Below are 57,671 nucleotides of genomic sequence, written 5' to 3'. Positions count from 1 at the left end.
CGGCGGAGGCTGCCTCAGTCTGACCAAGCACGACTGCTTTTGTGACGAGGGAGCTTGCTCCCGCTTGACCGGGCTGGCGCTCCAGTGCGAAGCGCTCGTCGCTTTTTTGGGGCCGCTGCGCGCCCCAGCGGGAGCAAGCTCCCTCGCCACAAAGGCAAAAGCCATATTGAGCAAGCTCGGAAACCTATCGAGGGGAACGTCAATCTGTCACGCAGGTCGGTTACATCATGAGCTGTCGCGGACCGCACGACGGATGCGCGCAAAAACGCGACATTTTTAGTTGATCTCAGGTCCCTCACGCCCTAAAGTTCGCGCCGAACGTCCATGCTGGAAACGATCCATCCGGCTCAAGTACTGACGACGAGACAGCAAGGCCAAGGGAATCAAGCGTCCCATGGCCTTTTTGCTTTCGGCGACATGCCTTGGGAAGTAGGCGAACCAAAGTGGGGATACGGAGGACGTTCGCGGGGGCAGCTTGCCCTCAAACCCATTGATTCTGATGTTTGCCAGTAGGAGTCCCAAGTATGTCGATCCAGGTCGAAGATTATTTCGCGCGCGAAACCTTTCAGAAAATGAAGGCGTTCGCCGACAAGCAGGAAACCCCGTTCGTGGTAATCGACACCGCGATGATCGCCCAGGCCTATGACGACCTGCGCGCCGGTTTCGAATTCGCCAAGGTCTACTATGCCGTCAAGGCCAACCCGGCGGTGGAAATCATCGACCTGCTCAAGGAAAAAGGCTCGAACTTCGACATCGCCTCGATCTACGAGCTGGACAAGGTCCTGAGCCGTGGCGTCGGCCCGGAGCAGATCAGCTACGGCAACACCATCAAGAAATCCCGAGACATCCGCTACTTCTATGACAAGGGCGTGCGCCTGTACGCCACTGACTCCGAAGCCGACCTGCGCAACATCGCCAAGGCCGCGCCGGGCTCCAAGGTGTATGTGCGGATCCTCACTGAAGGCTCGACCACCGCTGACTGGCCATTGTCGCGCAAGTTCGGCTGCCAGACCGACATGGCCATGGACCTGCTGATCCTCGCCCGAGACCTGGGCCTGGTGCCGTACGGCATCTCGTTCCACGTTGGCTCGCAACAGCGCGACATCAGCGTCTGGGACGCGGCTATCGCCAAGGTCAAGGTGATCTTCGAGCGCCTGAAGGAAGAAGACGGCATCGTCTTGAAGCTGATCAACATGGGCGGCGGCTTCCCGGCCAACTACATCACTCGTACCAACAGCCTGGAAACCTACGCCGAGGAAATCATCCGTTTCCTCAAGGAAGACTTCGGTGACGACCTGCCGGAAATCATCCTGGAGCCGGGCCGTTCGTTGATTGCAAACGCCGGTATCCTGGTCAGCGAAGTGGTGCTGGTGGCGCGCAAGTCCCGTACCGCCGTCGAGCGCTGGGTGTACACGGACGTGGGCAAGTTCTCCGGCCTGATCGAAACCATGGACGAAGCCATCAAGTTCCCGATCTGGACCGAGAAAAAAGGCGAGATGGAAGAAGTAGTGATCGCCGGCCCGACCTGCGACAGCGCCGACATCATGTACGAGAACTACAAGTACGGCTTGCCGTTGAACCTGGCAATCGGTGATCGCCTGTATTGGTTGTCGACCGGGGCCTATACCACCAGCTACAGCGCGGTGGAGTTCAATGGGTTTCCGCCGTTGAAGTCGTTTTACGTTTAATACGGCTGAATGAGAAGGTCCATGGGAAACCATGGACCTTTTTTATCTGCATAGCCACCTGTGAAAGTCATCCAGCATCGTCGTGCATTGCTCGAGTGTCTCAATGGCTGCGCCCAATCCAAAATTCAATTCTTTGAGATTGCCGGCATAACTTGCTCGCTCGACCTCTAGCATCGCAGCGTCCATGGACAGGTATAACGCTCGGGCAAGCAACCCCATCTGGGAATTAAGGTTACTGAAAATATTGAACAGGGCGGCAATATCAGCCTTGTACTCCGTAGCCCTGATTGACGCATCCGTGGAGGAATAACCCAGGTCCCATGACGGTGAAGTGCTGGCCTGCTGGAACAGTGCCTGCGCCAGCGTCGGTCGATCATGGCAATAGCAGCTTCGGTGATCCATGGCCCTCGTGAATATCGAGTACACCCCAAACGAGTCCTGGTTTATCCCGGCGAACTTGAAGTCGAGTTGCCTGATGGCACTTCTGACGTCAACAAGACGAAGGTAAAGCTCATGGACCAGATCCCCAACATTCTTCGGTGACGATAGTTTCCAACGTTCGGAACGAGAAAGACTGAAACGTCTGTAGTCAATTTCAGAAAGTGGCGTTTGCCTGGGGGTTTTCTCTGCCAGACCCAACGCTTCTCCCGCGAACAGCCTCAGTTCAGCCACATGAGTATCGACGAGCGCCTTGGTATCACTGACATCCCCCCCTAATGCCGAAAGGGCCCGCCCGTTGAAGTACGCGTTGTCTAATCGCGAATCCCTAGGAAGCGACGCTGCCTGATGACCGCTGACGCGGCTCCTTTCAAGAACTGCCGATATCCTGTCAAAGACCGAGCGCAAGCCGCCAAGGAAAGAAATATAACGGTCCAATGCCCTGCGCTGCCCCTCAGTAAAATCATGTCCATATCGATTCATGAGATGTTCCTGGCGATGGCCGCCTCTCGGACCGCCATCGCCTATAGCATTAATTCAATCGGCGCATGCCGACGCGGTGCCAGACTTTTTCATGGCTGGAGAATGGGTCGTAAGTATTGCGTGAATCCAGGAATGAGCGCGCGCGCGTTACGGACATTCTCTTCGACGGGCCGCGACCTTTCCCACGCGAATGCCTTTGAAAACTTCTCATAGGCAGCCACGACATTTCCAAACTCCTTGAGGTAGTCCCAGCGAACACTGTCCAACCTATCCAGACTCTCAACCAAGTCGATTTTCCCTTGGACCTCAGAAAGTTCCTTGTGCCGGTCTCCCGCCTCCATCATCAGTTGATGAGCCCTGTCACGAAGCCTGTCGCGCCCGGCAACCATATTGAGGTAGGAAAGGGTTTCTCCAATACCTGCGATCGTTTTTTTCAAAGTGTCCATCGCCAACAATGCCACCTGCATCTGAGGAGGTGCCATACCCATTGCCATCAGACTCTCCACTGTCAGCTGAGCTTCCTGGCCAATTTTTTCGACGCCGTTTCTTCCAATCAACTCGATAGCATTGGACACCGAAGCGACCTGTTCAAGCAGCTCGACACGCTTGGCTTCGGCCTTATCTTTTTGCTCTTCTACAAATGTCCGGTCTTGCAGCAATGCAAGCGTCCATTGTTTCGATGCTTCCCTGTCGTATCGGGCGCTCAGGTTAAGTTCGATCTGCTTGAGGTTGTCGACCTGCTGGCTAATTTCTCCGGATGTGGCTCGAAGCGCTTTCTCCATATCGTAGCGTACCTCTTGCTTATCCGACTCACTGCCAGGCTCTTCAAGTTCGTCCTGATATCTTTCAAGCCGTCCGTTTGTTCTATTCAGGATATGAAGCGCACTCTGTGCGGTGTTGCGAAGGTTGAACGTCTGGCTGTCAATAGCGGTGGCCAAACCCGTCATTCTGCCCACCACGGCCGGTAGGTAATCATGCCGTTCAGCGAGAAACTGCGTTTGCGTCTTTGCAGTCTGGACATTCGAGTTGTAGCCATACAACGCCCTGATATTGATTTGCGGATAATCCACACCACTTGATAACGAATACATTTGTACGCTCCTTGTCCTGATCAAATTACCGGCATCAATTTCCCGTTGAGCCTCTTCAAAAATCGCGTTCAGCGCCCGCGCGGTAGGGCCTATATCTTCGCCCCAAGGTTCAACCACCAGTTTGAGACTATTATGGAACGATCTCAGAGACACCGCATCGTGTACCTCATCGACTGTCTTCAGAGAGTCCTCAATGAACTGGCTGAGCGAATTCCAGACCAACATAAGGTTCTGCGTAGCGACTTCCGCTTCAATCGTGACCGCACTGAGATTTTGAAGATCACCCCGCACCCGGTTCAATGAAGAAAGTGTTTGATGTTTGCTACCCAATTTCGCGATAGCGGTATCTTGGGTGCTTTTCAGTTCGTTACGCTTTTTGCGTATGTTCTCGGCCTGAACGCCCTGGTAAATACCCATGATCAGACCGCCGACATTCAATGTCGCTGCGGCAACAATCGCTTCCTTGACCATGGCATCGTATTGGTTGTTGAGTTCATCAATCTCAGCGGCACGTTGATCGATGTCCTCCTGAATGCTCCGAATTTCGTCTTCATAGGGGTTTTCAGTCACAGCTTTCAAGCGCAACTTAATTCTCGGCAATACCTTTTCTCGCATGTCGGTCCCGAAACTATCCAGCTCCCGTCGGACCGCTTCAGCGGAGACATGACGGCTCTTGACCCCATCCAGTATGCTGTTGAGATAGAACTTTATTTCCCGGATATCCCCCGATGGGAGCGCCAGATCAGGAAGGTGCGGAATTTCAACCTTCAGCTTCAGGTATTCTTCAATGGTAGTTATGTTGTGTTCTTCCAGATACCTGGACGATCTAAGATCACCATAAACTTCGGAGATCGCAGCTCCCCGCCCGACGATAATACGGGCAAAGCCTTGCAGGTCAGCGCCGGTCAGTTGAATTTTTTCACGTAACGGTGACCAACGCCTAGCATGATCATACGTCGTGGTAAATGTTCCCAAAAAATCCATGGGCGTCAGCCCTGGGCGACCCGCATCACCGGCGCCATAGTTCAAATAGCTAATCACGTCAGTTAGCCGCTGAGGAAGCGACAATCCCAACATTTCATACCGTCTCAAGCTGATGACCTGTTCCTTGGTTAATTGTATCCCAGGCGCTCTGTTATATTGACCATCCCCCCCAAGCGACGCCTCGACGAAAACTTTGGGCGCTTTAGCGGCCGCCTCGACCACCTCTTTCCTCAACTTGAATTCCATAAAAGACTTCCTGTCTTCAATTGATAGATTACCGCCATCGACCGCACACAAATACCTACTTTATTAATAGCCGATCGCGAAAAGACTCTAGAGCAGATCCATGACCACCGACAACGATTCAAGTATTAACAAAAAAAACAGCCGAGCGCGCCAAAGCGCAAAACTGTCGACCCGACAAATCCTGAAAGTTAAAAAGATCCAAATATGTTTATGGAAAGCGACACTGTTGAAAGACATAGGGTTGGCGGCAGGCCTAGTTATGAGTTGTTGCTGCCCGTTATTTGAAAAAGCCGCTGCCGATAAGCACAAGCCATGGCACGAACTTCCGGATGCAGAGCATCCCGCAACGCCTCACTGCTCACGCGAAGGAAACTCACATTTCCACCCGCCAGCGCCTCGCGCAGCCAAGTCAAGGACTCGTCGATGCGACCTTCTTGCGCCAGCACCGCCGCATGGCTGAACTGGCCTCGGAAATCTCCAGCTTCGGCCGAACGCCGATACCACTCGGCCGCCGCAACTGGATCCGCCGGGCAACAGCGCCCGTCCTCCAGATAACGCCCCAGCAGGTTCATTGACTTGGCGTGGCCCAATTCTGCGGCGCGGCGGTACAGGGCCAACGCCTGCGGCTGATCTTCAGTAACCCCACGCCCGGTCGCCAACAGGTTGGCGTAGTTGTACATCGCCCAATCCAGCCCTGCCTCGGCGACCTGTCGATAATGGGCGGCAGCGACTGCAGGATCGGCAACACAGCCCCAACCATGCTCATGGCAACGGCCCAGCATGTTGCGCGCCATCAAGTGCCCACGTTGGGCGGCGATGTCGAACCAGCGCAGGGCCAGGGGTTTGTCCTGTTCGATGCCCTGCCCATCCAGCAGTATTTGCCCAAGCAGCGCCTGGGCCTCCAGCACGCCAGCGCCAGCAGCGATGAGAATCGCCTGCGCCGCGCGCGCCGGGCTGTCCTTGAGCATGGCTTTGAGGCTTTCGCCGTCGAGCACCTCTTCTCGGCGCAGACGAAAATCCGCCACTTACACCTCGACCCAGCGGCGCAACAGGTTGTGATAGGTGCCGGTCAGGCGGATCAACGAAGGGTGGTCGGGTACGTCCCGGGTCAATTGCTGGATCGCGCCGTCCATCTCGAACAGCAGTGCCCGCTGGCTGTCTTCGCGCACCAGGCTTTGTGTCCAGAAAAACGAGGCGTAGCGCGCGCCCCGGGTGACGGCGTTGACCTTGTGCAGGCTGGTCCCCGGATACAACACCATGTCGCCGGCCGGCAGCTTGACCCGCTGGGTGCCGTAGGTGTCCTGGATTTCCAGCTCACCGCCGTCGTAGTCCTGCGGGTCGCTGAAGAATAGCGTCGCCGATAGGTCGGTGCGCACCCGCTCGGCACTGCCCTTGGGCTGGCGCACGGCATTGTCGATGTGGAAATCGAAGCTGCCGCCAGCGCTGTAACAGTTCACCAATGGCGGGAACACCTTGTGCGGCAGGGCCGCCGACATGAACAGCGGGTTTTTCCACAGCCGTTCAAGCATGGCCGCGCCGATCTCCTTGGCCAGGGGATGGCCCTCGGGCAGTTGCAGGTTGTGCTTGGCCTTGGCCGATTGATAACCGGCGGTGACCTTGCCGTCCTCCCATTCGGCCTGCTCCAGCGCTTCACGAATACGCTGCGCTTCTTCGGCGCTAAACACACCGGGGATGTGCAACAACATGGCATTCGGACCTGTGGATAGAGGGGCGCCAATGGTAGTGATTCTTATTGGCTGTGCACAACCCCGCACAACGCACCACTCGACGGAAACCGTAAGGGCAAATTGTAAAGAATGTAAATTCCTCTCAAATAGCAATATTTCGCAATTGATACAAATACCTGTTTCCCCTATATTCCGCGGCCTCAAACCTTGGGGAAGGCACTGTTCATGTCGCGTCAACAACTACAATCACCGGCCCATTCACCTCGTTTACTGGCTTCCGCCATCGGCGTCGCGCTCAGTGCAACCTCCGTGGCGCAGATGGCCCAGGCGGCAGAAAATACCGAAGAAAAAGCCCCGCGCAATGCCATTTCCCTGGATGCCACCAGTATCACCGGCGAAGCCCAGGACACGACGTCCTATCAGGTCGAGAAAGCCTCGTCCTCGAAATACACCGCGCCGCTGGTCGACACGCCACGCTCGGTGACGGTCATCCCCCAGCAAGTGCTCAAGGACACCGGCGCGCTCAACATGCAAGACGCGCTGCGCACCGTGCCCGGCATTACTTTCGGCGCGGGTGAAGGCGGCAACCCCCAGGGCGACCGCCCCTTCATCCGTGGCTTCGATGCCCAGGGCGACACTTACCTGGATAACGTGCGTGACACCGGTTCCCAGAGCCGGGAGATCTTCGCGGTCGAGTCCATCGAGGTCAGCAAGGGCCCCAACTCCGCCATCGGTGGCCGTGGCGCCGCCGGCGGCACCATCAACCTGGTGAGCAAGAAAGCGCATCTGGGCGACTCCTTCGACGGCGGTTTCACCTGGGGTTCGGACCAGACCCAGCGCTACACACTGGACGGCAATTACCAGTTCAGCGACAGCGCCGCCGGCCGTCTCAACCTGATGAGCCATGAAAGCAACGTCGCCGGTCGTGACAAGGTCAACTACGACCGCTGGGGCGTCGCGCCATCGCTGGCGTTCGGCCTGGGCACCGATACCCGGGTCAACCTCGATTACTACCACCTGGAAAGCAACGACCTGCCGGATTCGGGCATTCCCTACACCGTGCCCGCCTCGGGTCGTACGGCCGATCGCACCAAGGCCAACCCCGACAAGCCCTACGCCGGCGGCGACAGCAGTAACTTCTACGGCCTCACCGACCGCGACTTCCGCAAGACTCGCGTCGACACGGCGACCATCGCCATCGAGCACGACCTGAGCGATGCACTGACGGTCAAGAACACCCTGCGCCACGGCTCCAGCATGCAGGACTACATCCTGACCCAGCCCGACGACAGCAAGGGCAACGTCAACAATGGTACGGTCTGGCGCCGGGCCAACACCCGCGTCAGCAATGTCGACACCACCACCAACCAGACCGATCTGTTTGGCGATTTTTACGTCGCAGGATTCAAGAACAGCTTCTCCACAGGCATCGAACTGAGCCGCGAAACCGGCGAGAAATCCTCTTACAACGTCAACACCGACACCGTGCCGGGCACCGCCGCCGCGAACACCAACTGCACCCCGGCGACAGTCGGCTCGCCAAGCGGGAACAACTGCACGTCGCTGTCCAATCCAAACCCGAACGATCCCTGGAACGGCGCGATTTCCCGCAACTACGCCGGCACCGACACCACCAGCGTCACCCGTGCGCTTTACGTGTTCGACACTTTGGAGCTGTCACCGCAATGGCTGGTGAACATGGGCTTGCGTTACGACCACTTCGACACGAAATACAAAACCTACAATGCCGCCGGCACCACCACTTCCAAGGGTGATGACACCAGCGAGTTCGTTACCGGCCAGTTCGGCCTGGTCTGGAAACCGGCGGACAACGGCAGCATCTATGCGTCCTACGCCACCTCGGCCACGCCGCCGGGCAACACGGTCGGTGAAGGTCAGGAAGGCAACCCGCTGGGTGGCACGCCGGACCGCAGCGGCAACCTGCTCGCCAGCGACATGGAGCCGGAAACCACCAAGAACTACGAAATCGGCACCAAGTGGGACTTGCTCGACAGTCGCCTGTCACTGACGGCCGCGATCTTCCGCACCGAGAAGGAAAACGCCCGGGTCCAGGTCGACACCACCACCTATGAAAACGCCGGCAAGACCCGCGTCGACGGCCTCGAACTGTCAGCCAGCGGCAAGCTCACGGAAAAGTGGCAAGTATTCGCCGGCTATAGCTACCTGGACAGCGAACAGGTCGATGGCGGGCCGTTGAGTGTTACCGATGGCAATCAATTGCCCAACACACCGAAGAACAGCGCCAGCGTCTGGACCACCTATGCCCTCACGCCAAAGCTGACCATCGGTGGCGGTGCCTTTTATGTGGACGATGTATTTGGCAGCGTGGCGAATACTACGATGGTCGATTCCTACGTGCGTTACGACGCCATGGCCAGCTACAAGGTCAGCAAAAACCTGGACCTGCAACTCAACGTGCAGAACCTGACGGACGAGACTTACTACGACAAGGCTTTCTCGACCCACTTCGCCAACCAGGCGGCCGGGCGCACCGCGTTGTTGAGTACCAATTTCCACTTCTAAAGGCGAAAACCCGATGCCGATGGTCAGGCAATGTACTTGTGGGCTAGCTCGCTCCCACGGGACTGAGCCCCCGGCCATCACGGACCGGCACCGGGCAAAAAGCCCCGCTCATGCAAATGATCGGGGCTTTCAGGTGTGTTTATGAATGGTTCTCGATAACACACGGCATAATGCACGCCGTGACAAACAGTATTGAACGAACAAGGCGGGCGACGTGTTGAAGAAAACCCTGTTCCAGTTGCACTGGTTCTTTGGCATCAGTGCCGGGCTGGTCCTGGCATTGATGGGCATTACCGGTGCGTTGGTGTCGTTTCAGGACGAGATCCTGCGCGCGCTGAACCCACAGGTGCTGACGGTTGAAAAGCAACCGGCCGGCATATTGCCGCCTGCCGAACTGGTGGAACAGATCGAAGCCGCGTCCGGCAAGACCGTCAGCATGCTCTGGGTAGAGACCGACAGCGGCAACGCCGCACGGGCGGTTTTCACCGCCTCGCCCGGGGAAAAGCGTGGCCCGATGCGCTACTTCAATCCCTACAACGCGCAATTCATGGGGGATGTGGTGGGGCAGGACTTCTTTGGTCTGATGCTCCGTCTGCACCGCGTCCTCACCCTGGACGACGTAGGCCGGCAGATCACCGGCGCGTGCACGCTGATCCTGGTGTTTTTCTGCCTGTCCGGGCTTTACCTGCGCTGGCCGCGCCAATGGAAAAACTGGCGCGCCTGGCTGACCCTCGATTGGGCGAAAAAAGGCCGCAGTTTCAATTGGGACCTGCACTCCGTCGCGGGCACCTGGTGCCTGGTGTTCTACCTGCTGGCCGCCTTGACCGGGCTGACCTGGTCCTACGAGTGGTACAACAAAGGCGTAACCCGCCTGCTTTCCGATTCGCCCAAGGATGAGCGCGTGCGCAAGCGCGGCCCCGCACCCGGTGGCCCGGCGCCGATCGCCGACTACCGCGCCATGTGGAGCAGCATCTACAGCGCCGCCGGCCCCGACCTGTCCGCCTATAACGTGCGCATGCCGCCGGTAGCGGGACAACCGGCGACCGTGTTCTACCTGCTGAAAAACTCCCCCCATGACCGGGCGCTGAACCAGCTTATCCTCGACCCGGCCACCGGCGTCGTCAGCCGTCACAGCCGCTACAGCGACAAAAGCTTCAAGGCGCAATTGCTGACCAGCATCTACGCCCTCCATGTCGGCAGCTACTTCGGCCTGGTCGGCCGGATCCTGGTGACCGTCGCCGCGCTGGCCATGCCGCTGTTTTTCATCACTGGCTGGCTGTTGTATCTCGATCGTCGACGCAAGAAGCGCCAGGTCCAAAAGGCCCGCCAGGCGCTGACCCAAACCCCTGGTGACGCCCCGGCGTGGCTGATCGGTTTCGCCAGCCAGAGCGGTTTCGCCGAGCAACTGGCCTGGCAGACCGCCGGCCAGCTCCAGGCCGCCGGCCTGCCGGTGAAGGTCCGGCCATTGGCCGGCGTCAGCGAGCAGGATTTGAACAGCTCCACTCGCGCCTTGTTCGTGGTCAGTACCTTTGGCGATGGCGAAGGCCCCGACAGTGTCCGGGGTTTCGAGCGCAAGGTGTTGGGCCAGCCGCTGAGCCTGGAGCGCTTGCAGTATTCGGTGCTGGGCCTGGGCGACCGCCAATATGAAAACTTCTGCGGCTTCGCCCGCCGCCTGCATGCCTGGCTGGCGGAACACGGCGGCAAGACACTGTTCGCGCCGGTGGAAGTGGACAGCGGCGATCCTTACGCCTTGCGCCACTGGCAACAACAGCTGGCGGAACTCACCGGCCAGGCCCCGGCGGACGCCTGGCAGGCGCCGAGTTTCGAGCATTGGACGTTGAACCAACGCACCCTGCTCAACCCCGACAGCTGCGGGTCTGGCGTATACCTGCTGGGCCTCACCGCACCGGGGCCGAGCAGTTGGCTGGCCGGTGACCTGGTGGAAATCCTGCCGCGCAATGATCCATGGGCCATTGAACATTTCCTCGATGGGCTGGGCATCGCCGGTATTGCTCGGGTACACGTCGACGGCTTGCAGCAGACACTCGAACAAGCCCTGGCGACACGCCAGTTGCCGGAAAACCGCGCCCATCTGGTCGGCCTGCACGCCCAGGCACTGGTGGAGGCGTTGGCACCGCTGGGCATGCGCGAATACTCCATCGCATCGATCCCCGCCGATGGCGTGCTGGAACTGATCGTGCGCCAGGAGCGCCGCGCCGATGGCAGCCTGGGCGTCGGCTCCGGCTGGCTGACCGAACATGCGCCGCTGGGCAGCCCAATCAGCTTGCGGGTAAGACGCAACAGCAGCTTTCATCTGCCACCCCAAGGCGTACCGATGATCCTGCTGGGCAACGGAACCGGCCTGGCCGGCCTGCGCAGTTTGCTCAAGGCCCGTGTTGCCGAGGGCATGCAACGCAACTGGCTGCTGTTTGGCGAACGCAACCGCGAACACGATTTCCATTGTCGCGATGAGCTTCAGGAATGGGTCACCTCCGGCGACCTGGAGCGACTGGACCTGGCCTTCTCCCGAGACCAGGGCAAGAAAATCTACGTCCAGGATCGCCTGCTGGAATCGGCGGCATTGCTCAAGCAATGGCTGGCCGACGGCGCGGTGATCTATGTCTGCGGCAGCCTGCAAGGCATGGCGTCAGGGGTGGATCACGTGCTCAACCTGGTGCTGGGGCGTGAGGAAGTGGAGAAGCTGATCGAGCAAGGGCGGTATCGGCGGGATGTGTACTGACGGAACGCTTATCCAGAATTGAATCGAATCCCCAGTGGGAGCGAGCTTGCTCGCGAAGGCGGTGTGCCAGGCAACACTTGTGCAAACTGACACACCGCTTTCGCGAGCAGGCTCGCTCCCACATGGGTCTGTGTTGAGCTTCAGGGCTCACACCGGCTGCAACTTCTTCTCGAACACCGCCAGCCCTTCCAGGTCCCGCAGCACCACGCTCATCTCCCCGCTCTGCCCGTCGATGTTCACCTCGCCAAAGAACTGATAGCCGGCAAACGGCGAGGTGTTCTGGGCCGGAGGGGCTTTCTGGAACACCACTTCAGGGCCGAAGGTCTTGTCCAAGGGATTGGGCCCGAAGCTGCCGGCGTTCAATGGGCCGGCGACGAACTCCCAGAAGGGTTCGAAATCCTGAAACGCGGCGTGTTCGGGGTGGTAGTGGTGGGCGGCGCAATAGTGGACATCGGCGGTGAGCCAGACGTAGTTGCGCACCTGATGCTTGCGCAGATAACCGAGCAATTCGGCGATCTCGACTTCGCGCCCCTGGGCCTCGCCCGGGTCACCGTTGGCGACCGCTTCCCAACGCGCAACGCCGGGGCTGACCTCGCCATCCGGCACGCCCAGGCCGATGGGCATGTCAGCAGCGATGACTTTCCACTGGGCACCGGATTGCTTCAATTCGCGCTTGAGCCAGTCCAACTGCTCCCGCCCGAGGAACGGTTTGGCCGCACCGAGGTTCGCGTCATTGGCTTGTCGATAGCTGCGCATGTCCAGCACAAACACATCCAGCATCGGCCCGTAACCAAGCTTGCGGTAGATGCGCCCTCCCCCATCGGCCTTCTGCAGGCGCATCGGCGCGTATTCCAACCAGGCCTGTCGCGCACGACCGACCAGGCTGTGGATATCCTTGGTCTGGTAGCGCTCGTCCAGTTGCTTGCCCGGCGACCAGTTGTTGACCACTTCGTGATCGTCCCACTGCCAGATCTGCGGCACTTCGGCGTTGAAACGGCGGACGTTTTCATCCATCAGGTTGTAGCGGTAGTTACCGCGATATTCATCCAGGGTCTCGGCGACCTTGCTCTTGGCTTCGGTGGTCAGGTTGCGCCAGATGCGCCCGCCCTCTGTGGTGATCTGCGCCGGCACCGGGCCGTCGGCATAGATGGTGTCGCCGCTGTGGATGAAGAAATCCGGCAGGCGCAGGCGCATGGCCTCATAGATGCGAATGCCGCCGATGTCCGGATTGATACCAAAACCCTGGCCGACGGTGTCGCCGCTCCAGACAAAACGGATGTTGCGCTTGAACTGCGGCGCGCTGCGCAGGTGGCCGAGCCACGGCTCGCTGGCCACACCGCTCTGGGCGTCTTGGAAATGCACGCGGTAGAAAATCGCCTGGTCGGGTGGCAAGCCGGTGAGCTCGACCCGAGCGGTGAAATCGCTGCGGCTATCGGCCAGCGCCGAGACGAAGCGCCGGGGGTTGGGGAACTGACTGCGGGTGTCCCACTCCACCACCATCCTCGCCGGGCGGTCGCTGCGGCTCCAGATCATCGCGCGATCACCTTGCAAGTCGCCCGACTGCACACCTTCGGTCAACACGGGCCGGTCCTTGACCGAAGCGATCACGGCCGGGGCCAGCCCGGGCAGCAACAAGCCCGCGCCAACGACTTGCATCACACGGCGGCGGCCCAGGTCGAATTCGCTCATGGTGTTCTCCCCAAATGGGAAAACTTAAGCATGGCTGTGTGAAGTGGGTGTGACAGGGATTTTACGGACATCAATGACCTTTGTGGGAGCGAGCCTGCTCGCGAAGCGGTGTGTCAGACAACAAACTCATCGACTGACACACCGCATTCGCGAGCAGGCTCGCTCCCACAAGGGGAAAGTTACTGTCTCAAAAGCGATCAGGCCTTCGCCGGCTCCAACGCCATTTCCACCACTTCCGGTCGCTTGAGCAGCGCATACGCCACTGCCGTCACCAAACTCCCCGCCACGATCGCCAGCAGGTACAAAAGCGCGTGGTTGATGGCATTGGGGATCAGCATCACGAACAGCCCGCCGTGAGGTGCCATGAGTTTGCAGCCGAAGTACATCGACAGCGCACCGGTCAGCGCGCCGCCGGCAATGCTGGCCGGGATCACCCGCAGTGGATCCTTGGCCGCGAACGGGATCGCGCCTTCGGAGATGAAGCACAGCCCCAGCACCAGCGCTGCCTTACCGGCCTCACGCTCGGTCTTGGCGAACTTGCGGCGGGCTATGAACGTGGCGATGCCCAGCCCAATCGGCGGCACCATGCCGGCGGCCATGGTCGCGGCCATGGGTGCATAACTTTGCGAAGCCAGCAGTCCCACGGAAAACGCGTAGGCGGCTTTGTTGATCGGCCCACCGAGGTCCACGCACATCATCGCCCCCAGCAGCACGCCCAGCAAAAGCGCGTTGGTGGTGCCCATGCTGTCGAGGAAATGGGTCAGACCCTCAAGCATGCCCGCCACCGGTTTGCCTACGATGTAGATCATCACCAGGCCGGTGAACAGGCTCGCCAGCAACGGAATGATCAGGATCGGCTTGAGCGCTTCAAGGCTCTGGGGCAGGCGCGCGTAACGGTTGATCGCCTTGGCCGCATACCCGGCGAGGAAACCGGCGATGATCCCGCCGATGAATCCAGCGCCCAGGGTGCTGGCCAGCATCCCGCCGATCATCCCTGGCGCCAGGCCAGGTCGGTCAGCAATCGAATAGGCGATGTAGCCCGCCAGCAGCGGCACCATCAATTTGAATGCGGTGTCGCCGCCAATCTGCATCAGCGCTGCTGCGAGAGTGCCAGGTTCCTTGAAGGCCTCGATGCCGAATACGAACGACAAAGCGATCATCAAGCCACCCGCTACCACCATCGGCAGCATGAACGAAACACCCGTCAGCAAGTGTTTATAGACACCGCTTTTTTCCGCCTTCGCCGGGCCCGTGGAAGCACCACTCGCTGCGCTTTCCTGGACGCCTTCGGCCAAGGCTTTTTTCAGCGTGGCTTCGGCTTGTTTCAACGCAATGCCGGTGCCGCAGCGATAGATTTTCTTACCGGCGAAACGCTCGGTGGCGACCTCGATATCGGTCGCCAGCAACACCACATCGGCCTCGGCAATCGCCTCGGGGCTGAGCGGGTTGCGGGCACCCACCGAGCCCTGGGTTTCGATCTTCAGGTCATAACCCAAGCGTGCCGCTGCCTGTTGCAAGGCTTCAGCGGCCATGAAGGTATGGGCGACGCCGGTCGGGCACGCGGTGATGGCCACCAGGCGCGGGGCGCGTGCGGTCGATGGCGCAGGTTCTTCGGCGAGCACCTCGGCCTCGCCCAGCACTTGGGCCTCTTCGGCGCCGCGACGTAGCACCGCGTCAACGTCCTGCAGGGCGAGGGCCGGGGTGCTGCGAAACACCCGCTTGCCAACGAATCGCGACAGGTCCACCGGGCCGCTGGCAACCAGCAATACCCATTCGGCCGCTTCGAGGGTCGCCGCCGACAACTGGCGTTCCGGGTGGGCCGCGTCATGGACTTCGACACTGGTGCTCCAACCTTGGCGCTGGGCCGCCGCATCCAGCAGGCGGGCGCACAACACGCTGGTGACCATGCCGTTCGGGCAAGCCGTCACAATGGCTAATTTCATCTTGCGAACCCTCTTATTGTTCTGTCAGGGGGCGCACGCGCACGCCCTGTTCAAGCGACGCCAGCAAGGCGGTGTCGTGGATGCCGAACCCGATCTGGGTGACCGCCATGGCGGCGATGGCCGTGGCGGTGCGCAGGGTCTGCTCCGGTGCGTGGGCAGCGAGCAATCCATGCAGCATGCCGGCCAGCAGCGAATCGCCGGCGCCCACGGTGCTGGCGACAGTGACCTTGGGCGGCGAGGCATGCAGGGCCGAACCAACGCTGAACCAATTCACACCGTCGGCGCCGTGGGAAATCACCACATGTTCCACGCCTTGGGCATGCAACCGCTGAGCCGCTTGTGCCTGGGCGACCTCGGTCACCACGTCGCAACCTAGCGCATCGGCCAGCTCCTCGGTATTGGGCTTGATCAGCCATGGCCCCGCCGCCAGGGCGACGCGCAACGCTTCGCCGCTGGTGTCGAGGGCGACGTTCAGGCCGAGCTGTTTGAGCCGCATGATCAGCGCCTGCAACCATTGCGCACTGACGCCTCGGGGCATGCTGCCGGCAACCACTACGGCATCGTGGCCTGGGGCTATCTGCTCGAGACGTTCCAGCAACGCTTGTTGCGCGGCTTCATCGACCATCGGGCCAGGACCGTTGAGGTCAGTGATGCGTCCGTCCTGTTCGGCCAGCTTGATGTTGCTGCGGGTTTCGCCGGGGACGCGAATAAAAGCGTCGACGAAGCCACGCTGGATAAACAGCGTCTCGAACACTTGGGCGTTGTCTTCACCCAGGAAACCACTGACGGTCAGGGTGTGGCCGAGGTCCGCCAGCACCTGCGCCACGTTCACGCCCTTGCCGGCGGCGTGGGCGTGCATGGCGTCGCTGCGGTTGACCTGGCCCGGTTCCAGGCGCGCCAACTCAACCGTGAGGTCGAGCGCCGGGTTAAGGGTCAGGGTAAGAATCTTCGCCATTACAGCGCCTCCACTAATGCGCGCACGTCATCGGCGCTGCCCACGGCCAATGCCGCTTGGGCCAGGGTTTGTACTTGTGCCAGGCTCAATTCGCGGACTCGTGCCTTGACCTCCGCGATGCTGCGGGCCGAGACACTCAACTCGTCCACGCCCAGGCCCACCAACACCGGCACCGCCAGCGGATCGGCCGCCAGTTCGCCGCACACACCGACCCATTTGCCATGGGCATGGGCGGCGCGCACGGTGATGTCGATCAGTTGCAATACCGCCGGGTGCAAGCCATCGGCCTGGGCCGACAGGGTCGGGTGACCACGGTCGATCGCCAGGGTGTATTGCGTCAGGTCGTTGGTGCCGACGCTGAAGAAATCGACTTCCTTGGCGAGTACCGGCGCCAGCAGCGCGGCGGACGGCACTTCGATCATGATGCCCAATTGCAAATCCGCCACGGGGATCTCCCGACGCAGACGCTCGGTCATGTCCCGGGCCTGGCGCCACTCGTCGATGCTGCCGACCATGGGGAACATGATCCGCAGCGGACGGTTGTCCGCCGAGCGCAACAGGGCGCGCAGTTGCGCTTCCATGACGTGGGGGCGCTGCAAGGTCAGGCGGATGCCGCGCACGCCGAGGAAGGGGTTTTCTTCCTTCGCGATCGGCCAATAAGGCAACGGCTTGTCGCCGCCGACGTCGAGGGTGCGCACCACCAGCGGCCGACCGGCCAGGCCATCGAGCACCTTGCGGTATTCGGCTTCCTGGGTCGCTTCGTCCGGGGCCTCGGTGTGAGCCATGAAGATAAGCTCGGTGCGCAACAGGCCGATGCCTTCGGCGCCCTGCTCCACCGCGCTGGTGACGCCGGCGCTTTCGCCGATGTTGGCGAATACTTCAACGGCATGACCGTCGCGGGTCAGCGCCGGTTGGTGGCGCTGTTCGGCGGCGATTTTCAGACGCTGCTCACGGGTGTCGCGCTCTTCAGCGGCCCGTTGCAGGGTCGCAGCGTCCGGGTCGACATGCAGCCGACCACGCTGCCCATCCAGCAGCAAGGACGTGCCCGGCGCCAACAGCAACACCGCCGCGCCTGCGCCCACCAAGGCCGGAATGCCCAGGGCGCGGGCGACAATGGCACTGTGGGCGGTGGCGCCGCCGCGTGCGGTGAGGATCCCCGCCACGCGGGCCGGGTCCAGGCGCGCGACGTCGGAGGGGCCGACTTCGTCCATCACCAGGATGTAGGGTTGATCCGGTTCAGCCGGGGTCTCGATGCCGCACAACTGCGCCAGCACCCGACGGCCAACATCCCGCAGATCGGCGGCGCGCTCGGCAAGCAAGGCATCCTGCAGGGCTTCCTGTTCCTTCGCGGCGGCTTCGATCACGCCCATCCACGCCGCTTGCGCGCTCTCGCCCAGCTTCAGGCGGGTGTCGACTTCGTCGGTCAGTTCCGGGTCGTCGAGCATTTCCTGGTGGGTGATGAAAATCTCGCGGATGGCCTTGGCCTTGGCGCGCTCGATCAAGCCCTCGATGTCCCGACGTACCTGGCCTAGGGCGTTTTGTAGACGCTCGCGCTCGATCGCCGGAGACTCGCCACGCAGTGGATAATCGATGTCTTGCTGCACTTGGATATGCGCCGGGCCGATGGCAATGCCCGGCGCGGCGGCGACGGCCTGGATCAGGCTGCCGGATTCCGGCGCGAGCAGCACGGTGGCAACTTCGGCAATGGTGGTTTCTCGCGGCGCGCTCGGTGGCGGCAGCGGTTCGACCTCTTCGCCGAGACCTTCTTCGACGGCTGCGAGCAACGCCGGCAACGCGTCGGCGGCAATGCTGGGTTCGGCAATGAACTCCAGGACCTGACCGCGACGGGCGCCCAGACTCAGCAGTTTGCTCAGACTCTTCACCGATACGGCGCTGTCCTGGCCGTCGACGATGCGCACGCGGATCTCGCCTTCGAAACTTTTCGCCAGCTGGGCAAGGATTTTCGCTGGGCGCGCGTGCAGGCCGTGGGCATTCGCCAGTCCGATGCGCGCGCTGGGCCAGTCGGCGGGCAGTTCGCCCCCCAGCACTTCCAGGACCTTGCGGCTGCTGGTAGCGCGGCCCAATTCGTGGCCGCGACCTTCGATCAGCAATGCGCAAAGCCTTTCCAGCAACGCCTGGTGGGCCTCGCCGAGGCTGGCCAGGCAGAACAACCCGCTCAGGGGTTGGCCCAGATAACGAATGGGTTTGTCGGGCGTGACGAAGGCCAGGCCCGGGCGCTTGACGGTCTGTTCGCTGTGCAGCCACCAGAGCCCATCGCCGAGAGGCAACGCTTCGACCTGCTGCAGCACGCCGGCGAAGCCGTTGCTCACGCAATCGGCCTGGCGTAACAAACGGGCGCCGCGCCACACCAGTTCTTCGAAATCGTCGGCCGACACGCCGAGGCCGATCATCTGCGCATCCAGCGCCAGTTCCTGCGGCGCGCCTTGCAGCAGTTTCAGCAAGGCTTCGGCGCTGCCGGCGCGACGCAATGCCTGGCCCAGATCGGTCTCGCCGAGGGCGCGGGTCAGCAGTTGCAGCAGGCGCAGGTGTTCGTCGGACTTGGCGGCGATGCCGATCGCCAGGTAAACAATCTGGCCGTCGCCCCAGTCCACGCCTTCGGGAAATTGAAGCAAGCGCACGCCGGTGGAATACACCAGGTCGCGGGTCTGCGGAGTACCGTGGGGGATGGCAATACCTTGGCCAAGAAAGGTCGAGCCCTGGGCCTCGCGGGCCTGCAATCCGGCAAGATAACCCTCGGCTACCAGGCCATCGGCCACCAGTTTGTCAGCGAGCAGTTGCAGCGCGGCGTCTTTATCCACAGCCACCTGGGCCATGGATATCTGCTCTAGAGTGAGCTCGAGCATGCTTTCTCCTTTTTGGCGTCCGGTTGGCGCCAGGTATTGTTTTGAATGAATCAGCTTAGCGTTGCAAACGGCTTGCGGCGGTGTCGCGGCAGTGCGACCGAAAACCCTGAAGCCCTGAAAATACGCTTGCTGAAACGTTTAATCTAGAAAGATTGGCACGTTACTCGATAATCTCCCATCCTTGAAGTGCAACTTGTCGAAAGCGTCCGGGGGTGACCATCGATCCGAATCGGGTAGGATGAGCCTTCATTGTCGGGGCAAACTCGAAAAAACAAGGAAAACCGGGTTGAAACTCAGTGATATCGCCCAGCTCGCCGGTGTGTCCGTGACCACCGCCAGCTACGTCATCAACGGCAAGGCCGAACAGCAACGCATCAGCAACGCGACCGTCGAACGGGTGCGGGCGGTGGTCCAAGAGCATGGCTTCACGCCCAACCCACAGGCCGCCGGACTGCGCAGCCGGCATACCCGCACGTTGGGGTTCATCCTGCCCGACCTGGAGAACCCCAGTTACGCGCGTATCGCCAAGCTGCTGGAACAAGGTGCCCGCGCCCGAGGTTATCAGTTGCTGATCGCCAGCTCCGATGATGCGCCTGATAGCGAGCGCCAGTTGCTGCAACTGTTCCGCGCCCGACGCTGCGATGCGCTGATCGTTGCCAGTTGCCTGCCCGCCGAAGACGATAGCTACCGCCAATTGCAGGCCAAGGGCATCCCGATCATCGCCATCGACCGGGTGATGGAACCGGCGCAGTTCTGCTCGGTAATCAGCGACGACCGCCAGGCCAGCCTGCAACTGACTCGAAGCCTGCTGGAAACGAATCCACGGCAGATCGCGCTGATCAGCGCCCGCCCCGAACTGAGCATCAGCCAGGAGCGGACCGCCGGTTTCCGCGAGGCGCTGGCCGGGTTCGAAGGCCAGGTGCTGATCGAGCACGGCGAGTCGTTCAGCCGTGAATGCGGTCGTCAGTTGATGGACGACATGCTCGCGCGCCTGGGCCATCTCCCCGATGCGCTGGTCACCACCTCTTATGTGCTGCTGCAAGGGGTGTTCGATGCCCTGCATGATTTTCCGCTCAAGGCGCGTCCCCTGCGCCTGGGCACCTTTGGCGATACGCAACTGTTGGATTTCCTGCCGCTGCCGGTCAACGCCATGTCCCAGCAGCATCAACTGATCGCCGACAGAGCCTTGGAACTGGCGCTGGCGGCCATCGAAAACGATGTCTATCAACCCGGTGTCCAGGCGATTGCGCGCACGTTCAAGCAGCGCATTCACCAGGGCTGAGGTTCAGGGTGCGGATATGCAGTTGATCGACACGCACACTCATCTGGACTTCCCGGATTTCGACGCGGATCGCCCGGCGCTGCTGGCCGAAAGCCGCGCCTTGGGTGTCCGGGAAATAGTGGTGCTGGGCGTATATCGGGACAATTGGCAGCGCGTCTGGGACCTGGTCCAAAGCGACCCGCACCTGCATGCCGCGCTGGGCCTGCACCCGGTGTTTCTCGACGAGCATCGCGGCGAAGACCTGACGCAGTTGCGCGAATGGCTGGAGCGCCTGGCCGGGCATCGGCAGTTGTGCGCGGTGGGGGAAATCGGCCTGGACTATTACGTCCAGACCCTGGACCGCGATCGCCAGCAAACGCTGTTCGAGGCGCAGCTGGAACTGGCCCGGGATTTCGAACTGCCGGCGCTGATCCATGTACGTCGCAGCCACGCCGCCGTGATCGCGACGCTCAAACGCATCTGCCCGGCCCGTGCGGGCATCATCCATGCCTTTGCCGGCAGCTTCGAAGAGGCTCGCGAATACATCAAGCTCGGTTTCAAGCTCGGCCTCGGCGGCGCGGCCACGTGGCCCCAGGCCCTGCGCATGCACCGGGTGCTGCCGAAACTGCCGCTGGATGCGCTGGTGCTGGAGACCGACTCACCGGACATGGCGCCGTCGATGTTTCCCGGGCAACGCAACAGCCCGGCGCATTTGCCGGCGATTTGCGAGGCGTTGGCGGGCATCATGGCGGTGACGCCTGAACGACTGGCCGAGGCCAGCACGGCAAACGCCCGGCAGCTATTCCAGTGGTGATCCTTCTGGGAGCGAGCTTGCTCGCGATAGCGGTGATCCAGGCAACCTTTCATTGGCTGACACTCCGCCATCGCGAGCAAGCTCGCTCCCACACAGGCTCGCTCCCACATTGGGCCTGTGGTGAGGCAGGAGATCACACCCGAAACGCATTGATCAGTTGCTTGAGCCGCACCACCTGGGAGGACAGTTCGCGGCTGGCGTCTTCGGTCTGGTGAGCCCCTTCGGCGGTGCGTTCGCCGGCGCGGTTGATCTCGACGATGTTCTGGTCGATGTCATGGGCGACGGCGGTCTGCTGCTCCACCGCAGCGGCGATCTGCTGGTTCTGGTCGACGATCATGCCAACGGCGCCAAGAATGTTTTCCAGCGCCTGCTGGACCTTCTCCGACTGGCCAACCGTGCCGCTGGCCATCTCATGGCTGGTGCCCATCGCCTTGACGGCGGCACCGACGCCGCCGTGCAGGCGGCTGATCATCGCTTCGATTTCTTCGGTCGACTGCTGGGTCCGCTTGGCCAGGGTTCGCACCTCGTCGGCCACCACCGCGAATCCGCGCCCTTGCTCGCCAGCCCGGGCGGCTTCGATAGCGGCGTTGAGGGCCAGCAGGTTGGTTTGCTCGGCAATGCTCTTGATCACATCGAGGACGCGGCTGATGGCCTGGCTGTCGGTCGCCAGTTGATTGATCACCTGCACCGACTGGTCGATTTCGCTGGCGAGCCGGGCGATGCTGCCCTGCTGGGATTCCACCAAGCCTCGTCCACTGAGGGTTTCATCATTCACGCTATGGGCGCTGCTGACCGCCGCCGCAGCGCTGCGGGCGACTTCCTGGGCAGTGGCGGACATCTGGTTCATCGCCGTGGCGACCAGTTCGATCTGGCTGCGCTGGCCGGCCACGGCCTGGTTGCTCTGGGCCGATACCGTTTCCACCTGCCCGGCCTGGCGCTCGACCTCGGCGACGGTGTGGCCGACCTGTTCGATCAAATCATGGATCTTCGCCACGGTGCCATTGAACACCTCGCCCAACTCGCCCAGCTCATCCTTGCTGCGGGCGACGAAACTGACTGTCATATCCCCCGCCGCGACTTTGTCCATCATCGCCCCCAGGTGCTTGAGCGTCGTGCGTGTCGAGGCGTAGAAACCGGCGTACAGATAGAAAATCAACAGGAACACCGCTGCGAGCGCCACCGCCTGTAGCACCATGTGGCTGCGGTTCTGCTCCAGGCGGTGCCGCAATTGCACACCGAGAAAGCCCAACGTCGCCTCGTTCAACCGATAGGTCTGCTCCATCAGGCCGCTGACCTGATCGAAGAATGCCGGCCATGGCGCATCGAGGGTGTCCGCCATGACAACCTGGTTTTCAATCAGCTCGGCCGCTTGCTTGAGGGTGCTCTTGCTGCCACCGGCCTGATCGGCGAGTGCTTGTCCGACCGCCTTGCTCGAGCCCAGCGCGTCCTGCAGTTTCAGCTCATATTCGCCCTGGAGCTTCTCGATTTGCACCAGCAACTCATCGAACCGGGTACTCGACGCGGAATTGAGGAAACCCAACCCCAACGAAGAAGCGCCCAAGGCACGGCCCTCGCCCAAAATTTGAGTGACCCTGGGCGTCAGGCCGACGATCAGCTCGCTGAGCTGGCGGATGTCGGCCTGGTTGTCACGGCTCAGGCCGGCCTGACTGGCGATGATCTGACCGAATATTTGTGCATTGTTGAGCAGATTGCCGATCAACGCGCTTTTGCTCTGCAGCGAGCTTTCGGCTTGTTGGGCCTTGAAAGCGGCGATCATTTCGTCGCGCTTGGTATCGAAGGCACTGACGTGCTCGGGCTCCATCGCCATGGCCGTCATGCCTTGCAACCGGGCGAGCACCTTGTGCTCGAGCGCGGCGATCTTCGCGTCCACGTCGCCGGCCTTGCCAGACTGGCCCAGGCTGGCATTGATCTGCACCAGGTCGTTCAGCGTCTCCAGGTCACGCCGCAGCGCCAGGCTGCTGCCCAGCAAATCCAGGCTTTGCAGCTCCACTTGCGTGCCCTGGAACTCGCGGTAGGAATCACGCACCAGAAAGAAATTGGTCACCAGCATCGGCAGCAGGAACAGGACACTGATCAGGCTGAACTTCATGCCGAAGCTAAGGCGATTCATCAGGGCGACGGCGGGCCAGAGCAAACTCTTCACAAGGGAAGTCTCCCGGTAGTTTTTATTGTTATGAGCTGCGCACGCAGACAGCACAAAGCCACTATTCGGACGCTGTTCCTGTATAGCCTAATTCGGCAGGGAGATTTGTAACTTAAGGTTAACGAGGGCACACGATCCAGTGGCGAGGGAGCTCGCTCCCGCTGGCCTGTGCGGTAGGCCCCGTGGGGTTTGCGCAGAGGGGATCGTTTTTATCCTGGTTTACGACTGCTGCGCAGCCGACCGGGAGCAAGCTCCCTCGCCACGACAGCTTAGCGTTACGAACTTGCTGGGTTCGATCAGGCCAACACCGTCCACAACGCGAACCCGGCATACCAGAGCAACGCAGCGCGCAGCAGCAATTCCCAAAGTCGATCCAGGCTGTTGATGCCGTCCGGCCCGGCGACCGGCGTGGGAATTTCGCCGGCGACCAAGCCGACTTTGTCGATGAGGTCGGCGGCGCTGATGTTCCAGTTCAACAGTTCATGCAGCATGACCCGACTGACCGCGACGAAGTTGCCCACCAGGGCGAAGCTCGCCGCCAGCAATCGCACCGGTACCCAGTCGAAGGCGTGGCGCAGTTGCGCTGCACGCTCGGCCACACCCGGGTTCTGGCTGTGCTCGGCGGCCAACGCCAACAATCGATAACTCAGGGCGGCCACGGGTCCCAGCAGGAAGTACCAGAAGATCACCGCGAAAAAACTCTGGTAAGCCTGCCATAGCAAATGCCCCTGGACCCGTTCGAGCAACTGCTCACCGTCATCGGCATCGATGTTCAGGTCACGCTTGGCCACGTGGGTGGCCGCTTGCAGGTCTTCACGACGCCAGGCATCGCGAAACGGCCCGAGATCAGCCAACAGATCGCCGCGCCCCAGGCTGTATATCACCACCAACAGGTGGATCGGCAGCGCCAGCAAACCATAGGCCACCGGCTCCAACACCCAGAGTAGCAACGCCAGCAGCGAAACCGGCAGCAGAACCATCACCACCAGCACCAGCCAAGGCCGGTTGCCCCAGCGCGGACTCGCTTCAAGCTTGTTCAGCTCGCCCAGCCAGCCGCCGTCACGCTGGACCCGCTGGCGCAAGGCCGAGAACTTCTCGATCCAGACCGCCAGCAGCAACACCAGAAAACTCATTGTCCTTCCCCTTCTGTCAGGGCCGCGCGGTAACGCGCCCAGTCGAATGCCGGCCCCGGATCGGTCTTGCGACCCGGCGCGATGTCGCTGTGCCCGCAGATGCGCTGCACCGTGATCGCCGAAAACGCTTTTTGCAGCTGCCGGGTCAAGTCCACCAAGGCGACATATTGCCCGTCGGTGAACGGCAGGTCATCGGTGCCTTCAAGCTCGATGCCTATGGAAAAATCGTTACACGTCTCCCGCCCTTCGAAACACGAAACACCAGCGTGCCAGGCACGATCAAGACAAGAGACAAACTGGGTCACGGTGCCGTCACGTTCGATCAGAAAATGCGCGGACACGCGCAGGTCCGCGATACCCGCAAAATAGGGATGTTCCGTGACATCCAGGCGATTCTGGAAAAATTCCTGCACTTTGCCCGTGGCGAACTGTGCCGGTGGCAAGCTGATGTTGTGGATGACCAGCAGGGAGATCTCGCCCTCGGGGCGCGCATTGAAGTTGGGCGAAGGGCAATGACGCACGCCATCGCACCAACCGCTCGCGGAGTCCAGCTGCATACAGGTTCCTTCGATGAGACGGTGAAGGCCGTCAGTATGCCGCGATCGGGCCCGGCTGCGCGATCACTTGCCGCGATTGAGCTGGCGCAGGTTGCCCAGCACGGATTCCAGCGCCCTGTCGAACAACAGGGTATCGTCCAGCAACCGCGCCGCCCCACGGCGGAACTCCAAGGCCAGGCTGGTGCGGCTGTGCTCAAGGACCTTGAGGCCGGTACGGTTGACGAAGACATACTTGCCAGTGGCCTGGATAATCGCCGCGAGTTTGCAACGAAGGTTGTTGTCTTCGTCTTCCTGGAACTCGACCCAACTTCCCAGGCGCAATTGATCGACCTGGAGTAGGCCCACGTCATCGGCAGGCAAGCGTACGGTCGGTTCGTCCGTCGCGGTTACCGGCGCAGCCCGCAGGACGATGGGCTCCACCACCTCGACCAGCACCGGCGAATCCGCCGGCTGTGCCTGCTCCGTTGCCTGGCCCAGCCGTTGGAGAGCCTGGACATGCAGCACTTCCAGTTCGCTGAAGAATTCGCTGGTGGCGAACGGATCGAACGCCGAACGGCTCAAGCCGTCGCGCAGGGCCTTGAGCAGCTCCGGCACCATCGCCAGCAAGCGCAGGCCGGCGTCGGGTTCTTCGTGATGCTGGACGCTCCACACCAACTGCTCGAGGGTCAGCACGTCGGCCTGCCATTCAGCTGATTGCTCGCCATGTTTGAAGCCGGTCAGCAACAACACCTGGCTCCACGCCTGCTGGACGAAATCCACCACAGCCTGGGGCAAGACCTTGCCCAGCATGATGTGGTTCAGCGCCCCTTCGACCCGCTGTCGGGCCAGTTCGGCCTTGGCCCGCCCTTCTTCAGCGTCGCGAATGCGTTGCTCCAGCAGTTCGCTGCGACGACGTTCATCGCTGGTGAACGCCAGGAAGTCCGCCAGCACTTCGGAAAATATCGCCGGGTCGTCGACAAAGTCGTTCAACAAACGCTGCACGACTTGCTCGATGCGCAGGTAAAGACTGTCGCGCTGATGATCATCGCAATCGCCCCAACCCATCGCAGCGGCAGCAATTTCGTTGAGCAGCCGGCGGGCCGGATGATTGCCTCGGCTGAAGAAACTCTTGTCCTGTACCGCGACCTTGAGCATCGGAATCTGCAGTCGACCGATCAGCGCCTTGAGGGAGTCCGGCAGGTTCTGGTCGTCGAGAATGAACTCGAACATCATCGCGATCAGGTTGATCACGTCTTCGTCGGCGCCGTCGACGACCCGGGACTTGCCACTCTTGACGCTGACACGCGTCAGCAACTGTTCGAGCTGGCTGCGCAGGTCGAACTCGTCCTGCACCGTGGGCGAGGGAACGTACTGCTGCAAATGAGACAACAATCGCAGCAGGTCCCGTTTCGAAATCGGCTGGGCTGGGGCGCTGGCTTCCAAGGTTGGCGCGACGCTGCCGCGGACCTGCACCAGCAATTTCTGCAACGCGGCGAAGACCTCCTGGACGCTGTCGTCGACGTCATCGGCCCTTGGCCTGGCGGCGCCATCGACGTTGGGTTGGGCGACTTCCTCGACACGATCCGATGCCCGTCGCGACGGTGAGATCTTGAGGTCCGGCAAGACGCCCGTCGCGGCGAGCAATTGATTGGCCTGCGCATAGAACTGGTCGCATTCGCTGAGCACATAACGCTCGAACAGCTTGAGCAGGATCAGCTTGACCTTGATCCCCACGCCCAGGTTGCGTCCAGCCTGAAGGAAATGCCCGCACAATAAACCTGGGCTTAACGGGTTCAACTGGTTCGTCAATGGCCGGTCCAGCAACACACTGAGCCGCGCCGTGAGTTGGTCGAGCGACACGCCGTCGCGGCTGATCACTCGGGCGACCATGGTTTCCACCGCCAGGCGGCGCTCCAGTTCGTCATGGTTTGGCTGGGCCGGTATGGCGCCCACCACGGGTGCCAGGGTCGCCTGGGTAAGGTCGTACTGGGCGAGACTGACAAAAGCCTCGAAAAACTGTTCGATGAATTCACGCTCGATGCTTTTGCGTTTCAAACGCAAGTCGCGCATGGCTTCGAAGTAGAGGTTCTGCTCGAGATCATTGCGCGCCCGGTCGGCCATTTCGAACAGCGTGTCATCGGCGTTATCGAACAAGCCCTGCAGACCCACGCGCAACTGCTGCGCGGCCTTGTCGCGAACCTGGAGCAGAATGACCGGCAGCCGGGCGAGCGGCGAACGATTCGCCTGGTCGGTAGGCACTTTATGCAAAGGCACTACATTCCCGTCGTTATGCATCCTGGACTCCTGAAACGGCATTCTTCGGCTCGCTACGTCAAACTCATGACGTCAAACGAAAGGCGGATTATCCGGTAAAAAGAGCCCGCCATACCAGAGGACTCTGTGAACAGGCTCAAAGAGATCGCAATAAATGACCGGCATTTCGGGTAAATGTTGCGTGGACGCGACCAAATGCAAGCCAACAGGTGCCAAGCGGATATAATCCGGCCACTTTGTTCGTGGAGCCTGTTATGCCGAATCTACATCTCGCCGACCTGACCGCCGAAATCGAAGCCAATGTGCGCCGCGCGCTGTTGGAAGACATCGGCAGCGGCGACATCACCGCGCAACTGATCCCCGCCGAACGCCTGGCCAAGGCCACCATCATCACCCGTGAAGCAGCGATCATCAGCGGCACGGCTTGGGTGGATGCGGTGTTCCGGCAGTTGGACCAACGTGTCGCGGTGCATTGGCAAGTACATGACGGCGACCGCGTGAGCCCTGACCAAGCCCTGTTCCACCTCGAAGGCCCGGCCCGCTCACTGCTGACGGGCGAACGCAGCGCGCTGAATTTCCTGCAGTTGCTATCGGGCGTTGCCACCCGGGCTCGCTACCTGGCCGACTTCGTCGCCGATACCCAGGTCAAGCTGCTGGACACTCGCAAAACGTTGCCTGGGCTACGTCTGGCCCAGAAGTACGCCGTGACCTGCGGTGGCTGTCACAACCACCGCATCGGCCTGTACGACGCGTTCCTGATCAAGGAAAACCACATTGCCGCTTGCGGCGGGATTGCCCAGGCCATCAGCGCCGCCCAGCAGATCGCACCGGGTAAACCGGTGGAAGTCGAAGTCGAAAGCCTGGCGGAATTGAAAGAAGCGCTGGCGGCAGGTGCCGACATCATCATGCTCGACGAACTGAGCCTGGACGACATGCGCGAAGCGGTACGTCTGAACGGCGGCAAGGCCAAGCTGGAAGCCAGCGGCGGCATCAACGAGAGCACGTTGCGCCCGATTGCCGAGACCGGAGTGGATTACATCTCTATCGGTGCGATGACCAAGGATGTGAAGGCCGTGGATTTGTCGATGCGCTTGAGCCTCTGATAACGAAAAACGCCAGCCTCAAAAGGCTGGCGTTTTCTTCAGACCACCAGATTGTTCATCTCGCAATATTCATCCCATTCCACACCCAACACCTCGGCAGCCTCCTTGTGCAAGGCAAGGCGCTGCGCCTCGAACTCTTCAGGCGTGCTGGTGTATTTGAGCGTCAACTCCCAAGGCTGCAGCCCCTGGGCTTCGGCCTCGTCTTCGAACGCCCATTGGATCTGGTCTTTCTGATCATCGGCGGGTAGGTCCTTGATCTCATCCCGCAGCTGCGGCGTTTCGTTCAAGTACTTTTCCAGGGCTTCTTGGTGTCTGGCTTCTTGACTCAGTTCTTTGACGGTCATGGCGTTCTCGCTGATCTGGGAATGGAAGATGGATCTGGATCATCAAGGATCTCTCTGACGCAGGAAGCCGTTGGAAGCCCGGTTTACCTGGCCTTCAGAACCATTCGGGGGATCATCTGAAAACAAGTGTGACTTTGCCCGAGACAGGAATCGAACCTGCGACCTTCGCGTTACGAGTGCGCTGCTCTACCGACTGAGCTACACGGGCGTGGGGCTAAACCTAGCATTGAGCCAGAGGGCAGGCAACCCGCGGCAAAAATGATTTTTGCGCGCACAGCAAAACGCCCCGAACCAGTCGGGGCGTTTGCTTGTTCAGCGGCTAAGCGAGGGAGTGATTAAACGCCCGATGCCTTGGCTGCCGCGACGTCCTTGATGGACAGCTTGATACGGCCGCGGTTGTCCACGTCCAGTACCAGCACTTCCACTTCCTGGCCTTCTTTCAGGATGTCGGTCACTTTCTCGACACGAGCATCGCTCAGCATGGAGATGTGGACCAGGCCGTCCTTGCCCGGCAGGATGTTGACGAACGCGCCGAAGTCGACGATGCGCTCAACCTTGCCGACGTAGATCTTGCCGATCTCGGCTTCGGCGGTGATGCCCAGGACGCGCTGGCGTGCTGCTTCCGCCGCTTCCTTGGTTTCGCCGAAGATCTTGATCGAACCGTCGTCTTCGATGTCGATCGAGGCCTTGGTTTCTTCACAGATCGCACGGATGGTCGCGCCGCCTTTACCGATGACATCACGGATTTTGTCGGTGTCGATTTTCATCGCGATCATGGTCGGAGCGTTTTCCGACAGCTCGGTGCGGGACTGACCGATGATCTGGTTCATCTGGCCGAGGATGTTCAGGCGCGCTTCCAGGGCTTGGCCCAGGGCGATTTCCATGATCTCTTCGGTGATGCCTTTGATCTTGATGTCCATCTGCAGTGCGGTGACGCCTTTGGCGGTACCGGCCACTTTGAAGTCCATGTCGCCCAGGTGGTCTTCGTCACCCAGGATGTCGGTCAGGACAGCGAACTTCTCGCCTTCTTTAACCAGACCCATGGCGATGCCGGCAACCGGAGCCTTCATCGGCACACCAGCGTCCATCAGGGCCAGGGAAGCGCCGCAGACCGAAGCCATCGAGCTCGAGCCGTTGGATTCGGTGATTTCCGATACCACGCGGATGGTGTACGGGAACACGTCAGCGGCTGGCAGCATGGCCTGGACCGAACGACGGGCCAGACGGCCGTGGCCGATTTCGCGACGACCGGCGCCACCCATGCGACCACACTCGCCCACCGAGAACGGAGGGAAGTTGTAGTGCAGCATGAACGGGTCTTTCTTTTCGCCTTCCAGGGTGTCCAGCAGTTGCGCGTCACGGGCGGTGCCCAGTGTTGCAACGACCAGTGCCTGGGTCTCGCCACGGGTGAACAGTGCCGAACCGTGGGTCTTCGGCAGAACGCCGACTTCGATGTTCAGCGGACGTACGGTGCGGGTGTCGCGACCATCGATACGCGGCTTGCCGTTGACGATATTTTCGCGAACGGTGCGGTATTCGATTTCACCGAACGCAGCCTTCACGTCGCTGGCCGATGGCTGGCCTTCTTCGCCAGAGAACTTGGCGACGACCTGGTCACGCAGCTCGCCCAGACGCGCATAACGGTCGGCCTTGATGGTGATGGTGTAGGCCTGGGAAATCGCGTCGCCGAACTCGGCACGGATCGCGCCCAGCAGCTCGGTGGCTTCTGGCTGTGGCGCCCAGGTCCAGGTTGGCTTGGCGGCTTCGGCGGCCAGTTCCTTGACGGCGTTGATCACCACTTGGAACTCGTCGTGGGCGAACAGCACGGCGCCCAGCATCTGGTCTTCAGTCAGCTCTTTGGCTTCGGATTCAACCATCAGCACGGCTTCGGAAGTACCGGCCACGACCATGTCCAGGCTCGATGCCTTCAACTGCTCGTAGGTCGGGTTCAGCAGGTAGCCGGTGCTTTCGTGGAAGGCGACGCGGGCAGCGCCGATCGGGCCATCGAAAGGAATGCCGGAGATGGCCAGGGCAGCCGAGGTACCGATCATCGCAGCGATGTCCGGATCGGTCTTCTTGCTGGTGGACACGACGGTGCAGACGACCTGCACTTCGTTCATGAAGCCTTCTGGGAAAAGCGGACGGATCGGACGGTCGATCAGTCGGGAAGTCAGGGTTTCTTTCTCGGAAGGACGGCCTTCGCGCTTGAAGAAACCGCCAGGGATCTTACCGGCTGCGTAAGTCTTTTCCTGGTAGTGGACAGACAGAGGGAAGAAGCCCTTGCCTGGATCGGCTTGCTTGGCGCCGACAACGGTCACCAATACGCTGACGTCGTCGTCAACGGTGACCAGCACTGCGCCGGAGGCCTGACGGGCGATACGGCCGGTCTCGAGGGTAACGGTCGACTGACCGAACTGGAATTTTTTGATTACCGGGTTCACGGTGTCCTACCTTCTTTGTGGCTCTTGGGGGAACTTGTCTTCTTGCGAAATTCTTGGGCAATGACGGGAATCGGCCCGGCAACTGTCCAGGGTAAAACGTGCATCCAGATAAAACTTGAGGCTGGGAGCCTGCCATGCGCCAACGGGAAACCCCTGACGTACGACAGACCACCAACCTCTAGCGCAATCGCTTATTAGCGACGCAGACCCAGGCGAGCGATCAGAGCGCTGTAACGGCTCACGTCCTTGCCTTTCAGGTAGTCCAGCAGTTTACGGCGCTGGTTTACCATGCGGATCAGACCACGACGGGAGTGGTGATCTTTACCGTTGGCCTTGAAGTGACCTTGCAGTTTGTTGATGTTGGCGGTCAGCAGTGCAACTTGCACTTCTGGCGAACCAGTGTCACCAACAGCTTGCTGGTAGTCAGCTACGATTTGAGCTTTTTCTTGAACGTCGAGAGCCATGAGGCAATCCTTTTAGTCAGGAAACTGTTTCAATGAAACAGCTTCAACAGGCCAGGGACAAATCCCTGTATCTATAAATGAGTAGTGACCGTGCCTGTTAACAGCCACACTCGCCAGCCTGTTGTTACGCAGGCTGGTTCCGGTCATTCCGACCGAATCAATCGACGTGGCGCAATGCGCCCGTCTTCGCTCACTTCACCGATACCGATGAAGCGACCATTGTGATCCTGTACCCGAACCATGCCGAACTTCGGCGCATCCGGGGCACGTACCGGCTGGCCGTTGAGCCAGTAGAACGCACTGTGTTCAGAGAACTGCAGCAGCGGCCAGTCGAGCAAACCGCTGTCCGACGGCATCAGGAAGCGGTCGACCGCTTCATTCCCGCCTTCGGCATGCACGGCTTCGAGCTCTTCCAACGTGACCGTCTGGGCTAACGTGAAAGGCCCGGCCTGGGTCCGCCGCAATTCTGCCACGTACGCGCCACAGCCGAGTTGCTCGCCGATATCCTCCACCAGGGTACGGATATAGGTGCCTTTGCTGCAATCCACGGCTAGCCGTGCAGTATTACCGTCAAAGGCCAGCAATTCCAAGCGCGCAATAGTAACAGAACGCGGTTCACGCTCCACTACTTCACCTGCACGGGCCAGTTTGTACAACGGCTGTCCATCGCGCTTGAGGGCAGAGTACATCGGCGGTATCTGACTGATTTGCCCGCGAAACTTCGGCAAGACCGCCTCGATATCCGTCTGACCAACGGTCACCGGGCGTTCCAGCAAAACCTCACCTTCGGCGTCCGCCGTGGTGGTGGTCTTGCCTAACTGCGCCAGGGTTTCATAACCCTTGTCGGAATCGAGCAGGTACTGGGAGAACTTGGTCGCCTCGCCGAAACACAGGGGCAGCACGCCAGTAGCCAGCGGATCGAGACTACCGGTGTGGCCAGCCTTCTCGGCGTTGAGCAACCAGCGAACCTTCTGCAGGGCTGCGTTGGAGGTGAATCCCAACGGTTTGTCGAGCAGGATGATACCGCTGACGTTACGACGGATACGTTTGACCTGAGCCACCGGTTACTCCTTGGTGTCTTCGGGTTCAGCCGCAGCCGGGTGCTGGCTGTCTTCAGCCACGGCGCGCTCGATCAGCGCTGACAGATGCGCGCCTCGCACGACGCTTTCGTCGTAGTGGAAGTGCAACTGCGGAACGCTGCGCAGCTTCATCTCCCGGGCCAACTGCATGCGCAGGAAGCCGGCGGCCGAGTTGAGCACCTTGATGCTCTGGGCGATTTCTTCGGCGCTGTCCTGGCCCATCACGGTGATGAAAATCTTGGCATGACCGACGTCACGGCTGACTTCCACTGCGGTAATGGTGACCAGGCCAACGCGCGGGTCCTTGACTTCGCGACGGATCAGTTGGGCCAGCTCGCGCTGCATCTGATCGCCGATTCGTTGGGTACGGCTGTATTCTTTTGCCATGTCTTGTTACCTGTTACTGCCCCACGGTGAAACCCGCGAGGTCTGAAAGCGGCAAACGCCCGGCCTGGCAAAAGCCAGACCGGGCGTTGCGTTTAGAGTCCGCCTGCACGGCAGCGCATGTTCATGCGGCTGCCCGATGCGGCTCTTGAAGTGCGCGAGTCAGAGGCTGCGAGCAACCTGGACCTTCTCGAAGACTTCGATCTTGTCGCCAACCTTGACGTCGTTGTAGCTCTTGACGCCAATACCGCACTCCATGCCGGCACGCACTTCGGAAGCGTCATCCTTGAAGCGGCGCAGGGATTCCAGCTCGCCTTCGAAGATAACGATGTCTTCACGCAATACACGGATAGGACGGTTACGGTGAACGACACCTTCGATCACCATGCAACCGGCGATCGCACCGAACTTCGGCGAACGGAACACATCGCGAACTTCGGCCACGCCCAGGATGTTCTCCCGCACGTCGCTGCCCAACATACCGGTCAACGCTTTCTTGACGTCTTCGATGATGTCGTAGATCACGTTGTAGTAACGCATGTCCAGGCCTTCCTGCTCGACGATCTTGCGAGCACCGGCATCGGCACGCACGTTGAAGCCAAACAGTACAGCGTTGGAGGCGAGTGCCAGGTTGGCGTCGGATTCGGTGATACCACCGACACCGCCACCGACCACGCGCACTTGCACTTCGTCGTTACCCAGGCCGTTCAGAGCGCCCTGCAAAGCTTCCAGCGAGCCACGGACGTCGGATTTGAGGACGATGTTGAGCGTCTTCTTCTCTTCCTGGCCCATGTTCTCGAAGATGTTCTCCAGCTTGCCGGCGTGAGCACGGGCCAGCTTGACTTCGCGGAACTTGCCTTGACGGAACAGCGCGACTTCACGGGCTTTCTTCTCGTCAGCCACAACGCTCATTTCGTCGCCAGCGTCCGGAGTACCGTCCAGGCCGAGGATCTCGACCGGGATAGCCGGACCGGCTTCCTTGATTGGCTTGCCGTTCTCGTCGAGCATGGCGCGCACGCGGCCATAGTTCGAACCGACCAGCACCATGTCGCCTTGGCGCAGGGTACCGTCCTGGACGAGCACGGTCGCCACCGGGCCGCGGCCCTTGTCGAGGCGCGATTCAACCACCACGCCACGGCCTGGAGCCGAAGGCGTAGCGGTCAATTCCAGAACCTCGGCCTGCAACAGGACGGCTTCGAGCAGTTCGTCGACGCCAGTACCCATCTTCGCGGAAACCGGGACGAATGGAGTGTCGCCACCCCACTCTTCAGAGGTCACGCCGTGAACCGACAGTTCGCTGCGGATGCGATCGAGATCAGCGCCCGGCTTGTCGATCTTGTTCACTGCAACCACCAGCGGCACGCCAGCTGCCTGGGCATGCTGAACAGCTTCGATGGTTTGCGGCATGACGCCGTCGTCCGCCGCGACCACCAGGATCACGATGTCGGTGGCCTTGGCACCACGGGCACGCATCGCGGTAAACGCGGCGTGACCCGGGGTGTCGAGGAACGTCACCATGCCGCGGTCGGTTTCAACGTGGTAGGCGCCGATGTGCTGGGTAATACCGCCAGCCTCGCCCGCCGCAACCTTGGCGCGACGAATGTAGTCGAGCAGCGACGTCTTACCATGGTCAACGTGACCCATGACGGTCACGACCGGCGCACGGGCGACCGCTTCACCTTCGAACTTCAGCGACTCGGCCAGGGAATCTTCCAGGGCGGTGTCGCTGACCAGGGTCACTTTGTGGCCCAGTTCTTCGGCGACCAGCTGGGCAGTTTCCTGATCCAGTACCTGGTTGATGGTGGCCGGGGTACCCAGCTTGAACATGAACTTGATGATTTCAGCAGCCTTGACCGACATCTGCTGGGCCAGGTCGCCCACAGTGATGGTCTCGCCGATCTTCACTTCGCGCACGACAGGGCCGGTAGGGCTCTGGAAACCGTGGGCGTTGCGTTTCTTCAGCTTGGCCTTGCCGCGACCGCCGCGACGGAAGCCATCGCTTTCTTCGTCGGTAGTACGAGGCGCAACGCGTGGAGCCGGCGCCTTTTCCTTGACCGAAGCACGATGAGGAGCATTCTTGCGCTCGCCATCGTTACCGCCACGACGGTTGTCGTCGGCACGTGGCTTGTCGGGACGACGCTGCTCATCGCGCTTACGAGTGTCGGCCGGAGCCGGCGCTGGTGCCGCGACCGGTGCGGCTTCACGCACAGGCTCGGCTACCGGGGCCGCAGCCTCGACAGCTTCGACTGGAGCGGGTTGCGCAGCAGCAGGCTGGCGACGCGCTTCTTCTTCAGCGCGACGCTTGGCTTCTTCTTCAGCCTTCTGGCGAGCAGCATTTTCCACTGCACGACGTTCTTCCAGTTCGCGTTTGCGCTCGGCTTCGATTTCTTCCGGGCTGCGCTGTACGAAGACTTTCTTCTTGCGTACTTCAACGCTGATGCTTTTGCTACCGGCAACACGCAGGGTGCTGGTGGTTTTACGCTGCAGTGTGATCTTGCGCGGTTCTTCCACTTTCGCCTTGTGACTGCTCTTCAAGTGAGTCAGCAGGGACTGCTTCTCACTGTCGGTCACATGTTCCTCGGCGGCGGTGTGCGGCAGACCTGCCTCACGCATCTGCTGCAACAGGCGCTCTACCGGTGTTTTGACCTCATCGGCCAGTTGTTTCACCGTGACTTGCGTCATGCACTTCTCTCCTCAGGCCGCGCCTAATTACTCGAACCAGTGGGCTCGGGCGGCCATGATCAACTTGCCGGCACGATCATCGTCAATGCCGTCGATGTCGAGCAGGTCGTCAATAGACTGCTCGGCCAGGTCTTCGCGGGTAATTACGCCGCGCACCGCCAGTTCCATCGCCAAATCCTTGTCCATGCCCTCAAGCGAGAGCAGGTCTTCGGCCGGATGGGCGTCTGCCAGCTTTTCCTCAGTAGCGATGGCTTTGGTCAACAAACGATCCTTGGCCCGAGCGCGAAGCTCGTTGACGATTTCCTCGTCAAAGCCGTCGATGTTGAGCATTTCTTCCACCGGTACGTAGGCAATCTCTTCCAGGCTGGTAAAGCCCTCATCCACCAGCACCTGCGCCAGCTCTTCATCGACTTCAAGCTCTTCGATGAAGTTGCGCAGGATGTCGCCGGTTTCAGCTTGCTGCTTAGCCTGGATGTCCGATTCGGTCATCACGTTCAGGGTCCAGCCAGTCAATTGGCTGGCCAGACGCACGTTCTGACCACCGCGACCGATGGCCTGAGCGAGATTGTCTGCGCCAACGGCGATGTCCATGGCGTGGGCATCTTCGTCGACGATAATTGCCGCCACTTCAGCAGGCGACATGGCATTGATCACGAACTGAGCCGGGTTGTCGTCCCAGAGGACGATGTCCACACGCTCGCCGCCCAACTCGCCGGATACGGCCTGGACACGCGAACCACGCATGCCGATGCAGGCACCTTGCGGGTCGATGCGCTTGTCCTTGGAGCGGACCGCGATCTTGGCGCGCGAACCCGGATCACGGGACGCGGCCATGACTTCGATCAGACCTTCAGCAATTTCCGGCACTTCGATGCGGAACAGCTCGATCAGCATTTCCGGCGCGGTACGCGACAGGATCAGCTGCGGGCCCCGGTTCTCGGTGCGGATTTCCTTGAGCAGCGCGCGCAAACGCACGCCGACCCGGAAGGTTTCGCGAGAAATGATGTCTTCACGGGCCAGCAACGCTTCGGCGTTGTTGCCCAGGTCGACGATCACATTGTCGCGTGTCACTTTTTTCACGGTGCCGGAGATGATTTCTCCCAGGCGCTCGCGATAAGCGTCAACAACTTGTGCGCGCTCGGCTTCGCGAACTTTCTGCACAATGACCTGCTTGGCAGTCTGTGCAGCGATGCGACCGAACTCGATGGATTCGATTTTTTCTTCGACGACATCGCCGACCTTGGCGCCCGGGTGCGTTTCCGCGACCTTGCTCGGCCAGGTTTCGATAGCCGGATCGTCCAGGTCCTCTTCCTCGACTACCGTCCAGCGACGGAAAGTCTCGTAGGCACCGGTGTGGCGATTGATTTCCACACGCAGATCAACTTCGTCTTCGAACCGCTTCTTGGTAGCAGTGGCCAGGGCCAGCTCCAGCGCTTCAAAAATAACGTTAGCCGGTACGCCCTTTTCATTGGATACCGACTCAACAACCAGCAGTACTTCTTTGCTCATCGTACGCCTCGCCTTTCGCAAGCCATTGGATCCGCGGGATCCGCAGTATCTGGCACGTATCAGTCAAAACTGGGAATAATGTTGGCCTTGTCGATCATATCGATCGGCAACAGGAATTCATGTTCGTCTACTTGAACCACGACGTCCTGCTCTTCTACACCGCGTAGAAGGCCTTGGAAGTTGCGTCGACCTTCGAAAGGCGAGCGCAGCCTGATTTTCACTTGTTCACCGGCAAACAAAGCGAACTGCTCAAGGGTGAACAGAGGGCGCTCCATGCCAGGCGAGGAAACTTCAAGGGTGTATTCGGATGTGATTGGATCTTCAACATCCAGCACACCGCTGATCTGACGGCTGACAATGGCGCAATCGTCCACCAGCACACCGCCTTCTTTATCAATATAAACGCGCAACATTGAGTGGCGACCTTGAGCCGAAAACTCAATACCCCAGCATTCATAGCCTAGGGCCACGACCACCGGGGCCAACAAGGCCTGCAACTCTTCTAGCTTGCTCGACACCTGAACCCCCTCGTGCATGTAGTGCATGCTGTGCAAAATAAAAAATGGGCGAAACGCCCATCCTTGAAACGCCGTTGAACAGCGGCGTTGTAAAGTGTCCAGCTAACAAAAAGCCCCTTGGAAGGGGCCCTGAAACTGGTTGCGGGAGCCGGATTTGAACCGACGACCTTCGGGTTATGAGCCCGACGAGCTACCAGGCTGCTCCATCCCGCGACAAAGCTGGGGCGGAAGTATACGACCGATCCCTTATAGGGTCAATGTAACCCTTCCACCTACAAGAAAGCCCGCAATAGCGGGCTCTCCTGATAATTGGTACCGAGAAGGGGACTCGAACCCCTACACCCTATGGGCACAACCACCTCAAGGTTGCGTGTCTACCAATTCCACCACCTCGGCAATACAGCGTTTGAAACTTTCCTACTTCTGCTCTTGAGCTGGAGGCACGTCAGTCGCCGAGTTGGCCGACTTTTGCTCTTGAAGCACCGGGACATCATCAGAAACCGGTTGCTGCTTTGGCGCTTCCAACACCGCTGGGTTTGGCAAACCTACCTGAGTCAGCTCATGAGCCTTCTCTTTAGCAAAGTAACCTAACCCTAAGCTGGTTATGAAGAAACCGGCGGCGAGTATAGCAGTAAACTTACTAAGAAAGGTAGAGGAACCTTGGCTTCCGAATACAGTATTTGAAGCACCTGCACCAAAAGACGCACCAGCATCCGCACCTTTACCCTGCTGCAGCAATACGAGAGCGACAACACCCAGCGCGCCCAGCAGATGAAAAACGACTACGACTGTTTCCAGCATTTTTTCAGTTTCCCGCGGCGCGACAGATCGCACCGAACTCATCTGCATTCAGGGACGCCCCACCAATGAGCCCCCCATCGATATCCGGCATGCCGAACAGTTCGACCGCATTGGCCGCCTTCACGCTGCCGCCGTATAGAAGCCGCACACCTCGTGCCACTTCAGAATTTTCTGCCGCCAGCTGCGCGCGGATGGCGGCGTGCACATCCTGCGCCTGCTGCGGCGAAGCCGTCAGTCCGGTACCAATGGCCCAGACAGGCTCGTAAGCGATGACCGCCTTGGCAAAGGCTCCGACACCCAGGTCCTCGATAATGCTACCCAGTTGGCGCCCTACCACTTCAAGCGTCTGCCCGGATTCACGCTGTTCCAGGGTCTCCCCTACGCACAGCACCGGAACAAGGCCACAGGCCTGGGCCGCAGCAAACTTGCGGATCAGGGCTTTATCCTGCTCGCCCATGATCATGCGGCGCTCGGAGTGCCCTACCAGAACCAGCGAACAACCTGCATCAACGAGCTGGCTCGGTGCAATCTCACCGGTCAACGCGCCTTGCATGGATTCCACCGCAGAGTTCTGCGCACCGATCGAAATCGACTTGCCTTTCAAGCCATCAACCACTTGGTTGATATACAGGCAAGGCGGGAATACCGCGACATCAACACCGCTTGGCAAGGCCAGACTACGAAGGCCTTTGATCAGCTCAGCGACGCTGGCGCGGGTACCGTGCATCTTCCAGTTACCAGCTACCATAGGGCGACGCATGCTGTACCTCGTCGGTCAAAGTGGGCGCAGATGTTACCCAACCGTTTCATGACTGGCAAGCCGAATTCAGGCAGAAACTTCAGTAACGAGTTTTGCCAACTCTTCGGCATAACCACGGACCTGTGCTTCATCCTCGCCTTCGACCATTACACGCACCAAAGGCTCTGTCCCTGACTTGCGCAACAATACCCTTCCGCGCCCAGCCATCGCCTGGGTCACTCGCTCGCTGGCCTGCTTGACCATCGTGTGTTCGAGTGGATTCACACCGCCACCGAAACGTACGTTGATCAATACCTGCGGACACTTGCGCAACGCCTGGCGCGACTGGGCGAGCCCTTCGTTGCGCGCCTTGAGCGCCATCAGCACCTGCAACGCGGCAATGATCGCATCACCGGTGGTGGTATGGTCGAAGCAAACGATGTGCCCCGAGTTCTCACCACCAATCACCCAACTGCGCTCCAGCAGCTCGGAAATCACGTAGCGGTCGCCCACATTGGCGCGCACGAAGGGGATATCCAGGTCAGCCAGGGCCAGCTCAAGTCCGAGGTTGCTCATCAATGTCCCGACAACACCACCTTGCAGCTTGCCCCGACCGTGCAAATCACGAGCAATAATGAACAGCAGCTCATCACCGTCGACAACCGTACCGGTGTGATCGACCATCAGCACTCGGTCGCCATCACCGTCAAAGGCGATACCGAGATCCGCATGCTCAGCCAGTACAGCCGCCTGCAATGCCTCGGTGTGGGTCGAACCGCAGTTATGGTTGATGTTCAGCCCGTTAGGCTGGGCAGAAAGCACCACCACCTCGGCGCCCAGCTCTCGAAAAACGCTCGGTGCAACTTTGTAGGTTGCTCCATGGGCACAATCGACAACGATCTTCAGCCCCGAAAAACTGGTACCGGTTGGAACACTGCCTTTGCAGAATTCGATGTAGCGACCCGATGCGTCGTTGATCCGGGATACCTTGCCGATCTTGCTCGACTCGACGACCGTCATGGGCGCGTCCAGCAACTCTTCAATCATCAGTTCGATTTCGTCCGGCAGCTTGGTGCCCTTGCCGGAGAAGAACTTGATGCCGTTGTCGTCATGAGGGTTATGCGACGCACTGATCACAATGCCAGCCTGCGCCTGGAATGTACGCGTCAGGTAGGCAATGGCAGGTGTGGGCATCGGTCCGAGCAGCATGACATCGGCACCTGCGGAGGTCAGGCCGGCCTCAAGGGCCGATTCGAACATGTAGCCGGATATGCGCGTGTCCTTTCCGACCAGGACCTTGCAGGCCCCCATCTTTCGGAACGCCATGCCGGCAGCCCAGCCAAGCTTGAGCATGAAATCGGGGGTAATGGGGTATTCGCCGACCCGACCACGGATACCGTCGGTGCCAAAGTATTTTTTGCTCATAAGTGCTCCATCATTCTTATTCGGCTGAATCCACCGCGGCGATCATCCGCACGACATCCATTGTTTCGATCACATCATGCACCCGTAATATACGCGCGCCTTTCGTAATGGCCAGGGCCGCCAGGGCGAGACCTCCATAGAGGCGCTCTCCTACCGGACGCCCCAGGGCGTTGCCTATCATGCTCTTTCGCGAAACCCCAACCAACAAGGGTCGCCCAAGGGCATGCAAGGCTTCCATATGTTTGAACAGGCTTAGATTGTGGGCCACTGTCTTCGCAAAACCGAATCCAGGGTCAAGGATAATGCGCTCGGCGGGAATGCCCACGGCAGCGCACTGGTTCATGCGCTCCGCCAGGAACTCGCCCACCTCCTTGGTCACGTCGTCATAATGCGGGTCGTCCTGCATGGTTCCAGGCTCGCCCAGCATATGCATCAGGCAAACCGGCAGGCCCGTAGCGGCGGCCGCATCCAGAGCGCCATCTCGACGCAAGGAGCGAACATCATTGATAAGCCCCGCCCCCAAGCGCGCCGCCTCCCGCATGACTGCCGGCGTGGACGTATCGACTGAGATGACGACATCGAGCTCGCGATGGATGCGCTCGACAATCGGCGCCACTCGCTCCAGCTCTTCCGTAGGCGAAACCGCCCGCGCACCGGGACGAGTGGACTCTCCGCCAACATCGATCAACGTCGCGCCAGCGCAGACCATGGCTTGCGCATGTCGCAACGCAGCGTCGAGCTGACTGAAGCGCCCACCATCGGAAAAGGAATCTGGAGTGACATTGAGGATGCCCATGACATGCACACGGGCCAAATCAAGAACCCGGTTGCCGCAAGGCAACCGGGTCGAGGACTGAACAGAAGTCATTTCAAGCCTTAAACGTCGGCAGCCGGGCCGCCGATGGGTGTTTCCGGGCGCTCGCCCTGCACCGCCGGAGGCGTACCTGAGGCACCCGTGCCACCGGACCAATCCCGAGGCTCACGTGGCGTGCGGCCTGCCATGATGTCGTCGATCTGCTCGGCATCGATGGTTTCATATTTCATCAAGGCATCAGCCATCGCATCCAGCTTGTCGCGATTGTCCGTGAGGATCTGCTTCGCCGTGCCGTAGCAGTGGTCGATGATGCTGCGAACTTCAGTGTCAATCAGCTTGGCAGTCTCACCGGAGAAGCTTGCATGTTGACCACCGCCACCGCGGCCAAGGAACACTTCGCCTTCTTCCTCGGCATACATCAGCGGCCCGAGCTTCTCGGACAAGCCCCACTTGGTCACCATGTTTCGCGCAATCTGGCTGGCACGCATGATGTCGTTTGACGCACCAGTCGTCACGCCATCGAAACCCAACGTCATCTCTTCAGCGATACGACCGCCGTACAGCGAACAGATCTGGCTGATCAAGGCACGCTTGGAGAGACTGTAGCGGTCTTCTTCCGGTAGGAACATCGTCACACCCAGCGCGCGACCGCGCGGGATGATCGAAACCTTGTAAACCGGATCATGCTCAGGCACCACTCGACCGACGATAGCGTGACCCGCCTCGTGGTAAGCCGTGTTCTGCTTTTCCTTTTCCGACATGACCATCGATTTGCGCTCGGCGCCCATCATGATCTTGTCCTTGGCCAATTCGAACTCTTTCATTTCAACGACGCGCTTGCCGGAACGGGCCGCGAACAACGACGCTTCGTTTACCAGGTTCGCCAGATCCGCACCGGAGAAACCCGGCGTACCGCGGGCGATGACCGCTGGAGCGACATCGTCACCCATTGGCACCTTGCGCATGTGGACCTTCAGGATCTGCTCGCGACCGCGGATGTCTGGCAGCCCCACCACGACTTGGCGGTCGAAACGACCTGGACGCAACAGCGCGGGGTCAAGCACGTCAGGACGGTTGGTGGCGGCAATCACGATGATGCCGTCGTTCATTTCAAAACCGTCCATCTCCACCAGCAACTGGTTCAGGGTTTGCTCACGTTCGTCGTGACCACCACCCATACCAGCACCACGGTGACGACCGACCGCGTCGATTTCGTCGATGAAGATGATGCACGGCGCGTGTTTCTTGGCTTGCTCGAACATGTCACGAACACGGCTGGCGCCCACGCCGACGAACATTTCGACAAAGTCGGAGCCGGAAATCGTGAAGAACGGCACTTTCGCTTCGCCGGCAATCGCCTTGGCCAACAGCGTTTTACCTGTACCCGGCGGGCCAACCATCAGCACACCACGTGGGATGCGGCCACCCAGGCGTTGGAACTTGCCCGGATCGCGCAGGAACTCGACCAGCTCACCCACTTCTTCCTTCGCCTCATCGCAACCCGCGACGTCGGCAAGGGTGGTCTTGACCTGATCTTCGGACAACAGCCGAGCCTTGCTCTTGCCGAAGCTCATCGGCCCGCCCTTGCCTCCGGCTCCACCCTGCATCTGGCGCATGAAGAACATGAACACCGCAATGATCACAAGGATAGGGAAGCTGGCGACCAGAAGCTGGGTCCAGATGCTTTGCTGCTCGGGCTGCTTGCCTTCGATCACGACATGATTGTCCACCAGGTCGCCGATCAGGCCGTTGTCCTGGATAGCCGGACGAATGGTCTTGAAAGTGTCGCCATCGGCGCGCTTGCCGGTAATCACATAGCCATCAACGGCTACGCGCTCGACCTTGCCTTCCTTGACCTGCTGGAGGAAGTCGGAATAGTTGAGGGTCTGCGGCTCGTTAGGGCTGGAGAAGTTGTTCATCACGGTCACAAGGACAGCAGCGATGATCAACCACAGGATCAGATTCTTTGCCATATCGTTCAATTAACTACCCTCTGAAGCAAGCTCCGCTACTGGCGCGCGCTTCGCATGATATTCACCGGCCTAACTTACTACATTACCTGCGACTTGGCAGGCGCCGTCTGTAACCCTTTGTGAAACTTTGACTCGCGTAATTTTCGTTACCTGCCATTTTCAAGGCGAGACAAAAAAAACTATCGCCCCTGATTAAAGACGCTCATCACTGGCAGCGCCTTCAATCCCGCGGAACCCACGCGCCAGCAGGTACTGCTCGCGAGAACGGTCACGGGACGACAACGGCTTGCGCATCTGCACTTTGTCGAACAGCTTGCGGATACCCTTATGGTACTCATCGAAGCCCTCGCCCTGGAAAACCTTGATCAGGAAATCACCACCCGGACGCAGAACCCGCCCAGCCAGATCCAGGGCCAGCTCGCTCAAAAACATCGCACGAGGCATGTCGACAGCCGCTAATCCACTCATATTGGGGGCCATATCGGAAATCACAAGGTCGACTTCGGTATTTCCGACGGCCTCCAGGATTTTCGCCAACACCGCGTCTTCCGTGAAGTCGCCTTGGATGAAGGTGACATCGGGGATACCGTCCATTTCCAGGATATCGGACGCGATCAGCCGCCCCTGGCCGCCAATCAGACGACTGGTTACTTGCGACCAGCCTCCCGGCGCTGCGCCGAGATCGATCACGGTCATGCCAGGACGAATCAGGCGATCTTTTTCCTGGATCTCCAGCAATTTATAGCTGGCGCGCGAACGATAGCCGTCTTTTTGCGCCATTTTGACGTACGGGTCGTTGAAATGTTCTTTGAGCCAGTTCTGGCTAGTCTTGGAACGGGCCACGGGCCACCTCTAAAAAATAAATCGCGTCGTGATTAACTGGGCGGTCCCGGACTCGCTCGGGTAAACTGGCCGCCGCTTTTTACAAGATCAGACGCAGGGGTCAGATTATGCCGCTCACTCAAGAGCAGAAGAAACAATACAAATCCATTGGCCACCATCTGAAACCGGTTTTGACTGTGGCTGACAACGGTTTGACTGAGGGTGTGCTCGCCGAACTGGAACGCGCCTTGGGCGATCACGAGCTGATCAAGATCAAGCTCAACATCCTCGACCGCGAAGCCCGCCTGGCTGCCGTTGCCGAACTGTGTAAAGTCGGAAAGGCAGACCTCGTGCAGGTCATCGGCAAGATGGCGCTGATTTACCGCAAGAACTTCAGCGTCAACAAGCAATTGTCGAACGTTCACCGCTTCAAGTGATACCAAAGGGTCAAGGGTGTGCTTCGCACACCCTGCCGCTCCAGCCGGGAACCGGTTGCAACACTAGCACCAATCCGGAAAAGCCCAGTATCAGGTAACTGAATACCTGCCACTGCGTTGCACTTGGCCAACCGAGACGCACCGCCAGGAACATTCCGCATGCGTACAACGACATGAGCAGCAATTGCCCACGAATGTCGCGCCATAGACTGACAAAGCCCTCAGCCTGAACCAACACCAGCGCCTGAAACAGCACGCACGCTGCGGAAAATCCCACCAGCAGCGCCGTCAGCATGCTCGCGATTTCATCGATAAGCAGCGGCGCCAGGCCAATTTTGCCCAGTACCGGCAGCAGACCGATGTGCAGCAACCAGACGCCGCCCACCCACAACATCTGGGCGAGCTGCCAGATCATGGCGCCCGCTCGCAGCGGGCGGCTTCGTTCAGATATGACGGACTTCGACAATCTCATACTCGATGACACCGCCAGGCGTCTTCACGGCAACCACGTCACCCTCTTCCTTGGCAATCAAGGCACGGGCGATAGGGGAACCGACTGAAATCTTGCCGAGCTTGATGTCCGCCTCGTCCTCGCCAACGATCTGGTAAGTGACGCTTTCATCAGTCTCGACGTTGGCGATTTCCACGGTGGTGCCGAAAATCACTTTGCCAGTGTGCGGGATCGTGGTGACATCGATAATCACCGCGTTCTGCATACGGCCTTCGATGTCACGGATACGCGCCTCGACCATGCCCTGCTCTTCACGCGCAGCGTGGTATTCGGCGTTTTCCTTCAGGTCGCCCAGCTCACGAGCCTCACCGATGGCCTGGCTCAAGCGAGGACGCTCGACCTTGGTCAGGTGAGCGTGCTCTTCTTCCAGGGCGCGAGCGCCCTGAACGGTCATGGGGTACTTGGTTATGCTCATGCCTTCAATCCTGCATGTAGATCCTGCAAGCGACGTACGGTCTTCTCAGGGCCGAACTTGAGCGCTTCGCAGATCGCTTCGCCGGCAGCAATGGTCGTGGTGCAGTAGATCTTATGCTGCAGCGCATTGCGACGAATGGAATAGGAATCAGCGATCGACTGGCGACCTTCGGTGGTATTGATGATCAGCGTGACTTCGTCATTTTTGATCATGTCGACCACGTGCGGACGGCCCTCGGTCACCTTGTTCACGCGGCGCACTTTCAGGCCTGCTGCTTCGATCAGCTTGGCAGTACCGGCAGTGGCGACCACTTCGAAGCCCAAGTTGATCAGATCACGGGCCACGCCTGCAACCAGTGGCTTGTCGTCATCACGCACACTGATGAACGCCGTGCCACCCGTCGGCAACACTTCGCTGGCGCCCATCTGGGCCTTGGCGAAAGCCTCACCGAAAGTATCGCCCACGCCCATGACTTCACCGGTGGATTTCATTTCCGGGCCGAGGATCGGGTCAACACCCGGGAACTTGGCGAACGGGAACACCGCTTCTTTCACACTGTAGAAGTTCGGGATGATTTCCTTGGTAAAGCCCAGCTCTTGCAGGGTTTTGCCAGCCATGACCCGTGCAGCGATCATTGCCAGGGAAACACCGATGCACTTGGAAACGAACGGCACGGTGCGGGAAGCGCGCGGGTTGACTTCGATGACATAGATGTCTTCGCCCTGCAGGGCCAGTTGCACGTTCATCAGGCCGATGACGCCCAGCTCCAAGGCCATTTTCTTGACCTGTTCGCGCATCTCGTCCTGGATGTGCGCCGGCAGCGAGTAAGGTGGCAACGAGCAAGCGGAGTCACCGGAGTGAACACCGGCCTGTTCGATGTGCTGCATGATCGCGCCGATCACCACATCCTTGCCGTCGCTGACCGCATCCACGTCCATCTCGATGGCGCAGTTGAGGAAGTGGTCAAGCAATACCGGGCTATCGTTGGACACCTGGACCGCTTCGCGCAGGTAACGCTTGAGTTCGTCTTCCTGGTAGACGATTTCCATCGCGCGACCGCCCAGTACATAGGACGGACGAACAACCAACGGGTAGCCGATCTTCGCGGCGGCGCGAATGGCTTCGTCTTCGCTGCGCACGGTGGCGTTTGGCGGCTGGCGCAGGTTCAGGCGCTCGACCATCTGCTGGAAGCGCTCGCGGTCTTCCGCGCGGTCGATGGCATCCGGGCTGGTACCGATGATCGGCACGCCAGCGGCTTCAAGGGCGCGAGCCAGTTTCAGCGGGGTCTGGCCGCCGTATTGGACGATCACGCCCTTTGGCTTCTCGACGCGGACGATTTCCAGCACGTCTTCCAGGGTGACAGGCTCGAAGTACAGACGATCGGACGTGTCGTAATCAGTGGATACGGTTTCCGGGTTGCAGTTGACCATGATGGTCTCGTAACCGTCGTCGCGCAGGGCCAGTGCCGCGTGTACACAGCAGTAGTCGAATTCGATGCCCTGGCCGATCCGGTTGGGGCCGCCACCCAGGATCATGATCTTGTCACGACTCGACGGCGCGGCTTCGCACTCTTCTTCGTACGTGGAGTACAGGTAGGCGGTATCGGTGGCGAACTCAGCGGCGCAGGTGTCGACGCGCTTGTAGACCGGGAAAACCTCCAGCTTGTGACGATGGGCGCGAAGGCTCTTGTCGGTCACGCCCAGCAACTTGGCGAGGCGCTGGTCGGAGAAGCCTTTGCGCTTGAGGCGCAGCATCGTGTCGCGGTCAATGCTGGACATGCCCAGGGTCTTGACCTTCTCTTCTTCCTTGATCAGATCTTCGATCTGCACCAGGAACCAAGGATCGATCATGTTCATGCCGAAAATCTGTTCGACGGTCATGCCGGCGCGGAAGGCATCGGCCACGTACCAGATACGCTCGGCGCCCGGCACGGTTAGCTCGCGCTTGAGCTCGCTCATGCTTTCCGGGTTGCTCAGGTCCAGCTTCGGATCGAGGCCGCAAACACCCACTTCCAGGCCGCGAAGGGCTTTCTGCAGGGATTCCTGGAAGGTCCGGCCGATGGCCATGACTTCACCGACCGACTTCATCTGGGTGGTCAGGCGAGCGTCAGCCTTGGCGAACTTCTCGAAGGCGAAGCGTGGCAGCTTGGTCACGACGTAGTCGATGGACGGCTCGAAGGACGCCGGTGTCTTGCCGCCGGTGATGTCGTTCGACAGCTCGTCCAGGGTGTAGCCCACGGCTAGCTTGGCGGCGACCTTGGCGATCGGGAAACCGGTGGCCTTGGAGGCCAACGCCGAGGAACGGGACACCCGCGGGTTCATCTCGATGACCACCATGCGACCGGTGTTCGGGCAGATGCCGAACTGGACGTTGGAGCCGCCGGTTTCCACGCCGATCTCGCGCAATACCGCCAGGGAGGCGTTACGCAGGATCTGGTATTCCTTGTCCGTCAGGGTCTGGGCCGGCGCAACGGTGATCGAATCACCGGTGTGCACACCCATCGGGTCGAAGTTCTCGATGGAGCAGACGATGATGCAGTTGTCCTTTTTGTCGCGGACAACTTCCATTTCATATTCTTTCCAACCGATCAGGGATTCGTCGATCAGCAATTCCTTGGTCGGCGACAAATCGAGACCACGGGCGCAGATTTCTTCGAATTCTTCACGGTTGTAGGCGATGCCACCACCGGTGCCGCCCATGGTGAAGGACGGACGGATGATGCATGGGAAACCAAGGCGCTCCAGGACCGCGTTGGCTTCTTCCATGCTGTGGGCGATACCCGAGCGCGGACAGTCCAGGCCGATGGATTTCATCGCCTTGTCGAAACGCGAACGGTCCTCGGCCTTGTCGATGGTGTCGGCGTTGGCGCCGATCATTTCCACACCGAATTTCTCCAGGACGCCTTCGCGCTCCAGCTCAAGGGCGCAGTTCAGCGCGGTCTGGCCGCCCATGGTAGGCAGCAGAGCGTCCGGGCGCTCCTTCTCGATGATCTTGGCAACGGTTTGCCACTTGATCGGTTCGATGTAGGTGGCGTCGGCCATGGCCGGGTCGGTCATGATGGTGGCCGGGTTGGAGTTCACCAGGATGACGCGATAGCCCTCTTCGCGCAGGGCTTTGCAGGCCTGGGCGCCGGAGTAGTCGAATTCGCAGGCCTGGCCGATCACGATCGGGCCAGCGCCGAGAATCAGGATGCTTTTTATGTCTGTACGTTTTGGCATGGGTTTGTCACTCAAATCCGCAGGTCAGTCGGCTAGGCCGTCGAACAATCTTTGAAGCGCCCGAGGGGGCCGCCGTTTTCGGGGCCGCCCTCGGGCTTCACGCGGTCAGCGTCGCTTGGCCATCTCGTTGATGAAGCGATCGAACAGCGGCGCCACGTCGTTCGGGCCCGGGCTCGCTTCTGGGTGGCCCTGGAAGCTGAACGCGCTCTTGTCGGTACGCTCGATACCTTGCAGCGTGCCATCGAACAGCGACTTGTGAATCGCGCGCACGTTGGCCGGCAGGGTCGCTTCGTCGACTGCAAAACCGTGGTTCTGGCTGGTGATCATGACGACACCGGTGTCCAGGTCCTGGACCGGGTGGTTTGCACCATGATGGCCATGACCCATTTTGACGGTCTTGGCACCCGATGCCAGGGCAAGCAATTGGTGACCGAGGCAGATACCGAATACCGGAATCTCGGTTTCCAGCACATCCTTGATCGCCTGGATGGCGTAGTCGCAAGGCTCCGGGTCACCCGGGCCGTTGGACAGGAACACGCCATCAGGCTTGAGCGCCAGGACGTCAGCCGCCGGGGTTTGTGCTGGCACTACCGTCACGCGGCAGCCACGTGCGACCAGCATGCGCAGGATGTTCAACTTGACGCCGTAGTCGTACGCGACCACGTGGTACGGCAGCTCGGAGGCTTCGATCGTCGCGTGGTTGTCGGTTTTCAGATCCCAGACCGAGGAGCGCCACTCATATTGCTTCTGGGTGCTGACGACCTTCGCCAGGTCCATGCCCTTGAGGCCTGGAAACCCCTGGGCGGCGGCGATGGCCGCCTCTTCGGAAATGTTGTCGCCGGCCATGATGCAGCCGTTCTGCGCGCCTTTTTCCCGAAGGATGCGGGTCAGGCGGCGGGTATCGATACCGGCAATCGCCACGACATTGTTGGCTTTCAGGTAGTCGGAGAGGGACATCGTGTTACGCCAGTTGCTCGCTACCAGCGGCAAGTCGCGGATCACCAGGCCAGCGGACCAGACACGATCGGACTCAGCGTCTTCCGGCGTGGTGCCAGTGTTGCCGATGTGCGGATAGGTCAAGGTAACGATTTGTTGGGCGTAGGAAGGATCGGTAAGAATTTCCTGATAGCCGGTCATTGCGGTGTTGAACACCACCTCACCAACGGTCTGACCGTCGGCTCCAATGGCTTCGCCGCGAAAAATGCTGCCATCAGCAAGGGCGAGTATGGCTGGCTTAGTCAAGAAGACCTCCCGTAAATAAAGCCTGAAAGGGCGATCGCAGGTTGTAAAAAAGCGGAGTGACGTATGGACACGTCACCCCGCTTGTTCACTGAATTATTCTGCGCGCTTTTAGTGGACACACTAAAGCTGTAGCTTACAGAAAAAGGCTTTTTTGGTCCACCGCTAATGAGCCTGAAAGGCAGGGGAATGCGACAGGTCGTCGCGAAGCGGCGTAAAACGGGGCTCAGTATAACCTGAATCCCGTCTTCAGAGACATCAACGCAGGTCGAGAACATCCTGCATGTCGTACAAACCAGGCTCACGACCATCCAACCAAAGCGCGGCACGCACAGCGCCCTTGGCGAAGGTCATCCGGCTCGATGCCTTGTGGGTAATTTCCAAACGCTCGCCCTCAGTCGCGAACAGCACGGTGTGATCACCCACCACATCGCCGCCACGCACGGTCGCGAAACCGATGGTGTCTCTGTCCCGAGCACCGGTATGCCCCTGGCGCCCGTACACGGCCACTTCCTGCAAATCGCGACCCAGCGCATCGGCAATCACTTCACCCATGCGCAACGCGGTGCCCGAAGGCGCATCGATCTTGTGCCGGTGATGTGCCTCGATGATTTCGATATCCGCATCGTCGCCCAACACTCGAGCAGTCAAGTCCAGCAACTTCAGCGACAGGTTCACGCCGACGCTAAAGTTCGCCGCAAATACAATCGGGATGTCCTTGCCTGCGTCGGCCAGCAATTGCTTTTGCGCGGCATCCAGGCCGGTCGTGCCGATCACCATGGCCTTGCCAGCCTTGCGGCAGATGGCAAGGTTCTTGAGCATCACTTCCGGAAGGGTGAAATCGATCAGGACGTCAAACTCGTCGAGCACCTTTTCCAGCCCACCGGACATTGGCACGCCGATACGCCCAAGCGAGGCCAACTCGCCAGCATCGGCGCCTACCAGCGTACTGTCGGGCCTCACGATGGCAGCGGTCAGGCCCGAAAGCGGCGAGCGTTGCTGCACCGCTTCGACCAGCGCCTTGCCCATGCGCCCCGCGGCGCCCATCACAGCAATACGTCGCATGCCCACTCCTTACAGGTCGCCGAAGAAGCGCTTCACGCCTTCGAACCAGCCAGTGGTTTTAGGGGAGTGGCTATTGTCATCCGCCAACGAGCTGCGGAACTCTTCCAACAGTTCTCGCTGACGCCGGCTCAGGTTGACCGGTGTCTCTACCGCAACGCGGCACATCAGGTCACCCGCACCACCGCCACGCACCGGCGCCACGCCCTTGCCGCGAATCCGGAATTGCTTGCCTGTTTGCGTCCCCTCAGGGATCTTCAGCTTGACGCGACCATCGAGGGTCGGGATTTCCAGCTCGCCACCCAGCGCCGCATCGACGAAGCTGATAGGCACTTCGCAGAACAAGTGCTTGCCGTCACGCTGGAAGATCGCGTGTTCGCGCACGTTGATGACCACATACAAGTCGCCAGTCGGACCACCCTGGGCACCTGCCTCGCCTTCGCCGGACAGGCGGATACGGTCGCCCGTGTCGACACCGGCCGGCACTTTCACCGACAGCGTCTTGTACTCTTCGACACGCCCTTCGCCATGGCAGGCATCGCACGGATCGGAAATGATCTTGCCTTGGCCATGGCAGCGCGGACAGGTCTGCTGGACCGAGAAGAAGCCTTGCTGCATGCGAACCTGGCCGATACCGCCACAGGTAGGGCAAGTGACTGGCGAGGAACCCTTCTTGGCACCCGAGCCGTCGCATGGTTTGCAATTGACCAGCGTCGGAACACGGATATTGACCGTGGTCCCCCGCACCGCCTCCTCGAGGCTCAGCTCCAGCGTGTAGCGCAGGTCACTGCCTCGCTGGGCGCCACCACGGGCACCGCCACGGCCGCCACCGAAGAAATCACTGAACACATCGCCGAAAATATCGGAGAAGTTCTGTCCGCCGAAACCGGCACCGCCGCCACCCATGCTAGGGTCGACACCGGCATGGCCGTACTGGTCGTAAGCCGCGCGTTTGCTGGAATCGGACAGGACTTCATAGGCCTCGTTGGCCTCCTTGAACATCTCTTCCGAAGCCTTGTCGCCGGGATTACGGTCCGGGTGGTGTTTCATCGCCAGGCGACGATAGGCCTTCTTCAGCTCTGCTTCGCTGGCCCCCCGCTCAACACCCAATACTTCGTAAAAATCACGTTTTGCCATTAGTCTTTGCACTCTTATAGGACGTTCGGCAAACCTCTCCTGAACCTCGCCAAACTCGTTGGGCCTCCATACAGGCCCGAACCCAACTCACGTCGATTCAACGATCCTGGTCTCGGTGCATATCGCCCGGAAAGCAGGAGCATTCCCGAACCCACCGTCAGCACCCGAGCTTTGTCGCATGCTGCAAAAATTCGCTGCCTCCAGACACGCCAACGCGGGAGCAAGCTCCCGCGCGGCGACATCCTACCAGCCACCGCACAAAAGCAGTCAACCGGCCGACCAACAAGCGATTACTTGTTGTCTTTCACTTCTTCGAACTCAGCGTCGACGACATCGTCGGTTTTCTCGGCCGACTCGCCTTGCGGCGCTGCGCCTTCAGCGGGCTGGGCCTGCTCGGCATACATCTTCTGAGCCACTGGCGCGGAGACTTTCGACAACTCTTCGATCTTCGCTTCGATGGCCGCCTTGTCGTCGCCTTTGACGGCAGCTTCAAGAGCAACTACAGCCGCTTCGATCGCCGTTTTTTCTTCGGCGGTCACTTTGTCACCGGCGTCAGCGATCATCTTGCGAGTCGAGTGCACCAAGGCATCGCCCTGGTTACGCGCGCTTGCCAGCTCTTCGAACTTGCGGTCTTCCTCGGCGTTGACTTCAGCGTCGCGAACCATCTGCTGAATTTCTTCTTCGGACAGGCCGGAGTTGGCCTTGATCACGATCGACTGGGTCTTGCCGGTGGCCTTGTCTTTCGCGCCGACATGCAGGATGCCGTTGGCGTCGATGTCGAAGGTCACTTCGATCTGTGGCACGCCACGTGGAGCCGGTGGAATCTCGGCCAGGTCGAACTTGCCCAACGACTTGTTCTGGGCGGCTTGCTTACGCTCGCCTTGCAGCACGTGGATGGTCACGGCGCTCTGGTTGTCATCGGCAGTCGAGAACACCTGGGATTTCTTGGTAGGAATCGTGGTGTTTTTCTCGATCAGCGCAGTCATCACGCCGCCCATGGTTTCGATACCCAGGGTCAGCGGGCTGACGTCGAGCAGCAGAACGTCCTTCACGTCACCAGCCAGAACGGCGCCCTGGATGGCGGCACCCATGGCAACGGCTTCGTCAGGGTTCACATCCTTACGAGCTTCTTTACCGAAGAAATCGGTTACCAGCTTCTGCACCAGCGGCATACGGGTCTGGCCGCCGACCAGGATCACGTCGTTGATCGAACCCACGTCGATACCGGCGTCTTTCATCGCAATGCGGCAAGGCTCGATGGTGCGCTGAACCAGGTCTTCAACCAGCGCTTCGAGCTTGGCGCGGGAAATCTTCACGTTCAGGTGCTTCGGACCGGTGGCGTCTGCGGTGATGTACGGCAGGTTGACGTCGGTCGACTGGCTCGAGGACAGTTCGATCTTGGCTTTTTCAGCGGCTTCTTTGAGGCGCTGCATTGCCAGCGGGTCACCCTTGAGGTTCATGCCGCTTTCTTTCTTGAACTCATCGACGAGGTAGTCGATCAGGCGGATGTCGAAGTCCTCACCACCGAGGAACGTGTCGCCGTTGGTCGCCAGCACTTCGAACTGGTGCTCGCCGTCGACTTCAGCGATCTCGATCACGGAAACGTCGAAGGTACCGCCACCCAGGTCGTAAACGATCACGGTGTGATCGCCCTTGGCCTTGTCCATGCCGTAGGCCAGAGCGGCCGCGGTTGGTTCGTTGATGATGCGTTTTACGTCCAGGCCCGCGATGCGGCCGGCGTCTTTGGTCGCCTGACGCTGGCTGTCGTTGAAGTAAGCAGGGACAGTGATAACAGCCTCGGTCACTGCCTCGCCGAGGTAATCTTCGGCGGTTTTCTTCATTTTCTTCAGGATTTCAGCCGAGATCTGTGGCGGCGCCATTTTCTGGCCGTTCACTTCAACCCAGGCGTCGCCGTTGTCAGCCTTGGCGATCTTGTAAGGCACCATCTTGATGTCTTTCTGAACGACTTCTTCGTCGAACTTGCGACCGATCAGACGCTTCACCGCGTACAGGGTGTTATGCGGATTGGTCACAGCCTGGCGCTTGGCGGACTGACCCACCAGGATTTCGCCATCGTTGGCGTACGCGATGATCGACGGCGTGGTGCGCGCGCCTTCAGCGTTTTCAATAACCTTGGCCTTGCCGTTTTCCAGCACGGAGACGCACGAGTTGGTGGTCCCCAGGTCGATACCGATAATTTTGCCCATCTTGACTCTCCCGGAACTTGGATTTTGTTGCCGCAGCATTGGTGGTTAACTGCGGTAGCACTTAAACGCTTGACTTCTTAATGGGGCCGTTTCGCCCGATTTCAAGCCTGCTCATCAATAGAAGGCGAAACCGGCGCTGGCGCCTTGCTGACCACAACCATGGCCGGGCGCAGCAGGCGACCGTTGAGCAGATAGCCCTTCTGGAACACTTTCAGCACGCTGTTTGGCTCGACGTCTGCACTTTCCTGCATCGCCATGGCCTGATGGTGCTCGGCGTTGAAGGGTTCACCGTGAGGATCGATCGCTTCTAGCTGGTAACGCTTGAGCGTGTCCTGGAACATTTTCAGGGTCAGCTCGATGCCTTCACGCATTGGACGGATGTTCTCGTCGTCCGGGTTGGACAGCTCCAGACCCCGCTCCAGGCTGTCGATGATCGGCAGCAGGTCGCCAGCAAAACGTTCCAGGGCGAACTTATGAGCCTTTTCCACATCCTGCTCGGCACGACGGCGGACGTTCTGCAGATCGGCTGCTACACGCAACGCCTGATCCTGCGCACCGGCCAGTTGCTCTTCGAGCACTTGTACACGTGCCGCCAGGTCTTCACCCGAATCCTGGGGAGCCTGATTGGCGTCTAGATTTTGGGTGTCCTGCGTCTGTTCGTCAGCCATAGATTTCTCCTTTCAATTTCGTCCGCGAGCTCGACTCGCGCTTCTGCCCCGGTATATGGGGCCGGGTTTTCCAGCTTCAAGGGCCATCTGACGAATTAACCCTACAAAAGGCAGCAGCATAATCATTCCACGCAGCACTAAGGAATCTGTTGGTCCAAGCAAATCGAGCTAAGCGCAGGCATTGTCAGTGCGAAACAAAACACTGTATAAATAACCAGACCTAATGCCTGGGAGCGGCCTTATGCTGGTGCACCTGTCCGTACACAACTACGCCATCGTCGAACATCTCGACCTCGAACTCGATCGAGGCATGAGCGTGATTACCGGTGAAACCGGTGCCGGCAAATCGATCATGCTCGACGCCCTGGGACTGACACTTGGCGACCGCGCTGACAGCGGCGTGGTACGTCCCGGTGCGGAAAAGGCCGACATCCTGGCGACATTCGACCTCGTCGACATCCCCGAAGCCAGCGCCTGGCTGGCCGAGCGCGACCTGGACACCGATGGGCTGTGCATCCTGCGCCGGGTCATCACCGCCGAAGGCCGCTCCCGAGGCTATATCAACGGCACCCCTTGCCCCCTCGGCGACCTCAAGGCACTCGGCGAACTGCTGATCGATATTCACAGCCAGCATGAACACCAATCGCTGCTCAAGACCGACACCCATCGTCGCTTGCTCGACGAGTACGCGGGTGCCACCGACCTGGCCCGCCAGGTTCAATTGGCCGCCCAACGCTGGCGACAGACCCGGCAGGAACTGGATCGACTTTCCAACTCAGGCGATGAACAACGGGCCCGCCACCAACTGTTGAGCTACCAGCTTGAAGAGCTGGAAAACCTGGCCCTGGGCGAAAACGAGCTGGAGGAACTTGAGCAGGAGCACAAGAACCTGACCAATGCCGAGGCACTCCTCGGTGTCTGTCGGCAAGTGGTCGAGCAATGCAGCGAAAGTGATTCCGGCAATGTGCTCAGTGCGCTGACCGCAAGCATCAACCGACTTTCCAGCGTCAGCAATGCCGTGGGAGCCCTGGGCGAAGCGAGCAACCTGCTGACCAGCGCCCAGATCCAGGTCGAAGAAGCCGTCGGGGAGTTGAACCGTTTCCTTGATCATTTCGATGCCGACCCGGCACGCCTCCAGTTTCTGGAAGAGCGCCTGGACACTATCTATACGCTGGCCCGCAAGCATCGCGTCCAGCCAACCGATGTCGTCGAACTGCAGCAACGGCTGCTGGAGGAACTGGAAAGCCTGAACGCCAATGATGAATCCATCGAGCGGCTCGGGGATGAACTGGCGTCCTTTGCGCGCCATTACCAGGAAAAGGCCAAGGAGCTCAGCGAATTGCGCCGACAAGCCGCAACGGGCTTGGCGAGCGCGGTAGAACAGGAGATCCAGCGCCTGGGCATGCCAGGGGGCCGATTCACCATCGAACTGCACCCTAACGGCGGTGATGATCTTCAGCCTAACGGGCTGGAGCAAGTGGAACTGCTGGTCAGCGCCAACCCCGGGCAACCCCTTAAGGCATTGGCAAAAGTGGCTTCCGGCGGCGAGCTGTCGCGTATCAGTCTGGCCATCCAGGTGATCACAGCGCAGACATCGCGGGTGCCAACGCTGGTGTTCGACGAGGTGGATGTCGGCATTGGCGGCCCTACGGCGGAAATTGTCGGCCAGTTGCTGCGCAGATTGGGCGAGCGTGGACAGGTCCTGACGGTCACTCACCTGCCCCAGGTTGCCGCCCAGGGACACCAACATCTATTTGTCCACAAGGTGCGCGGCGAAGACGCCACTCGTACCGCAGTGTCCAAACTCAACAAAAATGAACGCGTGGAAGAAGTCGCTCGGATGCTCGGAGGAATAGACCTGACCAAGGAATCCTTGGCCCACGCTAAAAAAATGGTGGTTGCGGCGAAAACCTGACATAGGCCGTTGAAAAAAAGAAGGCGACCCGAGGGTCGCCTTCTTTTGTTCTGAGGGCCTGAGCCCACGTCACAAGCTTATTTGCGCTTGCGCACATGCAGGACGAGATGGTGATCGATCAGCTCGAAGCCATACTCCTCAGCAATAGCCTTTTGCAGTTGCTCGATTTCAGGGCTGATGAATTCGATGACTTCACGGGTCTCAACATCCACCATATGGTCATGGTGCT

At 60.0% G+C, this 57,671-nt stretch carries 44 protein-coding genes and 3 tRNA genes (2 of these 47 only partly in view); 9 read left to right on the top strand and 38 right to left on the bottom strand.

The window, feature by feature from the left end:
• Both J3P90_RS03885 and J3P90_RS03880 read left to right on the top strand, forming a co-directional pair.
• Nucleotides 1–23, top strand: the end of a protein-coding gene (locus J3P90_RS03885; protein ID WP_434607804.1) for an osmoprotectant ABC transporter ATP-binding protein OsmV. The gene continues 1,135 nt to the left of window position 1, outside the view; 23 of the gene's 1,158 nt are visible here — the last part of the coding sequence; the start codon falls outside the window, past its left edge; the stop codon is at nucleotides 21–23.
• A gap of 501 nt (nucleotides 24–524) precedes the next feature.
• Nucleotides 525–1,688 carry a type III PLP-dependent enzyme gene (locus J3P90_RS03880; protein ID WP_420765555.1) on the top strand — a complete coding sequence of 388 codons (1,164 nt, stop codon included), beginning with the start codon at nucleotides 525–527 and terminating at the stop codon, nucleotides 1,686–1,688.
• A 42-nt stretch (nucleotides 1,689–1,730) separates the two neighbouring features.
• On the opposite strand, the gene J3P90_RS03875 is transcribed toward J3P90_RS03880, so the two are convergent.
• The 4 genes from J3P90_RS03875 to J3P90_RS03860 all read right to left on the bottom strand — a co-directional run bounded on the left by J3P90_RS03875 (nucleotide 1,731) and on the right by J3P90_RS03860 (nucleotide 6,636).
• Nucleotides 1,731–2,609, bottom strand: a complete 879-nt coding sequence (locus J3P90_RS03875) for a hypothetical protein (protein WP_434675855.1) — start codon at nucleotides 2,607–2,609, stop codon at nucleotides 1,731–1,733.
• A gap of 89 nt (nucleotides 2,610–2,698) precedes the next feature.
• Nucleotides 2,699–4,930: an alpha-xenorhabdolysin family binary toxin subunit A gene (locus tag J3P90_RS03870; protein ID WP_434675854.1), complete on the bottom strand. Its 2,232-nt coding sequence runs from the start codon at nucleotides 4,928–4,930 to the stop codon at nucleotides 2,699–2,701.
• 257 nt (nucleotides 4,931–5,187) lie between these two features.
• Complete coding sequence (locus tag J3P90_RS03865; RefSeq protein WP_434676537.1) at nucleotides 5,188–5,898, bottom strand: tetratricopeptide repeat protein; 711 nt, start codon at nucleotides 5,896–5,898, stop codon at nucleotides 5,188–5,190.
• 57 nt (nucleotides 5,899–5,955) lie between these two features.
• Nucleotides 5,956–6,636 (bottom strand): Fe2+-dependent dioxygenase, encoded by a 681-nt coding sequence (locus J3P90_RS03860; RefSeq protein ID WP_434560693.1) that lies wholly within the window; start codon nucleotides 6,634–6,636, stop codon nucleotides 5,956–5,958.
• Nucleotides 6,637–6,843: 207 nt separating this feature from the next.
• Between J3P90_RS03860 and J3P90_RS03855 the strand changes: the two genes are divergently transcribed.
• Nucleotides 6,844–9,162 (top strand): TonB-dependent receptor, encoded by a 2,319-nt coding sequence (locus J3P90_RS03855; RefSeq protein ID WP_434607813.1) that lies wholly within the window; start codon nucleotides 6,844–6,846, stop codon nucleotides 9,160–9,162.
• 214 nt (nucleotides 9,163–9,376) lie between these two features.
• Nucleotides 9,377–11,902 carry a PepSY domain-containing protein gene (locus J3P90_RS03850; RefSeq protein ID WP_434675853.1) on the top strand — a complete coding sequence of 842 codons (2,526 nt, stop codon included), beginning with the start codon at nucleotides 9,377–9,379 and terminating at the stop codon, nucleotides 11,900–11,902.
• A 147-nt stretch (nucleotides 11,903–12,049) separates the two neighbouring features.
• Here J3P90_RS03850 and J3P90_RS03845 read toward each other — a convergent pair whose 3' ends face one another.
• The 4 genes from J3P90_RS03845 to ptsP form a co-directional block, all read right to left on the bottom strand.
• Complete coding sequence (locus J3P90_RS03845) at nucleotides 12,050–13,591, bottom strand: alkaline phosphatase D family protein (protein ID WP_434675852.1); 1,542 nt, start codon at nucleotides 13,589–13,591, stop codon at nucleotides 12,050–12,052.
• Nucleotides 13,592–13,788: 197 nt separating this feature from the next.
• A complete protein-coding gene (locus J3P90_RS03840) occupies nucleotides 13,789–15,534 on the bottom strand; it encodes a PTS fructose-like transporter subunit IIB (protein WP_434675851.1) in 1,746 nt (581 codons plus the stop codon).
• 13 nt (nucleotides 15,535–15,547) lie between these two features.
• Nucleotides 15,548–16,489, bottom strand: coding sequence for a 1-phosphofructokinase (gene pfkB, locus J3P90_RS03835; protein ID WP_434560703.1), 942 nt, complete (start codon nucleotides 16,487–16,489; stop codon nucleotides 15,548–15,550).
• A complete protein-coding gene (gene ptsP / locus J3P90_RS03830) occupies nucleotides 16,489–19,353 on the bottom strand; it encodes a phosphoenolpyruvate--protein phosphotransferase (protein WP_434675850.1) in 2,865 nt (954 codons plus the stop codon). Before ptsP ends, pfkB begins: the two co-directional genes overlap by 1 nt.
• A gap of 286 nt (nucleotides 19,354–19,639) precedes the next feature.
• Here ptsP and cra point away from each other — a divergent pair, with 286 nt between their 5' ends.
• Complete coding sequence (cra, locus tag J3P90_RS03825) at nucleotides 19,640–20,635, top strand: catabolite repressor/activator (RefSeq protein WP_434675849.1); 996 nt, start codon at nucleotides 19,640–19,642, stop codon at nucleotides 20,633–20,635.
• Nucleotides 20,636–20,651: 16 nt separating this feature from the next.
• Nucleotides 20,652–21,428: a TatD family hydrolase gene (locus J3P90_RS03820; RefSeq protein WP_434648979.1), complete on the top strand. Its 777-nt coding sequence runs from the start codon at nucleotides 20,652–20,654 to the stop codon at nucleotides 21,426–21,428.
• Between the two features lie 133 nt (nucleotides 21,429–21,561).
• Here J3P90_RS03820 and J3P90_RS03815 read toward each other — a convergent pair whose 3' ends face one another.
• The 4 genes from J3P90_RS03815 to J3P90_RS03800 all read right to left on the bottom strand — a co-directional run bounded on the left by J3P90_RS03815 (nucleotide 21,562) and on the right by J3P90_RS03800 (nucleotide 27,556).
• Complete coding sequence (locus J3P90_RS03815) at nucleotides 21,562–22,266, bottom strand: methyl-accepting chemotaxis protein (protein WP_434676536.1); 705 nt, start codon at nucleotides 22,264–22,266, stop codon at nucleotides 21,562–21,564.
• Between the two features lie 1,622 nt (nucleotides 22,267–23,888).
• Nucleotides 23,889–24,725: a regulatory signaling modulator protein AmpE gene (gene ampE / locus J3P90_RS03810; RefSeq protein WP_434560711.1), complete on the bottom strand. Its 837-nt coding sequence runs from the start codon at nucleotides 24,723–24,725 to the stop codon at nucleotides 23,889–23,891.
• Nucleotides 24,722–25,282, bottom strand: a complete 561-nt coding sequence (ampD, locus tag J3P90_RS03805; RefSeq protein WP_434560713.1) for a 1,6-anhydro-N-acetylmuramyl-L-alanine amidase AmpD — start codon at nucleotides 25,280–25,282, stop codon at nucleotides 24,722–24,724. Before ampD ends, ampE begins: the two co-directional genes overlap by 4 nt.
• A gap of 63 nt (nucleotides 25,283–25,345) precedes the next feature.
• Nucleotides 25,346–27,556: a DUF1631 domain-containing protein gene (locus J3P90_RS03800; protein WP_420765569.1), complete on the bottom strand. Its 2,211-nt coding sequence runs from the start codon at nucleotides 27,554–27,556 to the stop codon at nucleotides 25,346–25,348.
• Nucleotides 27,557–27,789: 233 nt separating this feature from the next.
• Between J3P90_RS03800 and nadC the strand changes: the two genes are divergently transcribed.
• On the top strand, nucleotides 27,790–28,638 hold the full coding sequence (nadC, locus tag J3P90_RS03795) for a carboxylating nicotinate-nucleotide diphosphorylase (RefSeq protein WP_434607831.1): 849 nt from the start codon (nucleotides 27,790–27,792) through the stop codon (nucleotides 28,636–28,638).
• Nucleotides 28,639–28,676: 38 nt separating this feature from the next.
• Here the strand turns inward: nadC and J3P90_RS03790 are convergent, their stop codons facing one another.
• The 17 genes from J3P90_RS03790 to rlmE all read right to left on the bottom strand — a co-directional run bounded on the left by J3P90_RS03790 (nucleotide 28,677) and on the right by rlmE (nucleotide 44,654).
• On the bottom strand, nucleotides 28,677–28,982 hold the full coding sequence (locus J3P90_RS03790) for a DUF6388 family protein (protein ID WP_420765571.1): 306 nt from the start codon (nucleotides 28,980–28,982) through the stop codon (nucleotides 28,677–28,679).
• Nucleotides 28,983–29,117: 135 nt separating this feature from the next.
• Nucleotides 29,118–29,190 (bottom strand) — tRNA-Thr (locus tag J3P90_RS03785).
• Between the two features lie 127 nt (nucleotides 29,191–29,317).
• Nucleotides 29,318–31,423, bottom strand: coding sequence for a polyribonucleotide nucleotidyltransferase (gene pnp, locus J3P90_RS03780; RefSeq protein ID WP_420765572.1), 2,106 nt, complete (start codon nucleotides 31,421–31,423; stop codon nucleotides 29,318–29,320).
• A gap of 194 nt (nucleotides 31,424–31,617) precedes the next feature.
• Nucleotides 31,618–31,887: a 30S ribosomal protein S15 gene (gene rpsO / locus J3P90_RS03775; protein ID WP_011332409.1), complete on the bottom strand. Its 270-nt coding sequence runs from the start codon at nucleotides 31,885–31,887 to the stop codon at nucleotides 31,618–31,620.
• Nucleotides 31,888–32,030: 143 nt separating this feature from the next.
• The gene (truB, locus tag J3P90_RS03770; RefSeq protein WP_420765573.1) at nucleotides 32,031–32,948 is read right to left on the bottom strand and encodes a tRNA pseudouridine(55) synthase TruB; all 918 of its coding nucleotides are present in this window, start codon (nucleotides 32,946–32,948) and stop codon (nucleotides 32,031–32,033) included.
• Nucleotides 32,949–32,951: 3 nt separating this feature from the next.
• Nucleotides 32,952–33,353 (bottom strand): 30S ribosome-binding factor RbfA, encoded by a 402-nt coding sequence (gene rbfA / locus J3P90_RS03765; protein WP_181287552.1) that lies wholly within the window; start codon nucleotides 33,351–33,353, stop codon nucleotides 32,952–32,954.
• 159 nt (nucleotides 33,354–33,512) lie between these two features.
• Nucleotides 33,513–36,032 (bottom strand): translation initiation factor IF-2, encoded by a 2,520-nt coding sequence (gene infB, locus J3P90_RS03760; protein ID WP_434560715.1) that lies wholly within the window; start codon nucleotides 36,030–36,032, stop codon nucleotides 33,513–33,515.
• A 27-nt stretch (nucleotides 36,033–36,059) separates the two neighbouring features.
• Complete coding sequence (gene nusA / locus J3P90_RS03755; RefSeq protein WP_420765576.1) at nucleotides 36,060–37,541, bottom strand: transcription termination factor NusA; 1,482 nt, start codon at nucleotides 37,539–37,541, stop codon at nucleotides 36,060–36,062.
• A 59-nt stretch (nucleotides 37,542–37,600) separates the two neighbouring features.
• Nucleotides 37,601–38,059 carry a ribosome maturation factor RimP gene (gene rimP, locus J3P90_RS03750; RefSeq protein ID WP_420765577.1) on the bottom strand — a complete coding sequence of 153 codons (459 nt, stop codon included), beginning with the start codon at nucleotides 38,057–38,059 and terminating at the stop codon, nucleotides 37,601–37,603.
• 136 nt (nucleotides 38,060–38,195) lie between these two features.
• A tRNA-Met gene (locus J3P90_RS03745) sits at nucleotides 38,196–38,272 on the bottom strand.
• A 97-nt stretch (nucleotides 38,273–38,369) separates the two neighbouring features.
• Nucleotides 38,370–38,455, bottom strand: a tRNA-Leu gene (locus tag J3P90_RS03740).
• Between the two features lie 21 nt (nucleotides 38,456–38,476).
• Nucleotides 38,477–38,860: a preprotein translocase subunit SecG gene (gene secG, locus J3P90_RS03735; RefSeq protein ID WP_420765658.1), complete on the bottom strand. Its 384-nt coding sequence runs from the start codon at nucleotides 38,858–38,860 to the stop codon at nucleotides 38,477–38,479.
• 4 nt (nucleotides 38,861–38,864) lie between these two features.
• Entirely contained in the window at nucleotides 38,865–39,620 is a 756-nt protein-coding gene (gene tpiA, locus J3P90_RS03730) for a triose-phosphate isomerase (protein ID WP_420765578.1), read from the bottom strand.
• A 66-nt stretch (nucleotides 39,621–39,686) separates the two neighbouring features.
• Nucleotides 39,687–41,024 carry a phosphoglucosamine mutase gene (glmM, locus tag J3P90_RS03725; protein WP_420765579.1) on the bottom strand — a complete coding sequence of 446 codons (1,338 nt, stop codon included), beginning with the start codon at nucleotides 41,022–41,024 and terminating at the stop codon, nucleotides 39,687–39,689.
• A gap of 16 nt (nucleotides 41,025–41,040) precedes the next feature.
• Complete coding sequence (folP, locus tag J3P90_RS03720; RefSeq protein WP_434607838.1) at nucleotides 41,041–41,892, bottom strand: dihydropteroate synthase; 852 nt, start codon at nucleotides 41,890–41,892, stop codon at nucleotides 41,041–41,043.
• Between the two features lie 8 nt (nucleotides 41,893–41,900).
• The gene (gene ftsH, locus J3P90_RS03715; protein ID WP_420765581.1) at nucleotides 41,901–43,811 is read right to left on the bottom strand and encodes an ATP-dependent zinc metalloprotease FtsH; all 1,911 of its coding nucleotides are present in this window, start codon (nucleotides 43,809–43,811) and stop codon (nucleotides 41,901–41,903) included.
• Between the two features lie 192 nt (nucleotides 43,812–44,003).
• Nucleotides 44,004–44,654, bottom strand: a complete 651-nt coding sequence (gene rlmE / locus J3P90_RS03710) for a 23S rRNA (uridine(2552)-2'-O)-methyltransferase RlmE (RefSeq protein WP_039592319.1) — start codon at nucleotides 44,652–44,654, stop codon at nucleotides 44,004–44,006.
• A 107-nt stretch (nucleotides 44,655–44,761) separates the two neighbouring features.
• Here rlmE and J3P90_RS03705 point away from each other — a divergent pair, with 107 nt between their 5' ends.
• Nucleotides 44,762–45,070 (top strand): YhbY family RNA-binding protein, encoded by a 309-nt coding sequence (locus J3P90_RS03705; RefSeq protein WP_181287543.1) that lies wholly within the window; start codon nucleotides 44,762–44,764, stop codon nucleotides 45,068–45,070.
• Between the two features lie 10 nt (nucleotides 45,071–45,080).
• On the opposite strand, the gene J3P90_RS03700 is transcribed toward J3P90_RS03705, so the two are convergent.
• From J3P90_RS03700 to grpE, 8 genes are all read right to left on the bottom strand, one after another.
• A complete protein-coding gene (locus J3P90_RS03700) occupies nucleotides 45,081–45,485 on the bottom strand; it encodes an MFS transporter (RefSeq protein ID WP_420765582.1) in 405 nt (134 codons plus the stop codon).
• Nucleotides 45,486–45,513: 28 nt separating this feature from the next.
• Nucleotides 45,514–45,990, bottom strand: coding sequence for a transcription elongation factor GreA (greA, locus tag J3P90_RS03695; protein ID WP_420765659.1), 477 nt, complete (start codon nucleotides 45,988–45,990; stop codon nucleotides 45,514–45,516).
• Nucleotides 45,991–45,992: 2 nt separating this feature from the next.
• Nucleotides 45,993–49,214 carry a carbamoyl-phosphate synthase large subunit gene (gene carB, locus J3P90_RS03690; RefSeq protein WP_420765583.1) on the bottom strand — a complete coding sequence of 1,074 codons (3,222 nt, stop codon included), beginning with the start codon at nucleotides 49,212–49,214 and terminating at the stop codon, nucleotides 45,993–45,995.
• A 105-nt stretch (nucleotides 49,215–49,319) separates the two neighbouring features.
• On the bottom strand, nucleotides 49,320–50,456 hold the full coding sequence (gene carA, locus J3P90_RS03685) for a glutamine-hydrolyzing carbamoyl-phosphate synthase small subunit (RefSeq protein ID WP_434648983.1): 1,137 nt from the start codon (nucleotides 50,454–50,456) through the stop codon (nucleotides 49,320–49,322).
• Nucleotides 50,457–50,711: 255 nt separating this feature from the next.
• Nucleotides 50,712–51,518: a 4-hydroxy-tetrahydrodipicolinate reductase gene (gene dapB, locus J3P90_RS03680; protein WP_420765585.1), complete on the bottom strand. Its 807-nt coding sequence runs from the start codon at nucleotides 51,516–51,518 to the stop codon at nucleotides 50,712–50,714.
• A 9-nt stretch (nucleotides 51,519–51,527) separates the two neighbouring features.
• A complete protein-coding gene (dnaJ, locus tag J3P90_RS03675) occupies nucleotides 51,528–52,652 on the bottom strand; it encodes a molecular chaperone DnaJ (protein WP_420765586.1) in 1,125 nt (374 codons plus the stop codon).
• A gap of 290 nt (nucleotides 52,653–52,942) precedes the next feature.
• Complete coding sequence (dnaK, locus tag J3P90_RS03670; protein WP_420765587.1) at nucleotides 52,943–54,859, bottom strand: molecular chaperone DnaK; 1,917 nt, start codon at nucleotides 54,857–54,859, stop codon at nucleotides 52,943–52,945.
• 101 nt (nucleotides 54,860–54,960) lie between these two features.
• Nucleotides 54,961–55,527 carry a nucleotide exchange factor GrpE gene (grpE, locus tag J3P90_RS03665; protein WP_039592327.1) on the bottom strand — a complete coding sequence of 189 codons (567 nt, stop codon included), beginning with the start codon at nucleotides 55,525–55,527 and terminating at the stop codon, nucleotides 54,961–54,963.
• A 241-nt stretch (nucleotides 55,528–55,768) separates the two neighbouring features.
• On the opposite strand from grpE, the gene recN reads away from it, so the two are divergent.
• Complete coding sequence (gene recN, locus J3P90_RS03660) at nucleotides 55,769–57,442, top strand: DNA repair protein RecN (RefSeq protein WP_420765588.1); 1,674 nt, start codon at nucleotides 55,769–55,771, stop codon at nucleotides 57,440–57,442.
• A 77-nt stretch (nucleotides 57,443–57,519) separates the two neighbouring features.
• Here the strand turns inward: recN and fur are convergent, their stop codons facing one another.
• Nucleotides 57,520–57,671, bottom strand: the 3' end of a protein-coding gene (gene fur / locus J3P90_RS03655) for a ferric iron uptake transcriptional regulator (RefSeq protein ID WP_420765589.1). Its footprint extends 253 nt past the window's final position; 152 of the gene's 405 nt are visible here — the last part of the coding sequence; its start codon lies off the right edge, out of view — the gene reads right to left on this strand; it ends in the stop codon at nucleotides 57,520–57,522.

It is taken from the genome of Pseudomonas sp. D3-10 (assembly GCF_051132175.1).
Taxonomy (GTDB): Bacteria; Pseudomonadota; Gammaproteobacteria; order Pseudomonadales; family Pseudomonadaceae; genus Aquipseudomonas.
Note: the sequence above shows the minus strand (reverse complement) of the source record. Positions and strands in the feature narration are given on the sequence as shown.

Bases quoted from the DNA above. Each gene is read 5' to 3' on its own strand.
- J3P90_RS03880 (WP_420765555.1), top strand. From the start codon at position 525: ATGTCGATCCAGGTCGAAGATTATTTCGCGCGCGAAACCTTTCAGAAA.
- J3P90_RS03875 (WP_434675855.1), bottom strand. From the start codon at position 2,609: ATGAATCGATATGGACATGATTTTACTGAGGGGCAGCGCAGGGCATTG.
- J3P90_RS03870 (WP_434675854.1), bottom strand. From the start codon at position 4,930: ATGGAATTCAAGTTGAGGAAAGAGGTGGTCGAGGCGGCCGCTAAAGCG.
- J3P90_RS03865 (WP_434676537.1), bottom strand. From the start codon at position 5,898: ATGCTCAAGGACAGCCCGGCGCGCGCGGCGCAGGCGATTCTCATCGCT.
- J3P90_RS03860 (WP_434560693.1), bottom strand. From the start codon at position 6,636: ATGTTGTTGCACATCCCCGGTGTGTTTAGCGCCGAAGAAGCGCAGCGT.
- J3P90_RS03855 (WP_434607813.1), top strand. From the start codon at position 6,844: ATGTCGCGTCAACAACTACAATCACCGGCCCATTCACCTCGTTTACTG.
- J3P90_RS03845 (WP_434675852.1), bottom strand. From the start codon at position 13,591: ATGAGCGAATTCGACCTGGGCCGCCGCCGTGTGATGCAAGTCGTTGGC.
- J3P90_RS03840 (WP_434675851.1), bottom strand. From the start codon at position 15,534: ATGAAATTAGCCATTGTGACGGCTTGCCCGAACGGCATGGTCACCAGC.
- pfkB (WP_434560703.1), bottom strand. From the start codon at position 16,489: ATGGCGAAGATTCTTACCCTGACCCTTAACCCGGCGCTCGACCTCACG.
- ptsP (WP_434675850.1), bottom strand. From the start codon at position 19,353: ATGCTCGAGCTCACTCTAGAGCAGATATCCATGGCCCAGGTGGCTGTG.
- J3P90_RS03820 (WP_434648979.1), top strand. From the start codon at position 20,652: ATGCAGTTGATCGACACGCACACTCATCTGGACTTCCCGGATTTCGAC.
- J3P90_RS03815 (WP_434676536.1), bottom strand. From the start codon at position 22,266: ATGTCCGCCACTGCCCAGGAAGTCGCCCGCAGCGCTGCGGCGGCGGTC.
- ampE (WP_434560711.1), bottom strand. From the start codon at position 24,725: ATGAGTTTTCTGGTGTTGCTGCTGGCGGTCTGGATCGAGAAGTTCTCG.
- ampD (WP_434560713.1), bottom strand. From the start codon at position 25,282: ATGCAGCTGGACTCCGCGAGCGGTTGGTGCGATGGCGTGCGTCATTGC.
- J3P90_RS03800 (WP_420765569.1), bottom strand. From the start codon at position 27,556: ATGCATAACGACGGGAATGTAGTGCCTTTGCATAAAGTGCCTACCGAC.
- nadC (WP_434607831.1), top strand. From the start codon at position 27,790: ATGCCGAATCTACATCTCGCCGACCTGACCGCCGAAATCGAAGCCAAT.
- J3P90_RS03790 (WP_420765571.1), bottom strand. From the start codon at position 28,982: ATGACCGTCAAAGAACTGAGTCAAGAAGCCAGACACCAAGAAGCCCTG.
- rpsO (WP_011332409.1), bottom strand. From the start codon at position 31,887: ATGGCTCTCGACGTTCAAGAAAAAGCTCAAATCGTAGCTGACTACCAG.
- rbfA (WP_181287552.1), bottom strand. From the start codon at position 33,353: ATGGCAAAAGAATACAGCCGTACCCAACGAATCGGCGATCAGATGCAG.
- infB (WP_434560715.1), bottom strand. From the start codon at position 36,032: ATGACGCAAGTCACGGTGAAACAACTGGCCGATGAGGTCAAAACACCG.
- nusA (WP_420765576.1), bottom strand. From the start codon at position 37,541: ATGAGCAAAGAAGTACTGCTGGTTGTTGAGTCGGTATCCAATGAAAAG.
- secG (WP_420765658.1), bottom strand. From the start codon at position 38,860: ATGCTGGAAACAGTCGTAGTCGTTTTTCATCTGCTGGGCGCGCTGGGT.
- tpiA (WP_420765578.1), bottom strand. From the start codon at position 39,620: ATGCGTCGCCCTATGGTAGCTGGTAACTGGAAGATGCACGGTACCCGC.
- glmM (WP_420765579.1), bottom strand. From the start codon at position 41,024: ATGAGCAAAAAATACTTTGGCACCGACGGTATCCGTGGTCGGGTCGGC.
- folP (WP_434607838.1), bottom strand. From the start codon at position 41,892: ATGACTTCTGTTCAGTCCTCGACCCGGTTGCCTTGCGGCAACCGGGTT.
- ftsH (WP_420765581.1), bottom strand. From the start codon at position 43,811: ATGGCAAAGAATCTGATCCTGTGGTTGATCATCGCTGCTGTCCTTGTG.
- J3P90_RS03705 (WP_181287543.1), top strand. From the start codon at position 44,762: ATGCCGCTCACTCAAGAGCAGAAGAAACAATACAAATCCATTGGCCAC.
- J3P90_RS03700 (WP_420765582.1), bottom strand. From the start codon at position 45,485: ATGATCTGGCAGCTCGCCCAGATGTTGTGGGTGGGCGGCGTCTGGTTG.
- carB (WP_420765583.1), bottom strand. From the start codon at position 49,214: ATGCCAAAACGTACAGACATAAAAAGCATCCTGATTCTCGGCGCTGGC.
- dapB (WP_420765585.1), bottom strand. From the start codon at position 51,518: ATGCGACGTATTGCTGTGATGGGCGCCGCGGGGCGCATGGGCAAGGCG.
- dnaJ (WP_420765586.1), bottom strand. From the start codon at position 52,652: ATGGCAAAACGTGATTTTTACGAAGTATTGGGTGTTGAGCGGGGGGCC.
- dnaK (WP_420765587.1), bottom strand. From the start codon at position 54,859: ATGGGCAAAATTATCGGTATCGACCTGGGGACCACCAACTCGTGCGTC.
- grpE (WP_039592327.1), bottom strand. From the start codon at position 55,527: ATGGCTGACGAACAGACGCAGGACACCCAAAATCTAGACGCCAATCAG.
- recN (WP_420765588.1), top strand. From the start codon at position 55,769: ATGCTGGTGCACCTGTCCGTACACAACTACGCCATCGTCGAACATCTC.